This window comes from Nocardia sp. NPDC051750, assembly GCF_044453135.1.
Lineage (GTDB): Bacteria > Actinomycetota > Actinomycetes > Mycobacteriales > Mycobacteriaceae > Nocardia.
Genome location: NZ_JBITCK010000007.1, coordinates 1 through 57063, shown reverse-complemented (window position 1 = coordinate 57063; position 57063 = coordinate 1). Strand labels below are relative to the sequence as shown.

55 protein-coding genes and 1 pseudogene (1 of these 56 only partly in view) are annotated in these 57063 nt (G+C 66.9%); 26 read left to right on the top strand and 30 right to left on the bottom strand.

Translation table 11 applies throughout. From position 1 onward, the window contains the following. A protein-coding gene (locus ACIA75_RS28115; protein ID WP_397109242.1) for a Uma2 family endonuclease crosses the window boundary here: on the top strand, positions 1-424 show its 3' portion. It extends 176 nt beyond the left edge of the window; the window shows 424 of its 600 coding nt (coding positions 177-600); its start codon lies beyond the left edge, outside the window; it ends in the stop codon at positions 422-424. A 23-nt stretch (positions 425-447) separates the two neighbouring features. On the opposite strand, the gene ACIA75_RS28110 is transcribed toward ACIA75_RS28115, so the two are convergent. After that, entirely contained in the window at positions 448-891 is a 444-nt protein-coding gene (locus ACIA75_RS28110; protein WP_397109240.1) for a hypothetical protein, read from the bottom strand. Positions 892-1232: 341 nt separating this feature from the next. Beyond that, positions 1233-1802 (bottom strand): DUF3558 domain-containing protein, encoded by a 570-nt coding sequence (locus ACIA75_RS28105; RefSeq protein WP_397109238.1) that lies wholly within the window; start codon positions 1800-1802, stop codon positions 1233-1235. A gap of 267 nt (positions 1803-2069) precedes the next feature. Here ACIA75_RS28105 and ACIA75_RS28100 point away from each other — a divergent pair, with 267 nt between their 5' ends. From ACIA75_RS28100 to ACIA75_RS28085, 4 genes are all read left to right on the top strand, one after another. Continuing rightward, positions 2070-2504 (top strand): hypothetical protein, encoded by a 435-nt coding sequence (locus ACIA75_RS28100; RefSeq protein WP_397109236.1) that lies wholly within the window; start codon positions 2070-2072, stop codon positions 2502-2504. 322 nt (positions 2505-2826) lie between these two features. Beyond that, the gene (locus ACIA75_RS28095; protein WP_397109234.1) at positions 2827-3138 is read left to right on the top strand and encodes a type VII secretion target; all 312 of its coding nucleotides are present in this window, start codon (positions 2827-2829) and stop codon (positions 3136-3138) included. Beyond that, positions 3135-4046 (top strand): WXG100 family type VII secretion target, encoded by a 912-nt coding sequence (locus tag ACIA75_RS28090; RefSeq protein ID WP_397109232.1) that lies wholly within the window; start codon positions 3135-3137, stop codon positions 4044-4046. The genes ACIA75_RS28095 and ACIA75_RS28090 overlap by 4 nt, the downstream gene beginning before the upstream one ends. Continuing rightward, positions 4043-4633 carry a hypothetical protein gene (locus ACIA75_RS28085; protein WP_397109230.1) on the top strand — a complete coding sequence of 197 codons (591 nt, stop codon included), beginning with the start codon at positions 4043-4045 and terminating at the stop codon, positions 4631-4633. Before ACIA75_RS28090 ends, ACIA75_RS28085 begins: the two co-directional genes overlap by 4 nt. 180 nt (positions 4634-4813) lie before the next feature. On the opposite strand, the gene ACIA75_RS28080 is transcribed toward ACIA75_RS28085, so the two are convergent. The 7 genes from ACIA75_RS28080 to ACIA75_RS28050 form a co-directional block, all read right to left on the bottom strand. Further along, complete coding sequence (locus ACIA75_RS28080) at positions 4814-5395, bottom strand: hypothetical protein (RefSeq protein ID WP_397109228.1); 582 nt, start codon at positions 5393-5395, stop codon at positions 4814-4816. A gap of 256 nt (positions 5396-5651) precedes the next feature. Continuing rightward, positions 5652-6419, bottom strand: coding sequence for an ESX secretion-associated protein EspG (locus ACIA75_RS28075; protein ID WP_397109226.1), 768 nt, complete (start codon positions 6417-6419; stop codon positions 5652-5654). A 133-nt stretch (positions 6420-6552) separates the two neighbouring features. Next, on the bottom strand, positions 6553-7899 hold the full coding sequence (locus ACIA75_RS28070; RefSeq protein ID WP_397109224.1) for a hypothetical protein: 1347 nt from the start codon (positions 7897-7899) through the stop codon (positions 6553-6555). Continuing rightward, the gene (locus tag ACIA75_RS28065) at positions 7899-8282 is read right to left on the bottom strand and encodes a hypothetical protein (protein ID WP_397109222.1); all 384 of its coding nucleotides are present in this window, start codon (positions 8280-8282) and stop codon (positions 7899-7901) included. Before ACIA75_RS28065 ends, ACIA75_RS28070 begins: the two co-directional genes overlap by 1 nt. A 30-nt stretch (positions 8283-8312) precedes the next feature. Further along, positions 8313-8855, bottom strand: coding sequence for a DUF3558 domain-containing protein (locus tag ACIA75_RS28060; RefSeq protein WP_397109220.1), 543 nt, complete (start codon positions 8853-8855; stop codon positions 8313-8315). Between the two features lie 261 nt (positions 8856-9116). Then, positions 9117-9314: a DUF397 domain-containing protein gene (locus tag ACIA75_RS28055; RefSeq protein ID WP_397109218.1), complete on the bottom strand. Its 198-nt coding sequence runs from the start codon at positions 9312-9314 to the stop codon at positions 9117-9119. Beyond that, positions 9311-10198: a helix-turn-helix domain-containing protein gene (locus ACIA75_RS28050; RefSeq protein ID WP_397109216.1), complete on the bottom strand. Its 888-nt coding sequence runs from the start codon at positions 10196-10198 to the stop codon at positions 9311-9313. Before ACIA75_RS28050 ends, ACIA75_RS28055 begins: the two co-directional genes overlap by 4 nt. A 306-nt stretch (positions 10199-10504) precedes the next feature. Between ACIA75_RS28050 and ACIA75_RS28045 the strand changes: the two genes are divergently transcribed. Beyond that, on the top strand, positions 10505-10831 hold the full coding sequence (locus ACIA75_RS28045) for a hypothetical protein (protein WP_397109214.1): 327 nt from the start codon (positions 10505-10507) through the stop codon (positions 10829-10831). After that, a complete protein-coding gene (locus ACIA75_RS28040; RefSeq protein WP_397109212.1) occupies positions 10828-11229 on the top strand; it encodes a hypothetical protein in 402 nt (133 codons plus the stop codon). The genes ACIA75_RS28045 and ACIA75_RS28040 overlap by 4 nt, the downstream gene beginning before the upstream one ends. Before the next feature lie 26 nt (positions 11230-11255). Here the strand turns inward: ACIA75_RS28040 and ACIA75_RS28035 are convergent, their stop codons facing one another. From ACIA75_RS28035 to ACIA75_RS28025, 3 genes are all read right to left on the bottom strand, one after another. Continuing rightward, positions 11256-11591 carry a hypothetical protein gene (locus ACIA75_RS28035; RefSeq protein ID WP_397109210.1) on the bottom strand — a complete coding sequence of 112 codons (336 nt, stop codon included), beginning with the start codon at positions 11589-11591 and terminating at the stop codon, positions 11256-11258. A gap of 137 nt (positions 11592-11728) precedes the next feature. After that, complete coding sequence (locus ACIA75_RS28030) at positions 11729-12706, bottom strand: Rpn family recombination-promoting nuclease/putative transposase (protein ID WP_397109208.1); 978 nt, start codon at positions 12704-12706, stop codon at positions 11729-11731. A gap of 155 nt (positions 12707-12861) precedes the next feature. Further along, positions 12862-14034: an aminotransferase class V-fold PLP-dependent enzyme gene (locus ACIA75_RS28025; RefSeq protein WP_397109206.1), complete on the bottom strand. Its 1173-nt coding sequence runs from the start codon at positions 14032-14034 to the stop codon at positions 12862-12864. Positions 14035-14238: 204 nt separating this feature from the next. Between ACIA75_RS28025 and egtA the strand changes: the two genes are divergently transcribed. The 4 genes from egtA (at position 14239) to egtD (ending at position 18890) form a co-directional block, all read left to right on the top strand. Further along, complete coding sequence (gene egtA / locus ACIA75_RS28020) at positions 14239-15555, top strand: ergothioneine biosynthesis glutamate--cysteine ligase EgtA (RefSeq protein ID WP_397109204.1); 1317 nt, start codon at positions 14239-14241, stop codon at positions 15553-15555. 199 nt (positions 15556-15754) lie between these two features. Continuing rightward, complete coding sequence (egtB, locus tag ACIA75_RS28015; protein WP_397110291.1) at positions 15755-17086, top strand: ergothioneine biosynthesis protein EgtB; 1332 nt, start codon at positions 15755-15757, stop codon at positions 17084-17086. Further along, on the top strand, positions 17086-17919 hold the full coding sequence (gene egtC, locus ACIA75_RS28010) for an ergothioneine biosynthesis protein EgtC (RefSeq protein WP_397109202.1): 834 nt from the start codon (positions 17086-17088) through the stop codon (positions 17917-17919). Before egtB ends, egtC begins: the two co-directional genes overlap by 1 nt. Beyond that, entirely contained in the window at positions 17919-18890 is a 972-nt protein-coding gene (gene egtD, locus ACIA75_RS28005) for an L-histidine N(alpha)-methyltransferase (protein WP_397109200.1), read from the top strand. The genes egtC and egtD overlap by 1 nt, the downstream gene beginning before the upstream one ends. Before the next feature lie 6 nt (positions 18891-18896). On the opposite strand, the gene pth is transcribed toward egtD, so the two are convergent. After that, positions 18897-19472, bottom strand: coding sequence for an aminoacyl-tRNA hydrolase (pth, locus tag ACIA75_RS28000; RefSeq protein WP_397109198.1), 576 nt, complete (start codon positions 19470-19472; stop codon positions 18897-18899). 18 nt (positions 19473-19490) lie between these two features. Next, complete coding sequence (locus ACIA75_RS27995) at positions 19491-20090, bottom strand: 50S ribosomal protein L25/general stress protein Ctc (protein WP_397109196.1); 600 nt, start codon at positions 20088-20090, stop codon at positions 19491-19493. Between the two features lie 298 nt (positions 20091-20388). On the opposite strand from ACIA75_RS27995, the gene ACIA75_RS27990 reads away from it, so the two are divergent. Continuing rightward, entirely contained in the window at positions 20389-22032 is a 1644-nt protein-coding gene (locus ACIA75_RS27990; protein ID WP_397109194.1) for a peptide chain release factor 3, read from the top strand. 169 nt (positions 22033-22201) lie between these two features. Here ACIA75_RS27990 and ACIA75_RS27985 read toward each other — a convergent pair. Continuing rightward, positions 22202-22702 (bottom strand): annotated as a pseudogene (locus tag ACIA75_RS27985) (nuclear transport factor 2 family protein); the annotation flags it as partial. Positions 22703-23043: 341 nt separating this feature from the next. Then, a complete protein-coding gene (locus ACIA75_RS27980) occupies positions 23044-24021 on the bottom strand; it encodes an Abi-alpha family protein (protein ID WP_397109192.1) in 978 nt (325 codons plus the stop codon). A gap of 226 nt (positions 24022-24247) precedes the next feature. On the opposite strand from ACIA75_RS27980, the gene ACIA75_RS27975 reads away from it, so the two are divergent. After that, complete coding sequence (locus tag ACIA75_RS27975; protein ID WP_397109190.1) at positions 24248-25570, top strand: hypothetical protein; 1323 nt, start codon at positions 24248-24250, stop codon at positions 25568-25570. Further along, on the top strand, positions 25561-26403 hold the full coding sequence (locus ACIA75_RS27970; protein WP_397109188.1) for an Abi-alpha family protein: 843 nt from the start codon (positions 25561-25563) through the stop codon (positions 26401-26403). The genes ACIA75_RS27975 and ACIA75_RS27970 overlap by 10 nt, the downstream gene beginning before the upstream one ends. A 21-nt stretch (positions 26404-26424) precedes the next feature. Here the strand turns inward: ACIA75_RS27970 and ACIA75_RS27965 are convergent, their stop codons facing one another. Both ACIA75_RS27965 and ACIA75_RS27960 read right to left on the bottom strand, forming a co-directional pair. After that, positions 26425-28227, bottom strand: coding sequence for an ABC-F family ATP-binding cassette domain-containing protein (locus tag ACIA75_RS27965; protein ID WP_397109186.1), 1803 nt, complete (start codon positions 28225-28227; stop codon positions 26425-26427). A gap of 254 nt (positions 28228-28481) precedes the next feature. Continuing rightward, positions 28482-29453, bottom strand: a complete 972-nt coding sequence (locus ACIA75_RS27960; protein ID WP_397109184.1) for a 4-(cytidine 5'-diphospho)-2-C-methyl-D-erythritol kinase — start codon at positions 29451-29453, stop codon at positions 28482-28484. A gap of 188 nt (positions 29454-29641) precedes the next feature. On the opposite strand from ACIA75_RS27960, the gene ACIA75_RS27955 reads away from it, so the two are divergent. Then, positions 29642-29851, top strand: a complete 210-nt coding sequence (locus ACIA75_RS27955; protein ID WP_397109182.1) for a heavy-metal-associated domain-containing protein — start codon at positions 29642-29644, stop codon at positions 29849-29851. Here the strand turns inward: ACIA75_RS27955 and rsmA are convergent. The 3 genes from rsmA to ACIA75_RS27940 all read right to left on the bottom strand — a co-directional run bounded on the left by rsmA (position 29833) and on the right by ACIA75_RS27940 (position 32193). Beyond that, positions 29833-30720 (bottom strand): 16S rRNA (adenine(1518)-N(6)/adenine(1519)-N(6))-dimethyltransferase RsmA, encoded by an 888-nt coding sequence (gene rsmA / locus ACIA75_RS27950; protein ID WP_397110289.1) that lies wholly within the window; start codon positions 30718-30720, stop codon positions 29833-29835. The genes ACIA75_RS27955 and rsmA overlap by 19 nt on opposite strands. A 307-nt stretch (positions 30721-31027) precedes the next feature. Continuing rightward, a complete protein-coding gene (locus ACIA75_RS27945; protein ID WP_397109179.1) occupies positions 31028-31210 on the bottom strand; it encodes a hypothetical protein in 183 nt (60 codons plus the stop codon). Positions 31211-31359: 149 nt separating this feature from the next. Beyond that, on the bottom strand, positions 31360-32193 hold the full coding sequence (locus ACIA75_RS27940; RefSeq protein ID WP_397109177.1) for a TatD family hydrolase: 834 nt from the start codon (positions 32191-32193) through the stop codon (positions 31360-31362). 371 nt (positions 32194-32564) lie between these two features. Here ACIA75_RS27940 and metG point away from each other — a divergent pair, with 371 nt between their 5' ends. Then, a complete protein-coding gene (gene metG / locus ACIA75_RS27935; protein WP_397109175.1) occupies positions 32565-34130 on the top strand; it encodes a methionine--tRNA ligase in 1566 nt (521 codons plus the stop codon). A 249-nt stretch (positions 34131-34379) separates the two neighbouring features. On the opposite strand, the gene rsmI is transcribed toward metG, so the two are convergent. Continuing rightward, entirely contained in the window at positions 34380-35225 is an 846-nt protein-coding gene (rsmI, locus tag ACIA75_RS27930; protein WP_397109173.1) for a 16S rRNA (cytidine(1402)-2'-O)-methyltransferase, read from the bottom strand. A 271-nt stretch (positions 35226-35496) separates the two neighbouring features. On the opposite strand from rsmI, the gene ACIA75_RS27925 reads away from it, so the two are divergent. Then, on the top strand, positions 35497-37116 hold the full coding sequence (locus ACIA75_RS27925; RefSeq protein WP_397109171.1) for a dolichyl-phosphate-mannose--protein mannosyltransferase: 1620 nt from the start codon (positions 35497-35499) through the stop codon (positions 37114-37116). 64 nt (positions 37117-37180) lie between these two features. Here the strand turns inward: ACIA75_RS27925 and ACIA75_RS27920 are convergent, their stop codons facing one another. Beyond that, complete coding sequence (locus ACIA75_RS27920; RefSeq protein ID WP_397109169.1) at positions 37181-37540, bottom strand: GntR family transcriptional regulator; 360 nt, start codon at positions 37538-37540, stop codon at positions 37181-37183. A gap of 56 nt (positions 37541-37596) precedes the next feature. After that, the gene (gene arcA, locus ACIA75_RS27915) at positions 37597-38853 is read right to left on the bottom strand and encodes an arginine deiminase (protein ID WP_397109167.1); all 1257 of its coding nucleotides are present in this window, start codon (positions 38851-38853) and stop codon (positions 37597-37599) included. A gap of 130 nt (positions 38854-38983) precedes the next feature. Between arcA and soxR the strand changes: the two genes are divergently transcribed. After that, positions 38984-39559: a redox-sensitive transcriptional activator SoxR gene (gene soxR, locus ACIA75_RS27910; protein WP_397109164.1), complete on the top strand. Its 576-nt coding sequence runs from the start codon at positions 38984-38986 to the stop codon at positions 39557-39559. Here the strand turns inward: soxR and ACIA75_RS27905 are convergent. Together ACIA75_RS27905 and ACIA75_RS27900 are read right to left on the bottom strand one after the other, a co-directional pair. Then, a complete protein-coding gene (locus tag ACIA75_RS27905; protein WP_397109162.1) occupies positions 39480-40394 on the bottom strand; it encodes an SDR family oxidoreductase in 915 nt (304 codons plus the stop codon). The two genes, soxR and ACIA75_RS27905, sit on opposite strands and share 80 nt — an antisense overlap. Positions 40395-40500: 106 nt before the next feature. Next, positions 40501-42618: a hypothetical protein gene (locus tag ACIA75_RS27900; RefSeq protein WP_397109160.1), complete on the bottom strand. Its 2118-nt coding sequence runs from the start codon at positions 42616-42618 to the stop codon at positions 40501-40503. A gap of 581 nt (positions 42619-43199) precedes the next feature. On the opposite strand from ACIA75_RS27900, the gene ACIA75_RS27895 reads away from it, so the two are divergent. From ACIA75_RS27895 to ACIA75_RS27870, 6 genes are all read left to right on the top strand, one after another. After that, positions 43200-43643, top strand: coding sequence for a GyrI-like domain-containing protein (locus ACIA75_RS27895; RefSeq protein WP_397109158.1), 444 nt, complete (start codon positions 43200-43202; stop codon positions 43641-43643). After that, positions 43640-44095 (top strand): effector binding domain-containing protein, encoded by a 456-nt coding sequence (locus ACIA75_RS27890; protein WP_397109156.1) that lies wholly within the window; start codon positions 43640-43642, stop codon positions 44093-44095. Before ACIA75_RS27895 ends, ACIA75_RS27890 begins: the two co-directional genes overlap by 4 nt. A 273-nt stretch (positions 44096-44368) precedes the next feature. After that, a complete protein-coding gene (locus ACIA75_RS27885; protein WP_397109154.1) occupies positions 44369-45145 on the top strand; it encodes a hypothetical protein in 777 nt (258 codons plus the stop codon). Then, on the top strand, positions 45135-47297 hold the full coding sequence (locus ACIA75_RS27880) for an Rv1355c family protein (RefSeq protein WP_397109152.1): 2163 nt from the start codon (positions 45135-45137) through the stop codon (positions 47295-47297). The genes ACIA75_RS27885 and ACIA75_RS27880 overlap by 11 nt, the downstream gene beginning before the upstream one ends. 67 nt (positions 47298-47364) lie before the next feature. Beyond that, complete coding sequence (locus tag ACIA75_RS27875) at positions 47365-49176, top strand: EAL domain-containing protein (protein ID WP_397110287.1); 1812 nt, start codon at positions 47365-47367, stop codon at positions 49174-49176. A gap of 104 nt (positions 49177-49280) precedes the next feature. Next, positions 49281-50408, top strand: coding sequence for a glycosyltransferase (locus ACIA75_RS27870; RefSeq protein WP_397109150.1), 1128 nt, complete (start codon positions 49281-49283; stop codon positions 50406-50408). Between the two features lie 68 nt (positions 50409-50476). Here the strand turns inward: ACIA75_RS27870 and ACIA75_RS27865 are convergent, their stop codons facing one another. From ACIA75_RS27865 to ACIA75_RS27855, 3 genes are all read right to left on the bottom strand, one after another. Beyond that, positions 50477-50917 carry a DUF4254 domain-containing protein gene (locus ACIA75_RS27865; RefSeq protein ID WP_397109149.1) on the bottom strand — a complete coding sequence of 147 codons (441 nt, stop codon included), beginning with the start codon at positions 50915-50917 and terminating at the stop codon, positions 50477-50479. A 297-nt stretch (positions 50918-51214) separates the two neighbouring features. Continuing rightward, positions 51215-51637 (bottom strand): YbaB/EbfC family nucleoid-associated protein, encoded by a 423-nt coding sequence (locus ACIA75_RS27860; protein ID WP_397110285.1) that lies wholly within the window; start codon positions 51635-51637, stop codon positions 51215-51217. After that, positions 51637-51900, bottom strand: coding sequence for a hypothetical protein (locus ACIA75_RS27855; protein ID WP_397109147.1), 264 nt, complete (start codon positions 51898-51900; stop codon positions 51637-51639). Before ACIA75_RS27855 ends, ACIA75_RS27860 begins: the two co-directional genes overlap by 1 nt. A gap of 398 nt (positions 51901-52298) precedes the next feature. Between ACIA75_RS27855 and ACIA75_RS27850 the strand changes: the two genes are divergently transcribed. Next, positions 52299-53954: a hypothetical protein gene (locus ACIA75_RS27850; RefSeq protein ID WP_397109145.1), complete on the top strand. Its 1656-nt coding sequence runs from the start codon at positions 52299-52301 to the stop codon at positions 53952-53954. 85 nt (positions 53955-54039) lie between these two features. Here ACIA75_RS27850 and ACIA75_RS27845 read toward each other — a convergent pair whose 3' ends face one another. Beyond that, positions 54040-55014, bottom strand: coding sequence for a hypothetical protein (locus tag ACIA75_RS27845; RefSeq protein ID WP_397109143.1), 975 nt, complete (start codon positions 55012-55014; stop codon positions 54040-54042). 792 nt (positions 55015-55806) lie between these two features. On the opposite strand from ACIA75_RS27845, the gene ACIA75_RS27840 reads away from it, so the two are divergent. Further along, positions 55807-57063 (top strand): T3SS effector HopA1 family protein (locus ACIA75_RS27840; protein WP_397109141.1); only part of this gene is annotated, 1257 nt, incomplete at its 3' end.

Here is a 57063-nt window from a genome sequence, read left to right as displayed (position 1 = left end):
TCGCGACCCCGCCGGCCCCTGCCTACGTGTCGGGTCCGATGTCGCCGTCCGCTTCGCCGATACCGACGACCGCCGAGATGACCACCAGCTCAATGTCCGCTACCCGGATATCTTCGTCCGCGACTGTGAACCGTACGACGTGAACACCGTCCGAGACCATATCGCCCTGGTCGTCGAAGTCGCCTCGAAGAGCACCGTCGACGCGGATACCTCCGACAAACACAAACTGTATGCGCGGGCCGGTATTCCGGGATACCTGATCGTCCATTTCGACAAGAGCTGGGAAATCATCGATCGCATCGAGGAATACCGCCTCGACTGGTCCGGACTGCGGTACATGCCCCACAAGGTCCACCGCACCGCCCTGGTCCTCGACAGCCCGGTCACCCTGGCCATCACCTTCGACGCTCTCCATCGACCCTGACCCGGTACCCGGAGATCTCGAGGTCAGGTCGTGGACAACCGCCGGGTCAGTGTGATGAGAAACTGACCGAGTTTGCGAGTGTTCTCCTCGTTCACGGCCAAGGTGCCGTCAGTGGTCCGGATCTCTTCGTCGTGGACGATCATGAGTCTCGCATTCCACGTACCGACTCGTGTGGCAAGTCTCTGGTCGGTGACGTAGGACACTGCGTGCCCGGGATCGATCCATCGTTCCTCGTCGTATTGCAGGATCCATACCGGGTGGTCGAACTCTGTCGACTTCTCGAAACCCTCTCCCCCCTCGGTCGGATCGGGATCGTCAGGGGCGTCCCGGGACTCCCAGCGGGCAATCTGATCAACCCCTTGAGCTATCGAGCAATTCCCACCCAGTTCGACGATTGACTCCGGCCGGAACGGCGAGATCCACTTCAAGTCCACGACGTGGAGCTCGTCTCTGAAGAAGGCGACCACCTCGTCGCATAGCTGTGACAGTGTGATCCCAGGTAGCGCACTGTCTGACGTGGGTGTTGATGGTGTGGAAGGGGGAGGGGAACACGCCGAAATCAGCGCGAAAGCGCCGGTCGCGACGACTGCCGTGAGTTTAGATCTCATTGCTGTGCGACTCCCCCGGCAAGTCCGATCCCCCAGGGTCGTCGCCAGCGGCCGTGGACGTCCCGTCGCCGATCGATTCCTTGATTCCGCCTGATACACCGATGCCTGGACACCGGCCGGCCATTTGTTGTCCGGCAACCCCGTTCGGCAACCCGCATTTTGCTTGATCCTGTTCTTGACGCCGTCACCATTTCCCCGGCTCAGATAGTGGCTCGATCCGGCAGCCGGGGCCGAAGGCGTGCCGCGTACTCCTCCGACACCTCGCAGATGGATGTGCTGTGCTCGCCGGGCTGCACCCACGTAGCCCGGAACTCGAACATCCCGGCGTCGGCGTCCACCGATGTGTAGCAGCTGTCCGGTTCGGAGCGGTCCTGAGCGGTATGTGCAGCGCGGCCCGCAATTGTTGTGTCGGACTTGTTCACCGTGGTCGATCGTTTACGTGCATGATCCAGGGTGTAATAGGTGGCGTAGATGCTGATGATCACCTGGTGGTCTGCGGAGTGCCATTTGCATACCTGCCACATCGAGGGCTCTTCCGCCTTCTCTTCGGGATCGAGCGATTTGGAGGCCGGGTCCAGGCCCGCTTCGAAAGCAAGACCGTTCCCTACGTCACGACACGGATGGTAGAGGTTGGAGGAGGAATATCTGACCGACGTCGTCGCCGAACCAGGGTTACTCACGGCCTCGTCTTCGAGCCCGCTGCAGCCAACCCCTGTGAGTACTGACGCCGCGATGGCTACCACCGCGCGTATCGAATAGGCAGTGCGCATGGAATTCCCCCTGTCACATCGAACCGAGTTGGCTTCCCGGTGTCAGGCCAGAGCCTACGCGAACGTTACCCCCGGATGAAGCTCGGACAGCACTGCGGAGGGCTCGAACAGCTTGCCTACCACATGTTTTGACAAACACTTCATCGACAGTGAGGCTGAAATAGCTTACATTGCTCGGCGCAGCTCATAGCTATAGGGGGAGTCTCGGTTGCAGATCAGCGCATTCACTACCACTACCGATACAGCGATATTTCGTTAGGTACAGCTATGCCGGCACAGGAATACAACGGTTTCTTCAACCACTACGATGATCCGGACGAGTTCTGGGACGAGGGACCCATGGTTCCGTTAACACCGGCCGCCCGACCTCCCGTCGCACCACCGGAACCGCCTGCGGCTACGCCGACACACAGAAACCGGGCGGATACTCCGGAGCCACCGAAGTCCGGGTCTCCGTTCGTATCGATGGAGGTTGATCGCGGTTTTCTCCCGACACGTATCACCATCGGCGCCGGTTGGGTCCACCAGGTGGCGCCGCACGAGGTCGGCGACGAGTTGATGCGGGCCTACCACAAGGCGGCAGCGGACCGTCTGGAACACGTCTATTTATCGGGGCGATGGCCGACGCCGCAGGAAGTTTTCGAATCGGCGGTCCCGGACAGGCGCACCATCATGATGATGCTTCTCGAAACGGCGAGTTGAGACGAGTACAGCAGCATCCAGCGGTCGATCGTAAGAGACGCCGTGCTGGACGTGTTCGGGAGTGCTGCAGTAAACGGTGAGCGCCCAGTCGCGGTGACTGCCGACAGGCACTACGTGCAGTCGATTCGCATCGGGTCGTGGTGGGCGGCGTCAGCGGATCCGCACATGATAGTCGACGAAGTCCTCTGGTGTGCGGAACAAATTAGAGCCGCTCGGACCAAATTCGTACCCAGGCGCGACTATTCACGTTACAGCGACGAGGACCTCGAATATCACCTGAAGCGTCATCGCGAACAATTGATCGAAGAAGGAACGCACCGCCGTGTCTGACGAACTGTACATCGCGCTCAACACCATGCTGCACGCAGCCAAAAAATGCGACGAAGCAGCCGGCAACCTGGACAAGGCGGCCGGCAGGACTTCCGGCGTCGAGATCAGCAAAGAAAATGCGGGAACGTTCGCGCTGACCATCGAAAAGTACGCCACAGTTCCCGAGTACGTGCGGAATCGAGTCAATGAGGGCGCCACCGTAATGCGCGATATCGCAGTGGTACTGCGGCAGGTCCGCGATACCTACGAAGCCGAGGATGCGGCCCTCGGACAAGCCCTCGGCAACCAAGGGGCGGACCTGTGACCACACCCGCCGCCGAGACCGGTAGCGTGGTGGAGCTGAGGCGCGCTATCGACACGATTCGTTCGAATGAGAGCGCGATGGCGAACCTGCCGCAAGAGGTCCACAATTGGTGCGGCAATCTCGTCGCGATCGTACGAACCGGCGGGATAATGTCGGCGATCAGCACTCTCGGGATCATGACAGCGGTCGACGAGAAGGTCGTCATTCCCAAGATCTGGGGATATCGGGACGATATCAACAACGCCCTGGGAGAGACATGGAACAAACTCGATGAAATGGATCCAGGCCTCGAGGTGCCGGTGACGTTTCTGAAGTTTGCGGATGAGTGGCGGAACATCAAGGGGGATATCGACAACGCGGGAACCTCGTTCTCCGAGACAGATCTACGAGGAAACTGGACCGGTGATGCGGCCGATCGGTTCTGGGCTATGCGCGACCGCCAGAAAACGGCATTCACTTCGATGTCCGAAATGTGCGAAACGGTGGCCACCAATCTCGAAGATGTCGCCAACGCCGAGTTGAAGCTGTATGCCGACCTGGCCACCCACACCCAAGACCTCGTCGAGAAGGTGACTGCGCTGGTCGGCAGTTTCGTCGGATCCTTCTTCAATCTACCCTGGGGTCCGGTGTCGTCTCTGGGCGATGCCGCTGGCGCAGTGCTGGCAGCAAAGGGATTCATCCTGAATATCTCCACCGCCGTCGCGGACAGCGCTTTCGCGAATACCAAGGCCGCAAACACAATTGCCCAAGCCGCGTCGGTCCAGGCAGGAATCCCGAGTAACAGGTGGCCTCCGGGGGCGGTTGCCTATCCCGGTAGCAGTCCCAATGACAAGGAACGTATCACCGAGGCAATCGGCGATGCCTCCTCGCAGGACGGCGACAAGTCCGACTGGTCGGTGGGCGCATGAAACTCACTGTGAAAGCGTCCCGGGTAGCGACTGCGGTCACCATCTTCTCCGCACTCGCGGCAGGCTGCGCACCACCCACCACGCAGCCGGAGCCCGCGCCGAACCCGTCGGCCGGACTCACTACCCGAGCCCTTTGTGAGTCATTGGAGAGTCTGTTCACCGAGAATTTCCAGGCCATCGACGTGAAGACGTGGTCCATAACGGACGGCCCACTTTTCGAGGAACCCATTGCAATCAGCGGGTTGTGCGAAGCGTCCAGTAGCGCCGACAATGCCTTTTACGGCAAGGTCAGTATCCGGAACGCGCCCGACGACCCGAACCCGATCGGCCCCATGGCGGCAAACTATATCGAAACCCTCGTTGATGGTGAAACAGTCATGGTCTTCGACAAACGCAAAGATCCGAAATGGGAGGTGTCGTCAGTAGAGATCGCGGCGACCATCGACGGGTGGTTCGGAGAGTTACGGGTCGATCCGGAGACAACGCGCACCGCGGGTGGCTCACTGAATTTTACCGAGGCGGAGCAGGAGACCGCCGCACAATATCTTGTCGCCACCCTCAGGAGTGCGGCCAAATCCACGAACTAACGAGAGACGACCTTCTTTACATACGAATATATTACTCTCACGTACGAATATGCAGTTCACGACGCGGCCATCGAAAGATCGTGTGCACGAAGGACCGAGTTTCCACTCCTCCTGCGTGTACCGTCCCTGCTACCTGGGACCCGGTGCCGAATGTCCGCCCTCTGCTCGATCCACGCACCGTCAACCGCCCGGGAAATCGGGATGCACCCGAAGCATCAGGTTCTCCTGGTCGGCGATGGTGTCGAAACGAACGTAGTCACAGGATTCCTGGTAGGCGGCATAGGCCGCCAGTAGGCCGAACGGCAGCCAGCCCGGGAAGAACGCGACAACGAACCCGACCGGGATGTGCGAAACGCCGAGTTGGTTCGCGATGAAGAAGGCAACGATCATCGCAATTCCGGCGAACCCGAACAGATAGGCGACCCACCGCAGGACAGCGGATCGGGTGACGCACCGACCGCAAACCGGCCAGGTGCCGTGCAGCGTGGCGACTATTGCGGGAGGGGCTTTACCCCAGACAAGGCTGCCCGGGATTTTGCGGAGCAGCGTCCGGAAGAACAAACCGGTTGTCGCCTGCTCGATCCCGCGGGATGTTCGCCAGAACTGCACCACCGCTGATTTCCGCGAGACAGCAGGCCGCGCATGCTGTGGGCACACTTCCGGTAGCGGACCGGCCAGTTCCAGCGAGAAGGTTTCATCCCCCGTGGAATTCGTCAACATGTACATGTCCAGTGCAGTCTCCACGGAATTCCGCATCTGCACCGGAACAGCGTACAGACTCTGAGTCCCCGGATAGTTCGCCATCAGACCGGCCGACCGTGCTCGTTGCACTCGAGCATCAGCGGTACCGTACTGATCGGCGGCCTGCCTGCCGGACGCCTCGATTCGCCTTCCGTCGATACGACCCCCATTCCACGAATCCCCTTGACCGACCAAGGCTCTCGGCCAGGCACCGCGTTGTCAAGCCAACCGTCCCGATCCTGCGTTATCGCCACCTGCGCTCAGGAATTCCCGTACCTCACTGAGAGGTGCGGGTCCTGACTCGGTGGGCGGCTTCCATGCGGCTGCGGAGTTGGCGCAGGATTTCGCCCGGAGGGCCAGCGGTGAGGGTGAAATCGTCGGTGTTGTGATTGTGCAGTAGGTAGCGGCCGTCGTTCGGGTAGTCGAGCCAAAGGAAGGCGTAGCCGTCGGCGGTGGGGCGGGTGTCGACGGTGTAGCCCGGGTAGACCGTGATCTCGCCGGTGCCCGCGCGGCGGCGGCGGAAGAAGCGCTGCATATCTTCCAGCGGGGACAATTGCGTCGGGTGTCGGGAATAGACGGGCGCGTTCAGGTCGGCGCGGCGGCCGCGGATGGGGTGGTGGCTGCCGGCGGGGAGGGGCGGGAGACCGGACACCAGCCGGGGGGCCAGTTGGTCGGCGCGGAATTGGGCGAGGACGATATCGCCGCCGGATTCCTTTGTGGGTCCGGGTAACTGCGCGGCCAGGACGCCGACTCGCCCGACAACCCCAGCGTGCATCCGCACCGTCCGGTTCTGTTGGGGGCCGTGGACCCCGTAGATCTCGATCCGGATCTCCGGTTCCAGCAGGATCGTGAGCGCCTTGTACAGCGGTTCGTCGAACACTTTCTGTAACCGCTGGGCGCACTGCTGCCGGTAGCGCTGGAAATCGTCGTCGTGCGCCATCGGGGGCGGCAGGAATTCCAGCGGATACGGTAACCGGTCGCGGCCCATCGCCTCGAGGGCCAGCGTGAAATCGTAACCGTCCAACTGTCGGCGAAATCCGTTCATGCAACGACCATGGGGTAGGCGCCCATTCTGTGCCCATCGCGCATGAGCGAGACCGGCGGCCGGTCGACATGCTGACAGCGGAGACCGGAGCGCAGGCGAAGGTATCGCAATGCCGCTTCCGGACCTGACCCGCTCATCCGCCGATGACCCCGCCCGGCGGGAGCACCCGGGGCTGTTCGCCGAGCAGTTCGGTGGTGCGGTCTTGGACGAGGTAGTCGGGGATTTTGTGATCGTCGTCGTCCTCGCCGCGGGGACGTTGCCCACCGGCGCCCATCATGCCGGGCATCCCGGACATTCCCCGGGTGGCGGCGGGCGTACCGGAGCGGGTGGCGGGCCCGGCGGTTTGGTTCGGGTTACCGGGAGATCCGCTGACCGTCCGGCCCGGTATGCCCGGCGCTTGCGGGGCGCCCGGGGTGGTGACCATCGGGGCGCCGGGCGTGGTGCTGGGCGATCCGGGTGTGGTGGTGTTCGGACGGCCCACGGGTTCTTCGAGCGGGACGGTGTTCGCCGGGGTCGTCGTGGTCGACGGTGTGGTCGAGGCCGGGGTTTCGGTTCCGGCGGGGTCGGTTGCCTGCGGAGTCTCCTGGCCGGGAGTACCCGTGTCCTGGGGGTTCTGGCCGCTCGGATTCGTACCGGCCGGGTTGGTGCCCGCGGGGTTGGCGCCGGCCGGGTTCTGCGTGCCCGAGGGGCCTACCGGCTGTTGTGTTCCGGGGTCTTCACCGACCGGATTCTTCGCCACAGGCAGCACCGGGACCTTGCCTTCGACTTCCGCGACTCCGGGCTGGTAGAACCCGCTCATCAGGTCCTGGGCTTGCGCCTCGGCTTCGTTGGCACGATGCTTGGCGGCCTTGACCAGGCCGTTGCCGGGAATGTGGCCCACGAATTCGTCGAACCCGGAAACCTCGACGGGCGGAACGATCGACATCTTGGCCTGGGCCAGGTAGCCCTGCATGAGATCGATACCGTTGGCGACCATTTCGAAGGTCTTCACGAGCTTCTGGGCTTCCGCGGTGAACGCCCGGGTACCGTCGATCGCGGCAGTCGCGGACTGGCCGCCCCATTTCTCGGTGACAGCGGTATCGACGTTCTTACCGAAGGTCTCCAGTGAGGTGAACAGATCCTCGGTGAGCCGCCGCCAGCCGTCGGCTCCGGCATTGATACCCGCGGAATCGACAGCCGGATGCTCGGCGGTGCCGTTCAGCGCATCCCAGATCTTCTGGTGACTCCAGGTTTTGAAGGGTTCCTTGGTGGCGGTAGCGGGTGCGTATTCGCCCTCGAAACCCTCACTGGTCCGGGCGAATTCACCGAGAATGTGGCTGCGGTCGCCGCTCCACTCCTGGTCCGCGGTCGTGGCGGCGCCGGAGGCGCGGGTGCGATTGCCCTCGGATTCGTCGTAGTTGCCGGTGACATCGTCGACCACACCTTTGACGGAAGCGACGGCCGCGACGGCAACGGCAGCGACAAGCAATGGTGCGGGCATCAGCGCAATCCTTCTCCGGCGGCAGTGGTCTGGGAGGAGTTCTGCTGATCGGTTTCGGTGAGTTCGCCGATCATGGCGGCGTAGGTGTCGCGCATGGTTTCGGCGATCGCGATCAGCCCCTCGATCCGGGCGACCGCCGAATCGCCGTTCTCACCGCCGGTGGCCTTCAGCTCGAACTTCTTCTGCATATCCAGCGCGGAAGGTAGGCCGCCGTAGCCCGACAAACGCCCGAGACTCCTCGCGTCATCACGGTAGTCTCGCAAGGCCGTCAGGAGAGTTTCGCATTCGCGGCGCAGGTCCGATCCGAGGTCGTATTCGATACTCACCGTGCCGTCGATCGCCTGTTGCTTCAGGTTCTGCCACTGTGCCAGCTGGTCGCTCATGTGCCGGGTCTTCCTGGTCTGCCGGTTGCGTTATTTCGGGAGATGCGGTTCGAAGGCCGCGGCGTACTCGGCGGAGATCTCGCAAATTTCCCTGGTCCAGCCATCTTCTTCGAACCAAGTCGCCTTGATCTCGAACATGCCCTGCTCGGCTTCGAAGGAGGTGTAGCAGGACTTACCGGGTATTTCGTCCTTGTCCTTAGACTGGATCGCAGCCCGTGGACCGACCGTCGTATCGACGATGTCGATCAAGTTGTCGTTGGCACGCGCATCGTCCAAGGTGTGTGATGTCGACATGACGGTGACTCGGACCAGGTTATCGGGTTGCCGCCAGGCACACACACGCCAGCTGGTGGCGCCTTCCGGCGCATCGGTCACCACCCGTTCGGTGGACGCATCCAAGCCGATTTCGGTTAAGAGCTGGTCAGATAGCTCTGTGCAGGGATTGAACACCTCGACGACCGCGGTGGTCGTCGAGGTGGTGGTATCGGTGGCGGTCCCCCCGGTACTCGATGTACACCCGGTAACCGCGGCCGCCGCGACAAGCGTGGCTCGGATGAGGACTGCGGTTCGCATGGATCTCCCCTGTGTCGGTGCGGCGGATTACCCCGTCATCACTATAGGACGCACCCCAGAGCTCCGCGGTTCCATCGGATTCCGGCGACCGCGGCCGGCTCTCGCCGCACCCCCAACGATGGGCTCGGCCGACTGTCCGCTTCAGTACCGCCTATACCGATCCTTGGAGGCGTCGACCGCTGTGATGATCAGCTGAGATCGCGTCCATGACGCCTTCGCTGTGTAACCGGGGCCCTCCGACAGCGAAGGGCCCCGATACGATTACGGTCGGTCGATCCGTACCGAGGTCAGGAACTCATCCCACGCAGCGGAGTCGAAAACCAGGACAGGTCCGGACCGGCATTTACTGTCCCGCACTCCGACGGCACCCCCGGTGAGATGAGCGATCTCTACGCAGTCCCGATCAGGTCCACTGTATGAACTCTTGAACCACTGGGCCTCGGCTGGATCGGTCGTCACCCCTGATACTCCTTCACAAGACCCGAGACCAGCTTCCTGGACTCGTCTTCGTCCAAAGATACACGGCGAATCCCGTGTATCGCCTGCGCATACTGGGCGATCTCCGGGTCTCTTTCCAGGTAAAGGCTTCCTGTGTACCCCTCCACGTAAACGACCGGCGGCTCCGAGATCCTGGTATTCGACGGAACCGGGAACTGTAGATAGGCGAACGACCGCACGATCAGTCCGAGCTGACTTCTCGACATGAACGGCACCACGCGGATCGAAATGTTCGGAAGTTCGCTCAGTTCAAGCAGGTGGAGGAGCTGATCCGCCATTACACCGTAGCCACCGATGCCATGCCGCAGGACAGCCTCCGACAGCAGAACCTCCATGTGAAAGGTGTTGTCGCTGAGCCTGTCTTGCCGCTGCGTCGCGAGGTCTATCCGCCGCTCGATGTCGGCGGAAGATCGGTTCGGATGAGCGGACCACGTCAGGGCACGACGGTAATCGGGTGTCTGCAGGAGTCCAGGCAGAAGTGTCACCTGCCACGATGTAATCCGGCTGGCTGCGGCTTCCAGGGCGAGGAAGTGGTTGAAATCCGCGGGTATCTCATCGGCAAATGCCCGCCACCACGTGCCTCCTGTCTGCTTCGCGACCCTCAGTTCCCGCAGCAGGTCCAAGAGGAAGCGGCGCTCCTCGTCCGACGCTTGGTACAAGTCGCACAATCCGTTGACCTGTAGCGTCGTCGGACGGGACGCGTGCCCGTCCTCCATCCGGCCGATCGTCTGGGGGCTCACCTCGATCGCGCGTGCCGCGGCGGCCTGACTGGTTCCGCGCCGTTCGCGCAGCCGGCGCAATTCCCGCCCCAATGCTCGTTTCGGGAGTGTGGATCCACCCGTCATTTCCTGACCTTCCCTAATTATCGAACCACTTTTTGGAATGCTCCGGCCCGGAACGCAATACCAGGAGCGGCCCGGCACGGATGCCGGACTCAGCGGGCAGGATTTCCCCCGGAGGCGGTTCCACACTCTGCACAGTTCCGGTCTACTGATTTCGCGCCCGGCGCAGGAAATCCCCCGAAAACCATTGGGGCACATCGGTGTCACGACCTGGAGTGTTGTGACACCGATGGTCCGATCACGGCCGCCACAGCTGATCGGACCCTGCGCCGGGCTGCATCCCATCGCCTCGTTCGAAAGGCGGAACCCTTGCCCACCGCAATCGTATACCTGCACAAAAGCCTTTGTGGCACAAGGCGAGAACTACTCGAGAACGAATGCCGCTATTTCGCCGCCGCGAATGGTTTCGGTATCGCGCGGGTAGTTGTGGAATCCGGAATCGATGTACTGCCATGGACATTACGAAAATCGGAAATCCTGGGTGGCGACGCAATAGTGACACCCACGGTCGAGCACATCGGCTTCCGGGCACCGGTGATACTCGAACGCTGCGGGCTGATAGTGGTGCGCCCGTTCGCCTGTTACCGCCGCGGCGAGGTGGATCGATGGCTACCGGCGACGGAGGTCCAGCGGTGACCGACTACGAATCCGGCGGGGGCACATCGGTTTCCCACCCGGTACCAGGCGGGCAGCGGACCGCGATCGGCTGTCTGCGCACCGACCTGTGCGGACACACCGGTTTCGCCAGCGCACGCCTGCGGTTGACCGCCATCGCCCACGGCTACCGGCTCCGCTGGCTGGTCGAACTCCCGGCCGACCCCAGCCCGGACCATCTCACGACACTCCGCACCACACTGGACCGGACCGGAGCCGACGCGGTGATCATCGCGGCACCGACCCACCTGCCCGGCACACAACTGCGCGCTTTACGCACCATGACACCGGTGATCGTGGACACCACCGTGCTCCCCGAAACCCGAGGGCATTTCGCCCGGCTGCGCTCCCTCCTCGGTCCAGGGTGGCGACAACGCTGAGCGGCACCGGTGAACCGAGGCGGATATCAGGCCAGCATCTCCTCGATCGATGTCGCGGTGAACACCCGCGGCGTCCACGCGCGGAGCTGGTCGATATCGGCCGACCGGATACGAGCGAGCACCGCCTCGGACAGCGGCCCGAACAAAACCGTCATCTGCATGATCAGGATCTCCGCCCGACCGCGGGCCTCACCACGGGCAAAACCACGAGCTTCGATGGCTTCTGCTGTGGTCACGGAAGCCTTCTTGACTCGCGCGATCTCGTCGACGGCCGCAGCCAGGCCCCTCTTCGCGTGGCCGTCGCGGTATGCCAGCATCTCCTGGATACACGCGTCGTACAGGTCACCCTGCTGCTCGGTCATGACCGGCGACACTACCGCGGGTCATGACCGAAGCCCAGTTGGACAACACCGGCGTACCGGCGGCCCGGGCCACGACACAGGTCCCACCGTGGCGCAGCTCCCCGTTCACACGGGCTCGAACTTGCCGCAGCAGGTGGTCAGATGAGCGTTTCCTCGATGGAGGTCGCGGTCAGCACCCGTGTTGCCCACACATGGATCCGGTTGGCGTCGGCCGATCGGACACGGCGCAGTACCGCCGCGGGCAGCGGCCCGAACTTGACCGTCATCTGGTCGATCAGCAGCTCGGTACGGCCTCGGGCCTCGATGGCTTCTGCTGTGGTCACGAAAGCCTCCTTGGCTCGGGGGTCGATCTGTCCGACGACTGCGGCCAAGTCGGCCTCGGTGGTTTCACCCACGTTCAGCAGGTAGTTGAAAACCATTCGGTAAACACTTACCGGGTCCGGGCCTTCGCCCAGGGCGCGCAGGTCGTCGAGCCAATCAAGCATAGCGCGGTCCAGGCCGGTGTTGCCGGTGGCGATTTTCTGCAGCACCAGCAGCAACCGGGCGGCCGAGGTCAGCTCGCGGCGGCGCAGCGCGTCGAGGTCTATCCGTGTGACATCGTCGAGCAGGAACCGCAGGCTCGGCAGGTAGGGGCCCAGTGCGGTGCGGGTGTCGGGGTCGATATCGATGAGCTCGCCCAGCTCGGTCGGGGCGGTCCAGCGCCGGCCGCGCGGGCTGTTGTGGACCACCAGCGGGATGATCGCGGGGAGTCGGCCGCCGTGGTCGGGGGCGTGGCGGTTGTCGGCGAGGTACTGCCGCCAGATACCGACCATGTAGTCCAGCACCCGGAACGCCATGAACCGATCCGTGGAGGACTGGTGCTCGAGCAGAATGTAGAGGAAGGCGGGCCGGTCGTCGAGGCGGGTGCGGTAGAGCAGGTCGCTGTAGCGATCGCGCAGGTCGGGGTGGATGAAATTGGTGGGCATCAGCTCCAGCTCCAGCCAGTGGATGCGAGCGCTGAACTGTTCGCCGATCTCTTCGGTGATCTTCGCGCGGATCTCGCTGGCGGCGTTATCGCTGTGTGCCATGATCCCCCGGAAGAACGCGTCGTGCGGGCCACCCCGCTGCTCGCTCATGGCCGGCGACGCTACCCCGGGACATCGGTAACAACCGAATCGGACAAATCACTTCTTGCACAACAACACTCGTGCCCGCACCACCGGTGGATCACCACAGCCGGCTGCCTGTGAGCACCACCGATCTACCAGAAAGCTGACGCGCCCGAAATCCGCTACAGCCCCCCAACGGCGGCGAGGAAGCGGTCCAGTTCCGCGTGGTCGACGAAGCAGTGGGGCGAGGCGCGGACCACCGCGTCCAGACCGCGGGCCGACATATCGAGCAGGGTCGAACTCGCATGACTGACGGTGACCGTGATGTCTTTCTCCCGCAGCCGGTCCCGGACCTCCACGGGTGTCACGCCCGCGACGGTGAAGGACACGATGCCGCTGTGCTCGATACCGAGGTCTCGCACCCGAACCCCCGGCAATTCGCCGAGCGCGCCCCGCAGATAATCGGCGCGCTCGGCGATCGCGGCATAGACCTGATCGGGTCCGAGATCGAGAAGATAGCGCACGGCCGCACCGAGCCCGAGCCGGGCCGCCACATCGTGCTCCCAGAATTCGAAACGGGAGGCGTCCGGGGCCATCCGGTACTCGTCCGGGCCGGTCCAGGACGCGCTGTGCAAATCGAGTCGACCGGGTTCCAGCGATGCCGCCAGTTCCGGGCGCAAATACAGGAACCCGGTGCCGCGGGGGCCGCGCAACCATTTGCGGCCGGTGGCCGACAAGGCGTCCACACCCAGTTCGGCGACATCGAGCGGGAGCTGCCCGGCCGACTGGCAGGCGTCCAGGACGACCAGCGCACCGGCCGCCCGGGCGATCCGCGCGGCTTCGGCCACCGGGTTCACCAATCCCCCGTTGGTGGGCACATGCAGTAGCGATACCAACCGAACCCGGTCGTCCATCATCGCGGCGAGGGCCTCGAGGTCGAGGCGTCCCGCCTCGTCGTCCGGGATCTGCTCCACCCGGGCGCCGCTGGAACGGGCCCGCTGGAGCGCGGCGATGGCGTTACTGGCGTAGTCGGCGCCCGAGATCAGGATCCGGTCACCGGGCCGCAACGGGACCGCGTAGAAGAAATCCGACCAGGAACGGGTGGCGCTGTCGCTGAGCGCGATGGTGTCGGGAGTGGTGTTCAGCAGTGCCGCGATCGCCTCCTTGACCCCGGCCAGATCGTCGAGCCGTTCATTCGCCGCCCGGTATCCGCCGATCTCGGCCTCCCGGCGCAGATGCCCGATCACGGTTTCGGTCACCACCCGGGGCGGGAGCGAGGACCCCGCGCTGTCCAGAAAAACGGCTCCGGTTCCGACCCCGGGCGTATCGGCGCGTACTCGCTGCTCATCCACCATGTACCCGACCCTAGCGCCGGATCCGTGACATCTTCGCGCCCAAAACGTGTCCGTGCCCCTCGCTACTCTGGATTCCACGCGCGGCCGCACCATCGGTCGCCGCTGTAACGCTTACACCGGGATCGGCAACTGAAGACGAGCACGGACAGCACCGGCTACCGAATACGCGAAGACGAACCAGCGAGAAACCGCACGGAGGTTGGTATGGCGGTCACCCTCGAACATCCGGAATGGACCAGCGACTCACCCCCACACCCAGCCCTGACCAGCCGCGCGGCGGCCGAAGCCTTTCTCGGCGGGGTCTGCTTCAAACTCGGTCCGCCGGAACTCATCGGCGCCGAACTGGAATGGTTCACCGTGTACCGCCCCGGCACCGGAGAATCACCGACCGATCCGCCGGGGCATGCTTCGTTCGCCGGCCGCCGGCCCACCTCCACCCTGCTCGCGCTGGCTCTCGGCCCGCACGCACCCCGCTCGATCGCCCCCGATTCCCCCGCCGAGCCGCTGTCCGGCGGCAGCCGGGTCACCGTCGAACCAGGCGGGCAGATCGAACTCTCCAGCATCGCCGTCACCGACCCGGCCGACCTGTGCGCCCGGCTGAGCGCCGATTACCGGCGCCTGCGTGAACTGCTCGGCACCCGGTCCATCCGGATGGTCGCCGCGGCCGCCGATCCGGCCCGCGCCCCCCGATGTCAGCTGCGGCTACCGCGCTACCGGGCGATGGAAGGCTACTTCGGCCGGATCGGCCCCTTCGGCCGGCTCATGATGGCCAATACCGCGGCGGCCCAGATAAGCGTCGATATCGGTGCCGACCGGGACGAACTCACCGCCCGCTGGACGGCACTGCACGCACTCGGGCCCGCGTTGATAGCCGCGTTCGCATGCTCGCCCGTGCTGCGCGGCGCGCCGGCCGGGGACTGGGCCTCGCAACGCATGCGGACCTGGCTGCATCTGGATCCGGCGCGCGCCTGTCCACCCGTCGCCGACTGGTCCGATCCGGTCACCGGCTATTCCCGCTGGGCGCTGGACGCGCCGCTGCTGTGTGTGCGGCGGCCCGAGCCCACCCGGCCCGGTCCGGCGGTGTCGTGGCAGGCGCCGCCCGGTGCCACGTTCAACGATTGGCTATCGGGCGGCCTGGACACCGAAATCGGCCGCCGGCCCGATATCGGGGACCTCCGCTACCACCTGACCACGCTGTTCCCACCGGTCCGCCCGGCCGGATACTTCGAGATCCGCTATCTCGACGCCCAGCCGGGCGAGGGCTGGCAGGTACCGATCGCGGTGGTCCACGCCCTGCTGTCCACACCGGCCGCCGTCGCCGACGCCACCGCCGCCGCGGCGAGCACTGCCGACCGGTGGCTGGATGCCGCCCGCCACGGCCTCGCCGACCGGCACCTACGAGCCGCCGCGGTGGCAACCCTGGAAGCCGCCGTGGCACACAGCCCGGCACCGTCACCGGAGCTGCATGCCGCCCTGCGCCGCTGTACAGCGGGAGAACCGCCACAGGACGGGACATCGTGATCCAGCGCAACGGCCCGGTCCGCGAGGAAGGACGGCCCGGGTCGTCGTCGATTCCGTGCGGCGATGGCGCACGCCGCACCCGCAGGGTTGTTGCGCGTGGGCGCGCGACTACCGCACGGGGCCGTCACCGGACCGGCGGTGCCGACCACCCCCGGCCACTGACCGTATCCATGCCGTCGAGCGGAGCACTCTCGTGACCCTGCAGCATTACACCGACCGATCCGGCACCGAGCAGCTCCGCGAACATATCGCGACGACGCTGCGCCGGGCCCGGGAACGCACCACCGCGCTCACCGACTCTGTGGACGAGGCCGAACTCGTCGCCCAGCATTCCCGGCTGATGAGCCCGCTGGTGTGGGATCTGGCCCATATCGGCAATCAGGAGGAGCTGTGGCTGGTCCGTGACGTCGGCGGCCGGGACCCGGTGCGCGCCGATATCGACGAGCTCTACGACGCGTTCAAACACCCCCGGTCCGACCGGCCACAATTGCCACTGCTCGATCCGGCCGAAGCCCGCGGTTACGTCGCCACCGTCCGGGACAAGGTCTGGGAGGTGCTCGACCGCAGCCCGCTGCGGGGCGGCGAACTGGTCGACGGCGGGTTCGCTTTCGGCATGCTCGCCCAGCACGAACAGCAACACGACGAAACCATGCTCGCCACCCACCAGCTGCGCACCGGGAACCCGGTGCTGTCCGCGCCCGCTCCCCCGGCCGCCACCACCGCGGTCCGCGGTGAGGTGGTGATCCCGGCGGGCGAATTCACGATGGGCACCTCCACCGACGCGTGGGCGCTGGACAACGAACGCCCGGCGCACCGGGTGCACGTGCCGGCGTTCGCCATCGACGCCGCGCCGGTCAGCAACGCGCAGTATCTCGAATTCCTGGCCGACGGCGGGTACGACCGGCCCGAGTTGTGGTCCGAACGCGGCTGGTCACATCGGCAGGAGGCCGGGCTCACCGCCCCGCAGTTCTGGGAACAGGATTCCGGCGGCCAGTGGTGGCGGCGGGTGTTCGGCGTCCGCCGGCCGCTGCGCCCGCAGCAGCCGGTGGTGCATGTGTGCTGGTTCGAAGCGCAGGCCTACGCCACCTGGGCGGGTAAACGGCTGCCCACCGAGGCCGAATGGGAGAAAGCCGCACGCTACGACCCCGCCACGGATCGCACGCGCGCCTACCCCTGGGGCGACTCCGACCCCGGGCCCGCCACCGCGAACCTCGGACAGCGGCATCTGGAACCGGCCGATATCGGCGCCTACCCGGCGGGAGCATCACCCGCCGGAGTGCATCAGCTCATCGGCGACGTCTGGGAGTGGACGTCGTCGGGTTTCCAGCCCTATCCCGGATTCCGCGCCTTTCCCTACGCCGAGTATTCGGATGTCTTCTTCGGCGGCGACTATCGGGTGCTGCGGGGCGGGTCGTTCGGTACCGACCCGGTCGCCTGCCGCGGCACCTTCCGCAACTGGGATCATCCGATCCGCCGGCAGATCTTCGCCGGTTTCCGGCTGGCCCGCACCCTCGACCCGCGGGAGGCTTGATGTGCCGTCATCTGGGTTACGTGGGCCCGCCGGTATCGGTGGGCGAACTGTTGCTGCGCGGTCCGCATTCGCTGCGCACCCAGTCGTGGGCGCCGCGGGAGATGCGCGGCGGTGGAACCATCAACGCCGACGGGTTCGGGGTCGCGTGGTGGGGGCCGGAACCGGCGTCGGTGACCCGTTACCGCAACCCCGACCCCATCTGGACCGATCCCGCAGTGGAGGAGGTGCTGCCGCAGCTCACCTCCCGCGCGGTGCTCGGAAGTGTCCGTTCGGCCACCGTCGGCATGCCGGTCCAGCGGTCGGCCTGCGCGCCGTTCCTGTGGGAGCGCTGGGCGTTCAGCCACAACGGGGTGGTCCCGAAGTGGCGATCGGCGCTCACCGCTGTCCTGTCCGATCTCGATGTCGCCGCGACCCGCGCCGGAATGACCCGCCGCTACGAAACCAGCCACCTGCTGGAAGCGGAAGCACTGACCGATTCGGCCGCCCTGTGGGTCCTGCTGCAGCGCCTGCTCGACCCGGACACCCCGTCGGGGCTCGCCGAAAACCCGGGCACCGCACTGCGTCTGCTGGTCACCACGGTGCTGCACCACGCGCCCGGCGCCCGGGTGAACCTGTTGATCGGTGACGGCACCGCCCTGTGGGCCACCACCTGCTATCACTCCCTGTCCGCGCTCGTCACCGACGAGTTCGCGATCCTGTGCTCCGAACCCTATGACGACGACCCCCGGTGGCAGTCACTGCCCGACCGCAGTCTCGTCCATGCCGAACCCGGCCGGTTGAGTGTCGAACCCCTGGAACTCGCCGAAGCCACCGCGACAGAAAGCGTGCTGTGATGAACGAACCGACCGTGGAAGTCCATCTCACCGACGCCGACCTCACCGCGGCCCTCCGTGCCGACGCCCGCCGCGGTCTCACCGACAGCCCGAAATGGCTGCCCCCCAAATGGTTCTACGACGCCCGCGGCAGCGAGCTGTTCGAGCAGATCACCGCCCTGCCCGAGTACTACCCCACCCGCACCGAACGGGCGCTACTGGAAAAAGTCGCGGGGGCGATCGCCCGCACCGCACAGGCCGAGGTACTGGTCGAACTGGGATCGGGCTCGGCGGCGAAGACCCGGATCCTGCTCACCGCCCTCACCACCGAGGGCCCGTTGAAAACCTACGTACCGCAGGATGTTTCCACTTCGGCGCTCCACGCGTCGGCCGCCGAGGTCGCGATCGATTTCCCCGGCCTGGCCGTACACGGCGTGGTCAGCGATTTCACCGACACCCTGGCGACCCTGCCGCGCGGCGGCCGCCGGATGATCGCCTTCCTCGGCGGCACGCTCGGCAATATGACCCCGGCCGAGCGTGCCGAATTCCTCGGCGGTATCCACGACGTTCTCGAACCCGGCGAACAATTGCTGTTGGGTGCGGGCCTGGTGGTGGACCCGGCAATCCTGGTCCCCGCCTACGACGACGCCGCCGGTGTCACCGCCGAATTCAACCGGAATGTCCTGCGCGTCCTCAATTCCCGCCTCGGGGCGGACTTCGAACCCGAAGCGTTCCGCCATATCGCGCACTGGGACGCCGAGAACGAATGGATCGAAATGCGTCTGGAAGCCACCGCGGATATGGACGTCACCGTCGCCGACCTCGGCCTGACAGTGCACTTCACCCGCGGCGAACAGCTACGCACCGAGATCTCGGCGAAGTTCCGCCCGGCCGGCCTGGATACCGAACTCCGCGCCGCGGGCTTCATCCCGGAACACACCTGGACCGACCCGGACAACCGCTTCGCCCTGGTCCTCGCCGCCCGCATCTGACCCGGATCAGTGCAGCTGATTCTGCGCTGCTTCCAACCCCACCCCCAGCAGCAGTTCCACCGCGTCGGCGGCCTGCTCGACCACGACCGGGATTTCCTTGCGCTCGGCCGAGCCGAACGGTTTGAGGACGTAATCGGCCGGGTCCTGGCGGCCGGGCGGGCGGCCGATACCGATCCGGGTGCGCAGGTAGTCCTTGGTGGTGAGGGCGCCGGAAACCGACCGCAGACCATTGTGACCGCCCTCGCCGCCACCGCGTTTCAACCGGATCTCGCCGAATGGGAGATCCAGTTCATCGTGGACGACGATGACCTCGGTGGGTGGAACAGAGAAGAACCTTGCCAGCGCTGCGACCGGCCGCCCGGACAGGTTCATATACGACCGCGGCTTCGCGATCAGTACCTGCCGGCCGTCGAGCCGGGCCTGCAGTAGATCGGCTCCCGACTTCTTGTGCACGGTGAAACGGCCGCCGACCCGCTCGGCGAGCGAATCGGCGACCAGAAAACCCACATTGTGCCGGGTGCGTTCGTAATCGGGACCCGGATTGCCCAGGCCGACGACGAGCGCCGGCGCGATATCGGCCATCGCGGAGGTGACCCGGTCCTATTCGGCGCTCTCGCCCTCGGCGGCTTCGCCCTCGGCCTCCGGCTCGGCGGCAGCGCGGGCCTCGACAATGTTGACCAGCAGAACCTCGGGATCGCCGGACAGGCTGACGCCCTTGGGCAGGACCACGGAACCGGCGGTGATCTGGGTACCCGCCTCGGCACCGGCGATGGAGACCTCGATGGACTCGGGGATGTTCAGCGCATCGGCCGACACGGCGACGGTGGTGGCTTCCTGGGTGACCAGGGTGCCGGGGCCGGCCTCACCCACCAGGGTGATCGGCACATCGGCGTTGACCGCTTCACCGCGCGCCACGATCAGCAGATCGGCGTGCTCGATGTAGCGGTGGATGGGGTGCACCACGACCGACTTGGTCAGCGCGAGCTGCTTCTTGCCCTCGATGTTCAGGTTCAGCACCGCGTTGGTGCCGTGCTGGCGCAGGATCGCGGCGAAAGACAGGGCGTCCAGGGACAGATGCTGCGGATCGGACTGATGCCCGTACAGGACCGCCGGAACGTTGCCCGCGCGGCGGGTACGGCGCGCGGCACCCTTGCCGAACTCGGTGCGGATCTTCGCTTCGAGAAGGTTGACGTCGGACATGGCTGGATAACTCCTACGGCTCTACCGGGCTGGTGGGCGGTGCCAGGGAAATCGCGCCCCTGGTCGGTTGGTCTGCTCGTCAGGCGAAGAACGAACACCAGGCGGCCGGAAGCCGCGCCGCGTCGATCACGGTGCCGCAAAAGCTTGCGAACCCTCGCCGAGACAACCTGAATACTGTAACTCAGCCCCCGCAAAACCCCGGAATCGGGTGGTCAGCGACACGTAGTTTGCTGGTCAGAACTGTCACGTACGCTGGACAGGTTGCCACTTGCCCGCTTCCGCCGAAAGGTTCGATCCGTTGACCGCCTCTCCTGAGGGCTCCGTCGCGCCCGCCGCGCGCGGGTTGGCCGCCGAGGTGTCGCGGCGGCGCACCTTCGCCGTGATCTCCCACCCCGACGCGGGTAAATCGACGCTCACCGAAGCGCTGGCGCTGCATGCCCGCAAGATCTCCGAGGCGGGCGCCATCCACGGTAAAGCGGGCCGTAAGTCCACCGTCTCGGACTGGATGGAGATGGAGAAGGCGCGCGGTATCTCGGTGAGCTCCACCGCGCTGCAGTTCAACTACCGGGCCGCCGGATCCGAGATCGACCATGTGATCAATCTCGTCGACACCCCCGGCCACTCCGATTTCTCCGAGGACACCTACCGCGTGCTCACCGCGGTGGACGCCGCGGTGATGCTGATCGACGCCGCCAAGGGCCTGGAACCACAGACCTTGAAGCTGTTCCAGGTGTGCCGCCACCGCGGGATCCCGGTGATCACCGTCATCAACAAATGGGACCGGCCCGGCCGCGCCCCGCTGGAACTGCTCGACGAGATCGACGAACGGATCGGGCTCACCCCGACCCCGCTGTTCCTGCCCGTCGGTATCGCGGGCGATTTCCGCGGCCTGCTGCGCCGCGGGGCCGACGGCGCGGCCGATGAATACATCCACTTCACCCGGACCGCCGGTGGTGCCACCATCGCGCCGGAGGAATCACTGTCCCCCGAATCCGCCGAGGCCCGGGAGGGCGCGGCGTGGACGACCGCGGCGGAGGAAAGTGAACTGCTGTCGGCCACCGGCGGAGATCACGACCAGGAGCTGTTCCTGGCCGGTCAGACCTCCCCGGTGATCTACGCCTCGGCCATGTTGAACTTCGGCGTCCGGCAACTGCTGGAAACCCTGGTGTCGCTGGCGCCCGCGCCGGGGTCGCGCACCGATATCGGCGGCGGCGAGCGGGCACCGCAGGACCCGTTCAGCGCGGTGGTGTTCAAGGTGCAGGCGGGGATGGACACCGCACACCGCGACCGGCTCGCGTTCATGCGGATCGTGTCCGGGGAATTCGAACGCGGCATGGTGGTCACGCATGCGCAGACGGGCCGGCCGTTCGCCACCAAATACGCGCTGACCGTCTTCGGACGAGAACGGGCCACCGTCGATACCGCTTATCCGGGGGATGTGGTGGGCCTGGTCAACGCGACCGCCCTCGCCCCGGGCCACACGCTCTTCGTCGACAAGAAGGTCGAGTTCCCGCCGATTCCGTCTTTCGCACCCGAACATTTCGCCGCCCTGCGCGCGCAGAGCGCGGGCAAGTACAAACAGTTCCGTAAAGCGATCGACCAGCTCGATTCCGAGGGCGTGGTCCAGGTGCTGCGCAACGACGCCCGCGGTGAAGCCTCGCCGGTCCTCGCCGCCGTCGGCCCGATGCAGTTCGAGGTGGTGACGGCCCGGATGCAGGGCGAGTTCGGCGTCGAGACCCAGCTCGACAACCTCGCCTACACCATCGCCCGCCGCACCGATGCCGCCTCGGCGCCCGAGCTGGACCGCCAGCGCGGCGTGGAGGTGTTCACCCGCAGCGACGGGGCGATCCTCGCGGTATTCAGCGATAAGTGGCGGCTGCAGTACATCCAGAAGGAAATGCCGGAACTCACCCTGGAACCGCTGGTCGCCGCGGCCGACTGACCCGGCCGGCGGAAATTCAGCCCGCGGCCCGTTCTTCCGGGCCCGGGTATTCGCGGTCCTCGCCGGGTTCGGCCGCGGCCGGGCTCTCGGCGGCCCGGCTCTCCGCGGCCGGGTAGTTCGCGGCGGCCGCACGCGGATCCCGTTCTACCTCCTCGACCCCGGTCGATTGCTGGATCAGTCCCCACCGGTTCGCGGTCAATCGCAGACTGGGCAGATCGCTCAGGCAGAGCACCACCTCGTAGGTGCGTTCGTAGCCGGTGTGCGCGATCCGCCAGCGGCCGTCATCGCACCGTACGTATTCATCGGTATAGAAGGCGGCGCCACGCAGCAGCATATTGTTCTCCGGGATCAGCACCGTGTCGGAGAGGTACCAGACACCGCTGGCGCGATCACCGTCCACATCGATCTCCGGGTGATCGCAGCGGTGTTCGGTGATTACATGCGGGCCCAGGGTATTGCGCATGAAGGTCAGGAATGCTTCCCGGGATTCGAACTGCAGATATTCGCTATACGTCGCCGTGGCTTCCGGAATCATCGTTTCGGCGAAATCGTCCCAGAGTTTGGTGTCGAGCGCGCGAATGTACCGGAATTTGAGGCGATGGATCTCCAGCACGTCCTCGGATGCTCCCGCCGGCGCGGGGACCGGACTGTTGGGTCGTACCGGTCCCATGGTCAGCGGTACATCCGTTTCGGGCTGGAGCCGCGGTGGAAGCGATACGTCCAGCCCGGCGCCCAGCGCCGCTGCGAGCGCGGCGCCCGAGAAGGCCATGGTGTCACTGCTCTGGCCCGGCCGCCGCGGAAACCCACCCGGGTGCGGCCCGGGATCGTTGCGCTCCTCGCCCTGGTCCATAACTCCACCATCCCACCTGAAATGGACAAATAGGGAGGATATTCAGATCTGTATCGGATTGCTATCCTGCGTCGGCGTTATTACGGGGCCCAATTCGGGCTGGTCAGCTCCGGAATCCGGGCTGTCCGGGCGCACCGGAGATGGTGGCGGACGGTGCGATATCAGGGCCGATCGCCGTTGCCGATGGTGAAGCAGGTCCGGCAGAAATCCTCGCCGAACTCCGTCAGCCGCAGGCTTTTGCGGACGATTTTCGGGGCTCGGCCCGCCTTTTTCAGTGCGTCCTCCACGATCGGCTGGACCTCCAGCACCATATATCGGCTCAGGACCACGGGATCGTCGGAATTGTGGGTCAGTCCCAGCCGGCTGAGGTTGATCAGATAGGAGCGCGCCCGGTCGATATAGCGCACCCCGGCCTGCTCGGGGACCGAGGTCAAGCCCCCGGCGATCAGCTCCGAACCGATGCCCAGCGGGCGGTTGGTGCGCACATCGACCGTCGGCTGCGGGCCGTTGAGGGCCATATAGCGCAGGATGCGGGCCTCGTCGGGGGCGATTTCGTCGAGGATCCGGTCGTAGGCGGGATGCACCTCTTCGGTGAAGTAGACATCGGCGGAACGGGCGAGCAGCGCATCCCCGCGTTTGCGCAATTCGGCGACCGTCGCCGACCGCATATAGGAGCCCACCGCCACCGTCTGGTGGGCGGGTGTCTGCCCGGTGGGCACATAGCTGACGATCTCGCGCACCGAGCCCTCGGTGACCCCGAGCGCGCTGCGCGCGATGGAGCGCAGCGCGTTACCGGTCCGCTCGGCGATCTCGGCCGACGACTCCCCGTCCAGGGCGGCCTGGGTGATCTCCCGGGTGACCTCGTAGGAGGTGTTGACCGCCCACTGCCCGCCGCGCACCACACCGCCCGCGGCGAGACCCGCCGCCCGGAACACCCCGCGGATGAGCCGCGCCTCGTTGCTGATCTGCCGCTGCTCGACGTCGGAGCTGCGCTCCACACTGGACGGCGGCCGGCGCACCACACCGGTCGCGGGGTCGGCAGCCGGCTCCGCCGTACGGCCGGTACTCGACGGGGCGCTCCACTGCACGGCTCGGGAACCGGCCCGGGTGAACTCCTGTCCGGTCCTGTCGTCTGCCACGTTTACTCCGATATCGCCAGATGAACGAATCCGCCCATCGATTATTGCCCATCGACGGCGCCGGCCCCGCGCCGGACCATGGATCCGGCGCACGTCTGAGACACTAATGTGTCGCGCCCGGTCGCGCTGCCGGTGGGATATCCGCCGCCGCGCGGTGGGTGACCGGCAGTGGTGCTAATTTTGAGATCCCGGTGAGGCGGCAATCACCGGAGCAGGAGGGTGTGTCGTGTTGGAGAGTGTGTTCGGGATACACCCGACGATCCTCCTGGAATTACTGACCATTCCGCTGTTCACCGGAGTCATCGGGTACATCACCAACTGGACCGGTGTGCTGATGCTGTTCCGGCCGATCGCTTTTCACGGAATCCGGGTGCCGGGGTTGCAGTATCTGTACCCGTATCTGCCCAAACGGATCCAGATCCTGCCGCTGCTCAGCCACGACGGCCGCTTCGGCTGGCAGGGCATCGTGCCGTCGCGGGCCGACAAAATGGCCAGTATCGCGGTGGACAAAGGACTTTCGAAGCTCGGCAGTGTCGCCGATTTCTATCGGGAACTGGAGCCGGACGCGCTCGCCGAGCATCTCGCGCTGACCGCCGAATCCCAGATCCGCGATATCGTCGAGAACATCCTGCGCCGCGAGCACCCGCAGCTCTGGTACAACCTGCCGACTCAGCTCCGCGAAGCGGTCCACGATCGGGTGCGCCGGCAACTACCGGATATTCTGCGCGAACTCACCGGCGAACTGGGTGCCAACATCGACCAGTTGCTCGATGTCAAGCAAATGGTCATCCGCTATTTCCAGGCCCGCCCGCAGTTGCTGAATCAGCTGTTCCAGGTGCTGGGTGCCAAAGAATTGCGGTTCATGCAGAATTTCGGTCTCTATTTCGGCGCCCCGATGGGTGTGGTGCTGGTCGGGATCCTGCATGTGACCGGATGGCCGACGCTGGCGGTACTGCCGATCGGCGGGGTGATCATCGGCTGGGTCGTCAACTGGGTGGGCCTGAATATGATTTTTGCGCCCGCCGAACCGAAATGGTGGTGCCCGTGGCGGCAGGGCCTGCTGATCAAACGGCAGAACGAGATCACCGACGGTTACGCCGAACTCGTCTCCACCCAGGTGATGACGGTGGCCAATATCGGCGACGAACTGCTCAACGGGCCCAAATCCGATCGCACGCTGCAGATGCTGGAGGACACCCTGCGCCCGGCCGCCGATCGCGCCCTGGGTCCGGCCCGCGGTGCGGTGAAACTGGTACTCGGCAGCCGCGATTATCAGTCACTGACCCAGACCCTGACCTCGGAGGCGATGGCCATCGCGCCGCTGGCGTTCGCCGACGCGGATTTCAACGAACGGCAGGGCAAGCAGATCGGCGCCTATATCGCCAAGCAGATGTCGGAGCTGTCGCCGAACGATTTCGTCGATATGCTGCGGGCGGCCATCAAGCAGGACGAATGGCTGCTGTTCGTGCACGGCGGTGTCCTGGGCTTGTTCGCGGGATACGCGCATATCCTGGTCTTCGGAACGGGGGTGGCGACCACATGGCTGTGAACAAGGAACCACCGGAGATCAGCGAACCCGACAGCGCCGGCGGGTCCGGCAGGCCGATCGGGCCCGTCGCGGCGGTGCGTGCCGTGGGCGGTATCGCGCGGGTCGCAGCGTCGGTGGTGTCCGGTACGGCGCGCTGGGGTGTGCACACGGCACTCGATGTCACCGAGACGGTGGTGCGCGGAAGTATGGCCGGAGAACCACAGGCCCAGGTCCGCACCGAGGCGATCGGGCAGGTCCGTGAGGCGCTGCGCCTGGCACTCGGGGTCACGGCCGCGGAACCGTCCGCTACCGCCTCGCCGACCGAGCGGTCGCTGCGGGAACAGGGCGCGGCGCTCCTGCGGCTGGCCGCCAGCACCCGGGCCCCGGACGAAGGGCATCCCGCGTTCGCCCGGGTCCTGGCCGAACTCACCTCCGACGAGGCCCGCATTCTGCGGCTGCTGCGGCTCGACGGGCCCCAGCCCACCGTGACCCCACGCGGGGGTCGTTCGTCGCGGCGCACCCGCAGAGGGACGGAACCACAACCCGGGCCGGACGATCTCGGCGTGAGCATGATCGGTGAGCACGCCGGACTGCGGCATCCCGATCGGACACAGCGCTATCTGACGAATCTGCGCCGCATCGGCCTGATCGAGATTCTGGGCGAACCCGTGGGCACGCCGGAGCGCTATCAACTCCTGGAAGCTCAGCCGGCGGTCGCGGAAATGCTGAAGCCGACCGGCGGACGGGGCAAACTCCGGCATCGCGGGATCGCCCTCACCACATTCGGTGCCGAATTCGTACAGGCCAGCCTGCCCATCGCCGGTGAGGACGGGCCCGCAGGCGAAGCCCCCTGATCCTTCCCCGCCCACCACACCTCAGGCCTGGTCGGCGAGTTCCATCCAGCGTTCCTCGGCGGTTTCCTTCTGCGCCTGCACATCTTTCAGCTCGGCGCCCAGGGTGATCAGTTTGTCGGGTTCGGTGGCGGCCTCGGCCAGTGCGGTGTGCAGCGCCGCTTCCCGCTCGCCGAGTTTGTCGATGGCGCGTTCCAGGCGAGCGAGTTCCTTGCGGGCCGCCCGATAGGCCGCCGAATCGGTTTGCGCCGGTTCGGCTCTGCTGTCGGATCCACGGGCGGAATCCCCCGTGGCCATCTCGGCCCGGCGGCGCAGGTACTGGGTGATTCCCCCGGGCAGATTGGTGAGTTTGCCGTCCCCGAACAGTGCCCAGGTGGTGTCGCAGATCCGCTCGATCAGATAGCGGTCGTGGCTGATCACCACCAGGGTCCCGGCCCAGTTGTCCAGCAGATCCTCCAACTGCTGCAGGGTGTCGATATCGAGGTCATTGGTGGGCTCGTCCAGCAGCAGCACATTCGGCTCGGACATGAGGATCCGGGTCAGCTGCAGCCGTCGCCGTTCCCCGCCCGACAGGTCCCGGACCGGGGTGCGCTGCCGGGCCGGGGTGAACCCGAGTCGTTCGGCGAGCTGCCCGGCGGACAGCTCCAGCGCTTTACTGCCCTCCCCCAGCGTGATGCGCATGGCGATCTCCTGCACCGCCTCGAGCACCCGCATCTCGACGGGGAGATCGTCGAGTTCCTGCCGCAGCCAGCCGATCCGGACGGTCTGGCCCTGCACCCGCTTCCCCGCGACCGGGGCGACGTCCCCGGCCAGGGCACGCAGCAGCGTGGTCTTACCCGAGCCGTTCACCCCCACCAGACCGATCCGCTCACCGGGCGCCAGGCGCCAGGTCAGATCGTGCACCAGCTCCCGGCCGTCGGGTGTGGTGAGCGTGGTGTCCTCGAGTTCCACCACCACCCGGCCCAGACGTTTCTTCGCGAACGAGCTGAGCGAGACACTGTCCCGCGGCGGTGGCACATCGGCGATCAGCGCTTCGGCGGCCTCGACCCGATAGCGCGGTTTGGAGGTGCGGGCCTGCGGACCCCGCCGCAGCCAGGCCAGTTCCTTACGCGCCAGATTCCGCCGCCTGGCCTCGGTGGCATCGGCCTGCCGGGCGCGTTCGGCGCGGGCGAACACCCAGTCGCCGTATCCGCCCTCGTAGGTCTCCACCCGGCCGCCCACCACTTCCCAGGTGCTGGTGGCGACGGTGTCGAGGAACCAGCGGTCGTGGGTGACCACGACCAGCGCGCTACGCCGGGCCAGCAGATGTTCGGCCAGCCACTGCACCCCCTCGACATCGAGATGGTTGGTGGGTTCGTCCAGCACCAGCAGATCCAGTTCGCGCACCAGGGCGGCGGCCAGTGCGACCCGGCGGCGTTCGCCACCGGAGAGGTTCGTGACCGAGGTGTCCAGGCCCAGGTCGGCGATCCCGATTCCGTCGAGTACCGAGCGGATCCGGGAATCGGCGGCCCATTCGTGTTCCGCGAGATCCCCCGACGGGGCGTCCTCGGCCAGCCCGGCGAGCACCACTTCCCCGACGGTCGCACCCTGCGGGAGCACCCCGCGCTGCGTGACCACGGCCATCCGCAGCCCGCCGAGCCGGCTCACCCGGCCGCTGTCGGGCTCCTCGATACCGGTCAGCACCTCGAGCAGCGTGGTCTTCCCACCGCCGTTGAGTCCCACCACCCCGATCCGGTCCCCGGCGTGCACACCGAGCGAGACTCCGTCGAGCAGCGGTTTGATCCCGAAACTCTTGCTGACCTGTTCGAGGTTGATCAGGTTGGACATGGATCCTTCCGTCTCCTGCTGCGTGCCGCGCCGATCCGCGGCCCAGGTCAGCCTAATAGGCGCTGCCGGACGCAGCCCATCCGCAGCCCGCGCACGACCGAAGCGAACGCGGAGGCACGCCTGGCAGCTCCCGGCCGACCGCCATCGAGCTCGGTCCCGGACGCCGGACTCGGCGCCGTTGGACGAACCGGCCGGGCACGCCGATGCCCCCACCGGACCTGATCATGCGTCGCCCGAACCGGCCCCGAACGGAATCATGCCCGGCGTGGACCGGGGGCCGGGGGTTCGGGGGCGGGGTGATGCGGTTCGCCCTGGCTCGTGACCCGCGCCCCCGGCACCGGGCCGGTCGCCGTCCGCACACTGCGGGCGACTCCGGCGCCGGACAGTTCTGCCGCGACCGCGACGGCGGATTCGGCGGTTTCGCAGAGGAAGGCACAGGTCGGGCCGGAACCGGAGACCAGCCCGGCCAGCGCGCCCGCCTCCACGCCCGCGCGCAGGGTGCGGCGCAGATCGGGGCGCAGTGACACCGCCGCGGCCTGCAGGTCGTTGCCGAGTAGCGGCGCGAGCTGCCGCGCGTCCCCGGAGGCCAGGGCTTGCATCAGTGCCTGCGGCTCGCCGAGCCGGGGCGGGGAGCCCTGGACGCGGAGCCGGTCGAGTTCGGTGAAGACCTCCGGGGTGGACAGCCCACCCTTGGCCAGCGCCAGGACCCAATGAAAGGCGTTGCGCGACAGCACCGGTAACAGCCGTTCCCCACGACCGGTGCCGAGCGCGGTGCCGCCATGCAGGGCGAAGGGCACATCGCTGCCCAGCTCGGCCGCCACCGCGGCGAGTTCGTCCCGGTGCATGCCGAGTTCCCAGAGTTCGTTCAGGCCGACCAGCGCGGCGGCCGCGTCGGCGCTGCCACCGGCCATTCCCCCGGCCACCGGAATGCCCTTGTCGATGGTGATCTCCACCAGCGGTGCGCGGCCGGCCAGCTGGGCGAGGCGTACCGCGGCCTTCCACACCAGGTTGGTCCGGTCGGTGGGTACCTCCGCGGCGCCTTCCCCGGTGACCCGCAGCGTGAGCGAGTTGGCGGGCGCGATCTCCAGATCGTCGGCCAGGGACAGCGCTTGGAAAACAGTGGTGAGCTCGTGGTAGCCGTCTGCGCGCAGGTCACCCACTCCCAGATGGAGGTTGACTTTCGAGGGTGCCCGCACGGTGACGGGACTGGGCACAACGGACAGCACGGTGCCCTAGCCTAATGCGCGCGGCGGGCCGAAGCCCATCGGAAGACCGCGCACGGCCCGCCCGGAGGCGGCGGCACTCCTGACACCCGCACACCTTTGCCCTGGGCATGCAACCCTTGCCGCAAAGTACCCCCTGGGGGTATATTTGCGATCGGTCCCGATGGGACATCGAGTGCGAAGGAGACGCCATGCCCACCACCAGCACGTACACCGTCACCGGCATGACCTGCGACCACTGCGTCCAGGCGGTCAAAACCGAAATCGGCAAAATCGACGGCGTCACCAGCGTCGATATCGATCTGGCCAGCGGCCGGGTCGTCGTCGCGGCCGGAACCGATATCGCCGCGACCGATATCGCCGCCGCAGTGGACGAGGCGGGCTACGAACTCGCCGGCTGAGTCCCCGGCTGCGCGGCGAGAGCGACGAACGCCGCGGTATCCAGGGTTTCCCCGCGGGCAGTAGGCGCGATCCCGGCGGCCAGCAGCCGTCGCTCCGCCTCCGCGGGGCTACCCGCCCAGCCCGCCAGCGCCGCCCGCAGCGTCTTGCGGCGCTGCGCGAACGCCAGGTCGATCACCTCGAAAACCTGTTTCCGGTGCGATTCGTCCACCGGCCACGGAGATTCGGCGAACCGATCGACCCGCACCAGACCCGATTCCACCTGCGGCACCGGCCAGAACACCTGCCTGCCCACCGAACCGGCCTTGGCCACGGTTCCGTAGAAGCCCGCCTTCACGCTCGGCACCCCGTACACCCGGCTACCCGGCCGGGCCGCGAGCCGATCCGCGACCTCGGCCTGCACCATCACCAGTGCCGTGCCGATACTCGGGAACTCGGCCAGCAGGTGCAGCAGCACCGGTACGGCCACGTTGTAGGGAAGATTCGCCACCAGGGCGGTCGGCGCCGCCGGTAGCATGCCCTGACGGATCCGCAGCGCGTCACCGGGCACCACGGTCAGCCGGTCGGCCAGTGCACCGGCCCGCTCCCGCACCGTCTCGGGCAATTGGCGCGCCAGGACCGGGTCGATCTCCACCGCGAGTACCGAATCCACCACGTCCAGCAGCGCCAAGGTCAGCGACCCGAGACCGGGCCCCACCTCGAGCACCGTATCCGCACGGCCTACTCCGGCCGCGCTCACGATCCGCCGGACAGTGTTGGCATCGTGCACGAAGTTCTGCCCGAGCTGTTTGGTCGGCCGGACGCCGAACCGCTCGGCCAGCTCCCGCACCTGCGCGGGCCCCAGCAGAGCCGCCTCACCACGCGCCATCATCTCGGCATCCGACACCGGGCGAACTTACCAACCCGCCGGGCAGCCACCGGCGAGCGCGGGCTCCGATCGACCCCCTTGGGCGCAACCGGCGGAGTTCGCCGACAGGCTCGCACGCGGCGAAGCCAAGGTCGGAGGTGCCGAATCGCACGACCTCCGCCCGCGTGCGCACACACCGGTTCAATGCAGGCTTCGTGACACCGCAGACACGAAGCCCGCCACACGGAGAACGCACAAGGCGGGGCGAAGGCGACCGTACGCCCGGTGAGCGCCGTAGCCCACATACTCCGGACCGGAGACCGCGGTATGCCTAGCGGGCAGGCATGTCCAGGCTGTGGGAGATAGCGGCCGGAGCGGAATGCGCGCGATCAGCGTGCGCATCGTGCGTGGCGATGGCCGCGCCGGCGCCGGCGATCAGCGCCAGCAGTACGGCAGCGATCGCCACATAGAGCAGGAGCGAGCGTGAGGAGTTGATCCTCGCAAAGGGTGACACGGTCACGGGACGATAACGAAGCCCGGGGGCGAGGACAACCGCAGCAAACCGGCGCGCCGGCCCGATACCGAAGGATCTGAGGTCAGACCGCGCTAGACGAAACGACACCGACTAAACTGTGAGATAAATCACTATCTGCTGGCGGGGTCTCAGGCAGCGAATCCGTATACCCGGCGCGCGTTCGCCGTACTGATCTCCGCCAGTTCGACCGGGTCCTGCCCGCGTATCTCCGCGATCGCCCGCACGGTGTACGGCAGGCAGTACGGCTCGTTCGGGGCGCCCCGGTACGGATGCGGCGTCAGGTAGGGCGCATCGGTTTCGACCAGCAACTGGTCATCAGGCACCACCCGGACCGCCTCGCGCAATTCGTGGGCGTTCTTGAAACTCGCGGTCCCCGAGAAACTCAGCACGTAGCCTTCCGCGACGCAGGACAGCGCCATATTCGCGTCCGACGAGAAGCAGTGGAAGATCACCGTCTCCGGAGCGCCCTCGTCCAGCAGCACGGTCAGCAGATCGTGGTCGGCTTCCCGGTTGTGGATCATCAGCGGCTTACCGATCCGCTCGGCCAGGTCGATATGCCAGCGGAATCCGTCGATCTGGGTTTCGATATCGGCGCACCCCTCGAGCTTGCCCGGCCAGTAGTAATCGAGCCCGGTCTCCCCGACTGCCACCACCCGGGGGTCGGCGGCCAATTTCTCGATCTCCACCCGCGCGGCATCGTCGAGCGCGTTCGCCCGGGTCGGATGCAAGGCCACGGCCGCGTACACCCGGTCGTCCCACTGCGCCGCCTGCACGGCCCAGCGGGCGGCAGCCAGATCGTCGGCAACGGTCACCACCCGGCCCACCCCGACCCCGGCCGCCCGGTCCACCATCTCCGCGACCGAGGCCGCGTCGGTGGCACCGCAGGCGTCGAGGTGAGTGTGGGCGTCCACCAGCGGAGCCAGGGGCTCGGGCAACGGCGGCGCGGGACGCCGGGCGCTCATCGGGCCGCCACCTGTCGCCGGAATATCAGAACCGGCGTGAGCGCGGACCGGGACTTTCGCACGGAGTCACGAAGAGGCACGGTCTTCACAGTAGAGACCGGCGCCCCGGTACGAGACTCCACCTCACCACCCCGACAACGGCGACAGAGACCGGCTCGGTCCGGCCGACGCCTGGACTATCCGGCACGTCAGCCCACGAACAGCCTCGTGCGGCCGCCGTTTCGGCCCCGGCAGCGGCGCGGATCAGCAGTCTGATCGACCGACCCGGGGAAACCGATTCCGGCCCGCCGCAGAAGGCCAGTACCCTTTCATGCCATGAACACGCAGTCGAGTCGGGTTCACTCCGGTCCTCATGATGGAATCGACACACCATGAGCGCAGTCGATCGCCCCGCCTTCTATATCACCACGGCCATCGCGTACCCGAACGGTGCGCCGCATATCGGGCATGCCTACGAGTACATCTCCACCGATGCGCTCGCCCGATTCAAGCGGCTCGACGGGTACGACGTGTTCTTCCTGACCGGATCCGACGAGCACGGCCAGAAGATGCAGCAGACCGCCGCCGCCGAGAACATCTCGGTGGAAGAGCTGGCCGCGCGCAACTCCGACGTGTTCGAGCGGATGGACAAATCCCTCGATGTCTCGTTCGACCGTTTCATCCGCACCACCGACGCCGATCACCAGCAGGCCTGCATCGCAATCTGGCAGCGCATGCTGGACACCGGCGATATCTACCTGGACAACTACTCCGGCTGGTACTCGGTGCGCGACGAAGCGTTCTACACCGAGGAGGAGACCACGCTGCTCGACGACGGCAGCCGTATCTCCACCGAAACGAAGACCCCGGTCACCTGGACCGAGGAATCCAATTTCTTCTTCCGGCTATCCGCCTACCAGGACAAACTGCTCGCGCTCTACGACGAGCATCCGGAGTTCATCGCCCCGGCGACCCGGCGCAACGAGATCGTCAGCTACGTCAAGGCCGGTCTCAAGGACCTGTCCATCTCCCGGACCACCTTCGACTGGGGCATCCCGGTTCCCGAGCACCCCGACCACGTGATGTACGTCTGGGTGGACGCGCTCACCAACTACCTGACCGGGGTCGGCTTCCCGGATGCCGATCCCGCCGCGTTCGGGAAGTTCTGGCCGGCCGATGTACACATCATCGGTAAGGACATCACCCGCTTCCACACCGTGTACTGGCCCGCCTTCCTGATGTCGGCCGGTATCGAACTGCCGCGGCGGGTCTTCGTCCACGGCTTCCTGTACAACAAGGGCGAGAAGATGTCGAAGTCGGTCGGCAATGTCGTCGACCCACTGGAACTCGTCGACACCTACGGGCTCGACGCGGTCCGTTTCTTCCTGCTGCGCGAGATCTCCTACGGCCAGGACGGCAGCTACAGCCACGAGGCGATCGTCTCGCGGATCAACGCCGATCTGGCCAACGAGTTCGGCAACCTGGTCCAGCGCAGCCTCACCATGGTCGCCAAGAACTGCGGTGCCGCGGTACCCACGCCCGGCGAGTTCACCGCCGACGACCGCGCCCTGCTGGACCGCGCGAACGGTCTGCTGGAACGCTGCCGCGCCGAATTCGACGTGCAGCAGATGCATCTGGCGCTGGAGCAGATCTGGCTCACCCTCGGCGAGACCAACCGGTATTTCACCGCCCAGGCCCCCTGGACACTACGCAAATCCGGCACCGAGGAAGATCTCGCCCGGATGGCGACGGTCCTCTACGTCACCCTCGAGGTGATCCGGATCGTGGCGATCCTCGTTCAGCCGGCCATGCCGGGCTCGGCGGCCAAGATCCTGGACCTGCTCGCCCAGCCGGGCCGCGAGTTTTCCGATATCGCCACACCGCTGACCCCGGGCGTCCCATTGCCCGCCCCGGAACCGGTGTTCCCGCGCTACGTGGAGCCCAAAACCGACGAATAGCCGTCCGTCGTACCGGCTGCCGGCGCCGGCGCGGGGCCGGCCCGCCACACGGCAGGGACCGCGCCGGCCGCACACCACGGCCCGCCGGCCCCGACCGTCTGCGCGGCCCGGCCTGACCGCGGGGCGTAGTCGCGCCACGAGGCCGCGATTCGGGCAGCCCGCGGGCCGGCCTGAACCAGATGGAGCCGACTACCCGACGCAGTGCGGGGAACTCGGCCGGCAGCGGGGAAGCCCGGGTTCGCACTCCGATCAGTCCGTGGCGGCGCGGCGGGCGGCCAGAACGGCATCGTAGAGTTCGCGCCGGGATACCCCCGCGACCTCCGCAATCTCCGCGCTGGCGTCCTTGAGTCGCAATCCCGCGGCCGCGCGCGCCTCCACCTGCGCAACCAGATCCTCCGGATCCGCGACAGTCGCGCTCGCGCCTTCCAGTACCACGGTGATCTCGCCGCGGACACCGCCGGCCGCCCATTCCGCGAGCTCGGCGAGGGTGCCCCGCACGACCTCCTCGTAGGTTTTGGTCAATTCCCGGCACACCGCGGCCCGGCGGTCGCCGCCCAGGATCTCGACAGCATCGGCCAGGCATTCGGCCAGTCGGTGCGGCGCCTCGAAGAACACGCAGGCCCGCCGCTCGGAGACCAGAGTGCCGAGCCATTCCTTACGCTGCCCGGATTTGCGCGGCGCGAAACCGTCGAAGCAGAACCGGTCCACGGGCAGCGCCGAGAGCGCGAGCGCCGTCGTCACCGCCGACGGGCCGGGCAGGCAGGTCACCGGCAGCTCCCGTTCGGCACAGGCTGCCACCAGCCGGTACCCCGGATCGCTCACCGACGGCATCCCCGCATCGGTGACAAGCAGTACGGTCCGCCCGGCGGCGATATCGTCCAGCAGCGCGGGTACTCGCGCCGTCTCCACATGATCGTAGAAACTCACCACCCGCCCCCGGATCTCCACACCGAGCGCGGCCGCCAGCGACCGGGTCCGCCGGGTGTCCTCCGCCGCGACGATATCGGCGGAACCGAGCGCCTCCCGCAGCCGCTCCGAGGCGTCCCCGATCTGCCCCAAAGGTGTCGCCGCCAGCACCAGCCCGCCCTGAGTCACCGCACTCCTCCCCGGCCCGGAAGGTCCGGACCTGCGTAATGCAGCCTAATGGGCTGTGTTTTTTGCGCGCTGGCGCGCGCGGGTTCGGGGCCCCCTCGTGTCTCGAACCACCGACGCTGACCACCCGGATGCCGGGAACCGGAGCGGCGTAGAAGGTGGAGTGTGCGGGTTTGCCTCTCCGCATGGCTCGCCCCGAAACCAGGGTCGACACCCCCCTTACCCCGCGACACCAGAGGCGGCGCCAAAAAAACAGCGCCATAGACTCGACGCCGTGACACAGGTGACCGCATCGCGCCCGAGTGCTTCCTGGCGGCCGCCGCGTACTTGGTCGAGCCCCGCGCCGCTGCGGCCCGCGCCCGATTTCGGACCCACCGATACCGTGCGCGGCTGGGTGGTCAGCCTGTTCCTCACGGTGATCGCGGCCATTACGCGGTTCACCATGCTCAACTACCCCACCGACGCCGGCACACCCGTTTTCGACGAGAAGCACTACGCGCCGCAGGGCTGGCAGATGCTGACCGGCGGTATCGAGGACAACCCCGGTTACGGGCTGGTGGTGCATCCGCCGGTCGGTAAACAGATGATCGCGATCGGCGAAGCGCTGTTCGGCTACAACGGCTGGGGCTGGCGGTTCTCCGCGGCGCTGCTCGGCACCCTCCTGGTGTTGCTGGTCGTCCGGATCGTCCGGCGGATGACCCGCTCCACCCTGCTCGGCGCGTTCGCCGGGGTCCTGCTGATCGCCGACGGGGCGACCTTCGTGTCGTCGCGAATCGGGATGCTGGACATATTCATCACCTTTTTCGTCACCGCCGCTTTCGGCTGCCTGATCGTCGATCGTGATCAGGTCCGGGCGCGGCTCGCCCGCGCCGACGCCGAGGGCCGGGCCGATGTGACGCCGTGGGGGCCGCGGCTCGGGGTGCGCTGGTGGCGGTTCGGGGCCGGGATTCTGCTGGGGCTGGCATGCGGAACCAAATGGTCGGGTCTGTACTTCATCGCCGCTTTCGGCCTGATGAGTGTGCTGTTCGATCTGTCCGCCCGCCGCACCTACGGTGTGCGCAAACCGCTGTTCGGGACCGCTGTCCGCGATATCGGCCCGGCCCTGTACGCCCTGGTATTGATACCGCTCGGGGTGTATCTGGCCAGCTATGCGGCCTGGTTCCGGGGCGAAACCGCCGTCTACCGCTATATGACCGGCAACCCCTCGGCTCCCGAGGACGGGATCGGCGCGGGCGGGTTCTGGTCCCATGTGGTCCCCGACGCGATGCGGTCGCTGTGGTACTTCCATTCCCGCACGCTCTCGTTCCACGCCGAGCTCACCAATTCGGCCGGTAACCATCACCCGTGGGAATCCAAACCGTGGACCTGGCCGATGGGTCTGCGCCCGATGCTCTACTACTACGCCGACGACGGGGTCACCGGCTGCGGGCAGACCGAATGCGTCAAAGCGGTCATGCTGATCGGCACCCCGGCGCTGTGGTGGGTCGCGCTCCCGGTGCTGGCGTGGGGGCTGTGGCGCTGGGCGGTGCGCCGCGACTGGCGTTACGCGGCCGTCCTCACCGGCTACGGCGCGGGCCTGCTGCCCTGGTTCCTGACGCTGGACCGGCAGATGTACTACTTCTACGCCGTCACGCTGGCCCCGTTCCTGGTGATGGCGGTGGCGCTGGTACTCGGCGATGTACTCGGCACGACACGACGACCGATCGCCCGAAGTCCGGGCGGTACGTTCCTCCCGGCGGAACCCAGCGAACGGCACAGTCTCGGACTGCTCGCGGTCTGCCTGTACCTCGCACTGGTGATCGCGAATTTCATCTGGCTCTGGCCGATCCTCACCGCCCTGCCCATCACCACCGGCAACTGGCAGGACCACCTCTGGCTCCCCAGCTGGCGCTGAATATATTGCGCCGCCTCCGGCGTCGCGGGCGGGGGCCGGCCGGAGAAATGAAGAATCTGAGCGCTCAGCTGCCCAGCGCTACTTTCACGTAGTGGAGGGCGGCGGTGGCGTCGAGTCCGAGGCGGCGGATGGTGGCGACGTATTCCGCGGCGGCACGGCCGGCGGCGTCGGCTGTCGGGTCGCCGGAAGAGGCGATGAACGTGCCCAGGCGACCGCGGGTTTCCAGGACCCCGTCCTGTTCCAGCTCGCGGTAGGCCCGGGCCACCGTGTTCGGTGCCAGGCTCAGTTGCGCCGCCAGCGCGCGCACCGTCGGGATCTTGGTACCCGCGGTGAGCTCACCTGCCCGGACCCGGGCGATGACGGCGAGTCGTAGCTGTTCGTAGGGTGGGACGCCCGAATCGTGCGACACCGTGATCTCGAACATGGCTCGTTCTTACCGCATCCGGTGCGTCTGCCATCGGAAAACGCGACATCGCACGACTACGCGCGGGGTCGATCGCGGGCCAGCGGGCACGACAGGCAGCGGGGTCCGCCGCGTCCCGAGCCCAGCTCCGAGCCGGGGATGCGCAGGACTTCGATCCCGGAGTCCTCGAGCCGGGCGTTGGTCATCTCGTTGCGTTCGTAGGCGACCACGACGCCGGGGCGCAGGGCGAGCGTGTTGTTCCCGTCGTCCCACTGTTCGCGTTCGGCGGTGACCCCGTCCAGTCCCGTGTCGATCACGCGCAGTTTGCCGATTCCCATGGCCGCCGCGGCGGCGGGCAGGAACGGTTCGGGCCCGGTCACCACACAACCGCCCGAGTCCCCGGTGGGGCGGATCGTGTAGGCGGTGAGGGTTTCGCGCACTCCGGGGTACATCACGACGGCGTCCGTGTCGACCATGGTGCAGACGGTGTCCAGATGCATGGTGGCGCGGTTCTGTGCGATCGGGACCACCAGCACGGTATCGGCGAGCCCGTCGTCGAACAGGCTGCGGGCCAGTGCTTCCGCACCGGCGGGCGAGGTGCGCTCACCGACTCCCACCGCCACCACTCCGGGCGCCAGGAGCAGCACATCGCCGCCCTCGATCGGGGCCGTATGCGATTCGTAGGCCCGCCGCACACCGAGGAACCGCGGATGGAAGGCGTAGATCAGATCGGTCAGCGAGGTTTCCCGCCCGCGGGCGGGCAACGCGAGTGCGGTGATGGCCACCTTGGGTCCCACCCAGAACGAGGAGTCTCGGGTGAACAGCAGATTCGGCAGCGGGTCGATGACGAAATCGCCGCCGTGGTGCATCCGGCGGACCAGTGAGGTGTCGTCCGCGGCGAAGGGGAGCTCGTCGAAGGTCATTCCCGCCATCAGGATCCGCGCCAGGTCGGGTGCGGGTACCGCGCGCAGGTGGGTGGCCAGTTCGCCGGCGAGCGCATGGCCGAGGCGGCGCGCGTGGACGGCCGCGGAAATACCCTGGATGCGGGCGGCGCCGCTGACCGCGAGCGTTTCGGCGAGCAGGTCGGCGAGCAGCAGTACCTCGATCCCGCGCTCGCGCAGTACCGCCGCGAAGGTGTCGTGTTCCTGCTGGGCACGTTCCACCCAGGGGATCGCGTCGAAGAGGAGTTGATCGTTGTTGCGCGGGGTGAGCCGGCGCAGTTCGTCGCCGGGACGATGCAGGAGTACCGCACGGAGGTTGCCGACTTCGCTGGTGACCCCGTAGCCGGGGGCCGAGGGGTTCGCCCGGGTATCGGATGCGCCGTCTGGTCCCATATCCCGACAGTAATGCGCCGCCCGGCCGCGGGCACACCGGCGGATCACCTGGTTCGCGGCATATTTGCCGCGATTCCGCCCACGAGACCCAGCAACCTGAAGTATGGTTTAGGGTAACGGAGGAGGGCAGATGCCGACAGCGGATTGGACCATCAAGGAACTGACCCCGGGTCAGCTCTCCGAGCGTAGCGGAGTCGCGGTGTCCGCGTTGCACTTCTATGAACGCGAAGGCCTGATATCCAGCCGCCGGACCAGCGGAAATCAGCGCCGCTACACCCGGGAGACGCTGCGCCGGGTGGCGTTCATCCGGATCTCCCAGCGCGTCGGCATCCCGCTGAGCGATATCCGCGACGCGCTGGATCGTTTGCCCGAAGGTCGCACACCGACCCGCCGCGACTGGGAAACCCTGTCCACGGCGTGGCAGGCAGACCTGGACGATCGGATAACCCAGCTGGTCCGGTTGCGGGACAACCTCACCGGGTGTATCGGTTGCGGCTGCCTGTCACTGGGTAGCTGCAAACTCGTCAACGAGCACGACCGGCTGGGTGCCGAGGGCCCGGGCGCCCGTGTCCTGGACGTCCAGCTGAACTGCCCGGAATCGGAACCCTGCGAACCGGGCGATCCGGTCAGTGCGCTTCCGGAGAGCCCTGACTCACCGTGTTATCCGATGGCAGATCCTGATTCACCGACCGCTTCAGCGTGCTGAACTGGTTGTTGGCCTGGCGCATCAACAGCTCGTAGGGGAAGGCGAACTTCCGCTTCCACCAGTAACCGAACCGGATGTCGAAGGAGCTGTACACCAGGAACCGGTTCCGTTCGATCCCCTTCAGGATCGCCGCGGCGACCTTCTCCGGCGGCACCGCATGGCGGGTGAACAGTGAGGTGACCCGCTGAACCTTCGGATGTTCCTTGTCCACCCCGACCAGATCGAAGGACCGCACCAGCGGGGTGGCCACCGCCCCCGGCGTCACCACGTGCACGGAGATCCCGTGTTCGGCGAGCTCGAACCGCAGCACCTCCGATAAACCACGCAGCCCGTACTTGCTCGCACTGTAGGCGGCATGCCACGGCAGGGCGAGCAGTCCCGCCGCCGAGGAGACATTCACCAGCGCACCGGGCTGTCCCGACCGCACCATGGGCGGAACGAATCTTTCGATCACATTGATCGGCCCGAGCAGATTGATATCGATCATCCGGCGCCAATGCCGGATCTCCAGGCTGTCGACGGTCCCCCAGACCGAAGTGCCGGCCACATTCATCACCACATCGAGACTGCCGAGGTCCTCGTGCACCGCGGCAGCGAACTCGGCGACTGCGTCGTAGTCGGAGATATCGAGCGCGCGGGAGAGCAGCACGGTCCCCCCGGCACCTTCGACCTCGGCCACCGTGGCGGCCAGTCCCGCGGCGTCGATATCGGTGAGAACCAGCCGCGCCCCGCGCGCGGCCGCGGCCAGCGCGGTCGCCTTGCCGATACCGCTGGCGGCACCGGTGACCAGCGTCTTCGCGTTCTCGACCGTTTTCCTGCGGTGAACCCGCCCCATACCGACACTCCGATTCTCCGACTGCGCTGTCGGCAGCAGCGTACCGACCCCGGGGCCGGGCGGCACGGTACCGGCGGCGACCGGCCCGCCGTGACTCCCGATCCGATTACGGATCCCAGGGATCCAAGCCCAGTGCGGGCGTCGCATGGTCCAGGTTCGTCAGACGCTTGATGGAGGCCAGGAGGTCCTGCGACCGCACGTCGCTGGGGTTCTCGTAGAAGGCGCGCGCCGCGGCGAGATGGTCCCGTGCCAGCTCGTCGGCGATCACGGTGCGCGTGTTCCGGCCGACGCGGTTCCACTCGTCGGGGGTGATGGCAGCCCGCAGCGCCCGGTCGGAATCCCAGTTCTGCCGGACCCGCGCGACAAAAGCTCTGTCGATCGGCGCCGTGGGATCGGGGGTGCGGGTGTGCCGGGCCAGGCTGTCGGCATCACTGACCGCCTGAGCGGCGAAGGCCGGTGCCGCGTCGTCGCCGAGGAAATGGATCGCCGCATTGCCGGATGCGGCGGCCTGCTGCAACGGCCGGAAACCGTACGGGCTGCGGGACCTGGTGTCGTCCCGAACCTGCTTGGCCCAGATATGGTTGTCGACCCGAATACCGTCGGCGCCCGCGTCGATCAGCGCCGCGACCGTCGCGTCCGCCGGGACCTTGTTGTTGTCCAGATACTTCAACGCCCGGTTCAAACCGAGTTCGGTCTCGATCCCACCCCAGGCGTCGGCCTCCCGTCGCGCCAGCACCCGCCAGTTCTGCCGCGCCATCGTCTGCCATCGATGTCCTTCCACCCGGCTGCCTGCCGTGGCGGCATTGGCCCGCATAGAGTGCATCTGCTTGCGGGCGAGCGGATCCAGCGGACCGATGACACCGCCGGCCAGCCATGCCGTCAACGGCGATCTGTTGACGGTGGACAGAACCGCCAGCGAAGCGAGCATTCCGCCGGTCGACCCGCCACCGGATCCACCGCCGCCACCCATCCCGATCGCCGCACCACCACTCGACCCCGAACGCCCCTGCAGTGCGAGCGCGATCCGGTTGGTCGTCCAGTTCGAACCCCGGGTCAGGCTCCTGGACAACCGGTTCATCTGCGCGATGGCAACCAGGACGACCGCCGCCGAGATCACTAGTACCGCGACAACCTGGTCCCGCGCCTGCTGGAACAACCCGCCGAGGAACACGAGGTAGACACCGACGAACACGGTGTAGGCACACATCCGCGCGGCAGCGACGCAGGTGCCGGCCAGGTTGCGAACCAGGAACGTCTGGGTGGGACCGTAGATGAAACCCCCTGCGGCGAAACCGAATACCGCCATAAAACCCTGGTAGATCGTATCGAGCGCCGCTTTGATCAGCCGCACGGCCAGAATCACCGCGAACAGCAGCAGGACCAGCGCGGACACCAGGAGTATCAGGCCGGTGCCGATCTGCCCGACCGCCGGATGCGCCGCGGCCGCCGCCGCATCGGCGTCCCCGCAGGCATCGAGTGCTCGCTGCGTGCGCTCGCTGTCCCCCGCCGCCACTCCGGCCGACCAGGCAGCTTCGCAGGTCGCGTTGTTGTCGACGATATGCCCGAAATTCCACACCTGCACCGGCCGGCGCGCGAAGTTGTCGGCCATATCGGCCTGCAGGGTGCTCAGCATCAGATCCGGGTCTCGATTCGCCGACCCGTTCAGGCCCGCCGCGACGGCCAGTCCCACGTCCCGGCCCCGAGCCAGCATCCCGTCCGAATCCAGCACTCCGGCCAGCGGTGCGGCCAGGAACAACGGGGCGCCGACGGCCACACACAACATGGTCACCACCTGGATGCCGGCCCGGGCGGGGAATCCACGGACGAGGAACCAGGCCACGAAGAACGCGCCCACCGTCGCGGCGGTCACCATGACGATCGGGGTGGCGATCTGCGCCGCGAGGGCGTCGGCGGTGCCGCGCAGTGCGCCGGCGAACAGGTCGAGCCAGGCAAAGCTCAGTGCGTATCCGATGAACCAGATCGCGGTGGTCACGATGATCATGTATCCGACGAATTCCAGACCCACGATTGCCCATACGGCGGTGGCTCCGGGGTCCAGCAGCCCACCCTGGTCACTGACGAATACATAGTCGGCCAGTGCCACGCCGGCCGAATCCCGGATATTCATCCAGGCCAGTCCGTCCGTTCTGGTCGAATTCGTGACTGTCGTCCCGTCCTGGGCGGCTGCCACCGCTCCGAGGCAGCCCGGAAAAACCGTGAACACGAGGAGGACGGTGACGAGGTGCGCGACGCGACGGCGCCAGACAGCCCGCGCCTGCGGTGGCTTGCTACCACGGCCTCTGAACAGGCACATCGACGGCGGGTCCGGTTACCGCGTTGCGCGTATTGCGTCGTGGAGGGGCGCAGGCGACAACGCCTGCCGATCTGCTCTGCCGATCATGCTCGCATTGGTAACGACGCGGAATGAAGTTCAGCTGAACTGATAGTGGCGGATCGTGCCCGCAACGGTGAATTACGAAACAATATCCCGTAACCTACCCAGGGCTGAGAATACCGCTAGAATACGCGAATCACGCTGGCAGCAAAGTAATTCCGGACCCGAGTCCGGAATTACCCGCCAATTGCCCACGGGTGGCACCACCACGAATTCCGGTGAAGCATGGCGGGTTTACGCCGCGCCCGGCCCGGACCGGGACACCCGCCCGCGCCGGGCACGGAGCGGCGGGGAGCGGCGAGCCGGACGCGGGCAAACCACCGGCACGGCCACCGGTTGATAGCATGGCGAATCCGGCCGACCATCCGGTCGGCTCGCCCACCAGGAGACATCTCGGAAGAATCGTTGGTATGCAGTTCGAAATAGTCGAGCGGAACGAGACATGGGTGGCCGGACTTCCGGTGCGCAGCCCCAAACGCGCCCTCGGTGAACTACGCGACCGCGACCTCGAGGGCGCCTGGTCTTCGGTACTGCATCACGAACTCGGCGGACCGCTGGCCACGGCGTACACGGACTACTCACCGGACCTGGGCACCTACAACACGCAGATCGTCGGCTACCGGTGCGACTCGTTCGACACGGTGACCCGCGGCCATATGGTCGCCCGCCTCCCCCGCGGTACCTATGCGAAATTCTCCTCGGTGGGCAACTTCCCGCAGATCATGACCAGCCTGTGGGCCCAGATCGCCTACGCCGAGGAAAACCACCAGATCAACCGGACTTTCACCGGTGATTTCGAGTTCTATCCACACGCGTACAAGATCGATCTGTATCTGGCGGTCGCCACCCGATGAGCTACACGATCGTGGTGCGCGGGGAGTCGATGTATGCCGGCCTGGTGGTACCGAAGGTCCGCCCCAGTTTCAAGGTGAGCAACAGCGAACTGATCGAGTTCCTCAAGGACCGGCTGCGCGAGCGGGTGGCGGAGTTCGCCGGATCGGCCGACGCGGAGCGCCCCATGTACACCGTGTACGTCCGCACACCGACCGGAACCTACAACGCGCTGGTGTGTTTCGACTACCAGGATCCGAGCGCCGCGCCGGTGGGTGACGTGCTGGTCCGCGTTCCCCGCGGCGTCTACGCCCGGTTCGTCCCCAACGGTGACTACCATGATCCGGTCGAAGATGTCTGGGCCCAGGTCGACGATGCCACCGCATCGGCCGAGATAACCCGCGCCTATCGCGAAGAGATCGAGATCTGGCACGGGTCGGAATCGGTGGAGCTCTTCATTTCGATCGCCGCCTGAGCCGCAACGCCGAACGCTATTTCGTTGCCGGGCGTTAACCAACTGAGAACCAACCGGTCTGGTGGTAAGTGATGATTCTCAAATCACCATCCTCGACCTGCGACAACAGCCGCGGTTCCGGCTGGTTTTCGGAAGATTAACCAGAATTCTGGTGAATTGTGTTTCGATGGCGGATACTGCACTGGGCACGCCGACGAGCCGGGGCGTCGGACGAGCTGCTGAACAATAATCCCGTGCGCCCACCAGGCGTGCGGGCGAAAGAGTAGGAACTGCATGACTGTCGAAACGATCGCAGTCGGCCAGGGGGAATACCCGCGTCATCTCCGTACCGCGGGTTTTCGCGACAACGTCTCCGGCTATGAAATCTGCGCCACCACCCCGGACCGATCTCCCGAGCTCTGGCATCGTTACCTGACCGGCGCACAGGAGGCATACCGGCACTTCGGCAACGAGCGGGTGCTGGAATACGAGAACGTGGTGGACGGCGCATCGACCGCGCTGTTCTTCGCCGCCACCGATCGGGCCGGAAACGTGGTAGCCGGGCTGCGTATCCAAGGCCCGTACACCTGGGCCTCGGAGGTGTCCTCGCTCCGGCCGTGGAACGGGCGGGCCGGCGCGGCGGACCTGAATCTCATGATGGCGCGACGTATTCCACGTGGTGTGGTGGAAGCGCGGGCGGCCTGGGTCGCCCGGGGCATACCGTGCCGCAACGAGCTCGCCGCCGCGATATCCCGCTGCATCGCCCATGCGCCGCGCCTGCTCGACGCCCGCTACTGTTTCGCGACCGTCGCCTCCTTCACCGCCGACCGGCACCGCGCCAGCGGCGGCCTGATCGCCTCATCGATTCCGCCGGTGCCTTACCCGGACGACCGGTATCGCACCGTACCGATCTGGTGGGATACTCGAACATACCGAGTATTTGCTGATGAGTTGCAGTATCTGATGATGCGTGGTGAACTTCGCGCTATGGGATTAGCTGAACACCGGCCACGGCGAGCGCGGCAGCCGTTCGGCCACGCCGGGGAGGAATGCTCGGCTCATGCTCGGTGAGGCAGACCTCGGGGTCGAATACCGGCCGCTGATCCTGGATCCGGCAGACCCGGACGACGAAATGGCACTCGCGGGTCTGCGGGCTGTCCCGGAAATAGAGTTCAACGATCTACGCGGTCCGCTGGCCGCCGAATTCTGCCGGCTCAACGATCCGCCGGAAAGCGCCGAAGGCCCGGAAGCCGATCGCTGGGTGTATTACCCGTGGCGGCGCAGTGTGCTCATTCTGCCGGGCCCGCGGACCTTCCGCGCCATCCGGCTGGACCGCAACCGCAACAAGCTCACGCGCGCCGAGCAGGAACGGCTGAGCACTCTCACCATCGGGGTCGTCGGGCAGAGCGTGGGGCATGCCATCGCCTACACCCTGGCTCTGGAGGGCGTGTGCGGAAGCCTGCGCCTCGCGGATTTCGACGAGCTGGAACTATCCAATCTCAATCGGGTACCCGCCGGTCTGTTCGATATCGCGGTGAACAAAGCCATCGTGACCGCCCGCCGGATCGCCGAACTCGACCCCTATCTATCCGTCGAGGTGAGCGGCAGCGGGGTGGACGCCGATACCGTGGACGAATTCGTCGACGGATTGGCGATCGTCGTCGAGGAATGCGATTCGCTCGATATCAAACTCCTCATCCGCGAATCGGCCCGGCGCCGAAGAGTGCCGTTGATCATGGAGACCAGCGACCGCGGACTGCTCGATGTCGAGCGATTCGACCTCGAACCGGACCGCCGGCCGTTCCACGGCTTGCTCGGCGATACCTCCGCGGACCAGCTGCGCGGCCTGTCCACCCGCGACAAGGCACCCTATGTCGTCGGGCTGCTGGGGGCCCGGGATCTGTCCCCCCGGATGGCGGGCAGCCTGGTCGAGGTGGGTGAGACCCTCAACAGCTGGCCACAGCTCGGTGGTGATGTGGCACTCGGCGCGGCCGGGGTCGCGACAGCGGTGCGGCGCATCGGGCTGGGTCGGCCGCTGCGCTCGGGACGCACCCGTCTCGACGTGGAAAAAGCGCTCGACGGCCTCGCCGAACCGGACCTCGACACGGACGACGACTACCTCGATCCCGCCGCGGACGCGGGCGAAGACACCGGCCCCGCATCCGCGGCGCCGGCCGGCCGGATCCTCGCCTGCGCCCAGCGGGCCCCCTCGGGTGGCAATATCCAGCCCTGGTCGCTGCACCCGGCCCCGGGCGAGCTGCGGATCGTGCTGGATCCCCGATACACGACCGCCATGGATATCGGCTATCGGGCCAGTGCCGTCGCCGTGGGCGCGGCAACATACAACGCCCGGGTGGCGGCGGCCGCCCACGCCGTCCTCGGCAACCACGAATTCGTCGAGAACTCCGGCGACCCGCTCACCGCGGTGGTGCGCTACGGCACGGGAGACGACCCGGCGCTGGCCGCCGACTACCCCTACGCCCTCGCGCGCGAGACGAACCGCCGGCTCGGCTACGGCGGTCACATCCCCGCGGCTGTCCTCAACGGGCTCGCCGCGGCGGCCGCGGCCGAAGGTGCCGGCATGCGAGCGGCCACCGATGCGCCCGCACTCCGCGAGCTCGCCGAAGTACTGGCCGAAACGGACCGGGTCCGCTACCTCACCCCGCAGCTGCACCGGGAGATGTTCGCGGAGATGCGCTGGCCCGGGGACGACCTCACCGACGGTATCGACACCCGCTCCCTCGAGCTGGCATCGGACGAACGGGTGGCCCTGCAGATCGGGCGGCGCGCCGATGTGATGGCCGAATTGCACAGCTGGTCGGCCGGCGCCGCACTCGGCGATTATGCCCGCGACCGGGTCCGTTCGAGTTCCGCTGTCGTGGCGATCACCTTCCGCCCGGAACCCGGCGCCGACGGCGGCGGGTTGACCGATTACGCCCGGGCCGGGGCGGCGGTGGCCCGGCTCTGGATCGAGGCCCAGCGGGCGGGTCTGGCCGTGCAGCCGATGGTCCCCGTCTTCCTGTTTTCCCGGAACCGTACCGATCTGGCTGCCCTTTCTCCGGCGTACGCGGATAGACTGGCCACACTTCAGGATCGTTTCCTGGAAATACTGGACGTGCCGAAAGATGAAAGCGTGGCGCTGGTACTACGCCTGAGCTATACGGCAGCCGCCAGCGTGCGGAGCAGACGTCGCCCGGTACCGGGCAGCGAGCCCCGCGGTTAGTGCGATCGGAGATCAGGTGCCTCGGCGGACACTCGACTCGCTGGTGACCGAGGTTGCCGCGGAACTGATGGGCGTCGATGCGGCGACATTGGTACCGGCGACCGAGCAGGTCCTGGCCGTGCTGGTCGACTACTTCGATGTCGACTTCAGCTACCTGCGGCACACCGATCCCAAATCCCGGTCGACGGTGCTGGTGGCCGAGTGGCCGCCGCGGCAGAACGTGCCGGACCCCGATCCGCTCAAGGTGGTGTATTTCGATCAGGCCGATTCGGTGTTCCGGTCGCTCGAGCACGCTACCGAGCCGTTCCTGGTTCCTGCCAGCGCCGCGGACTATCAGCAGACCATCCACTCCGCGTCCGGACTCGGCGATATCAGCTCGGCGGCGGTACCGCTGGTATCGCGCGGCAAATCCACCGGACTGCTCGGTTTCGTCAAGGTCGGCGACCGGGACTGGAACAACCGCGAGCTCAATGTGCTCAAGGCGATCGCGACCCTCTTCGCTCAGTTGCAGGCCCGGGTGGAGGCCGAGGAACAGCTGCGGTTCATCGCCCTGCACGACGACTTGACCGGTCTGTCGAACCGTCGTGCGCTGCTCGAACATATGGAACAGCGGCTGTCCCCCGGCAGTCCCGGCCCGGTCGCGACGTTCTTCCTGGACCTGGACCGGCTCAAAGCCCTCAACGACTTCCTCGGCCATACCGCCGGTGACAAGTTCATCCGCACCCTGTCCGAGCGGCTCCAGGACAATCTCGACCCCCACGACATGATCGCCCGCCTCGGTGGCGACGAGTTCGTGATCGTGCCCGCCAAACCGATGGACACGGTCGCCGCCGAACACGAGGCGATGCGGATCCAGGAACTCATCAGCCGCCGGGTGACCGTCGGCGGTGAATCGGTGAGCCGCGGCGCCAGCGTCGGCGTGGCGGTCGGGATACCGGGCGAAACCACGGTCGCCGACGTGCTGCGGCGCGCCGACCACGCCCTGCTCTCGGCCAAATCCGGCGGCGGCAACGGGGTCGCCCTGTTCACCGACGCCATGCGCGCCCAGTTCGAGCTGCAGGACGATGTGGAGCTCAACCTGCGCAGCGCCGTCTCCGACGGGTCACTGATCCTGCACTATCAGCCCGAGGTCGATCTGCGCACCGGCCGCATCGTCGCGATGGAAGCCCTGGTCCGCTGGCTGCATCCCACCCGTGGGCTGCTCCCGCCCGGTGCGTTCGTCACCGTGGCCGAAGCCACCAATCTGGCCGGTGAGCTGGGCCGCTGGGTTATCCGCACAGCCTGCGCCCAGTTCGCGCAGTGGCGGCGCCAAGGCCTGGCGGCCAATATGGTCATGCGGATCAACGTGTCGCCGGTGCAGCTGGTGAGCCTGGATTTCGTCGAGCGGATCGAGGACATCCTGCGCCATTTCGGGATCGACGGCAGCTCGATCTGCCTGGAGATCACCGAACATGTGGTGGTGCAGGACCTGGCGCGGACCCAGGTGACACTGCGCGGTCTCAAACGGATGGGCGTCCAGATCGCGATCGACGATTTCGGCACCGGCTACTCCTCGCTCTCCCACCTCAAAGCACTCCCGGTGGACGCGGTGAAAATCGACCGCGGTTTCGTCCAGCGGCTCGGTGCCAGCACCGACGACCTCGCGATCGTGAAATCGATCATCGGCCTGGCCGGCTCGTTCGGACTCGGCGTGGTCGGCGAGGGGGTCGAGACCCCCGTCGCCGCGCGCACCCTGGTCGGGCTGGGCTGCTACCGGGCCCAGGGCTTCCTCATCGCCCGGCCGCTGCCCGCCGACGAGGTCAGCGAACATCTCAGCGTCGGCCGCATCCCGCTCAACCTCGATCTGCCGCGGGTCGGCGGCGCGCTCCCCAGCTCCTGACGCCCGTCCGCTCAGCACACCGGCGCGCAAATAACACCAGGCCTTAACCACGAATTCAACGCCACGGTTCCGTCGGTCACCCGGGCCCGGCCACGATCGGCGACGTGCGCATCGTGCAGCTGGCGAACTTCTACGGACCGCGCTCAGGGGGCTTGCGTACCGCGCTGCATCACCTGGGCGAGGGATACGTGGCGGCCGGACACGAAGTCGTGCTGATCGTCCCCGGCGCACGCCGCTGCGAGGAGACCCTGCCGAACGGGGTTGTGCGGATCACGCTGCCCGCGGTGCCGATCCCGTGGACCGGCGGCTACCGCGCCGCCGACCCCCGGCGCGTCGCCGACACCCTGACCGGGTTACGACCCGACGCGCTCGAGGTATCCGATCGGCTGACTCTGCGCGGTTTCGGTCGCTGGGCCCGGCGCCGCGACGTCGCGGGCGTGATGATCTCCCATGAGCGGCTCGACCGCCTGCTGGGCCAGATCATGCCGGATCGGTACGCCCGGCGCTGCGCCGATATCGCCAACCGGCGTACGGCCGACCAATACGACATGGTTGTCTGCACCACCGAGTTCGCCCGGGCCGAATTCCGGCGCATCGACGCTCCCAATGTCGAGATGGTCCCGCTGGGAGTCGACCTGGACCTGTTCAATCCGCATCGTCACGATCACGGCCTGCGCGCGGATCTCGGGCTGCCGGGCCATCCCCTGCTGGTGCACTGCGGCCGGCTGTCGGTCGAGAAGCGCGTCGACCGCAGTATCGAGGCGGTGACGGAACTGCGCCGCGGCGGAGTGGAGGCGCGGCTGGTGGTCGCCGGTGACGGTCCGCGCCGGGAGGCGCTGGAGCGGCGGGCCCGGTCGATGCCGCTTCTCGCGGACGGCCTGCCCGCGGTCCATTTCACCGGGTTCATCAGTGAGCGCGCCGAAGTGGCCAGGTTACTCGCCACCGCCGATATCTCGCTCGCCCCCGGCCCACACGAAACCTTCGGGCTTGCCGCGCTGGAGGCGCTCGCCGCGGGCACCCCGGTGGTGGCCAGCCGGTCCTCGGCACTCGCCGATATCGTGACCGCCGACTGCGGCGCGGTGGCCGCCGACGACCCGGCCGCGTTCGCCGATGCCGTCACCGATGTGCTCGCCCGGCCGCCCGCCCAGCGCCGGGGCGCGGCCCGGCAGCGGGCCGAACAGTTCACCTGGCCGGCCGCCGTATCGGGGATGCTGTCGGTCTTGGATCGCTGACCGGCACTCTTCCGTAGCCGTACCCGCCGGTGCTCGATCGGTGGCGGTCGAGCACCCGCGGGGTCATCTCACACCCGAGCCGGAAGCCGTCGGCGGCCGCCGACGATATCGACGATCAATTCGGTGTAGCCGTCGATCAATTCGGCCAGGCGGTGCCAGCGTTTACGAGCGTGATGATCACGCGCACCGTCGGTTTCGATCACCTGGTTGGCGTTCACCCACCCCCAGGCCAGGCGATCGATCACGGCACCCAGTGTTTCGATGTGGATCAACGCGTCGTGATGTAGTGGCCCTCGCTCCCGGATCCAATCGTCGATATCCTCGACCAGTTCCCGGCGGCGGTGGTCTACTTCGACGACCAGGCGCGCATCGCGCATCGTGGACCGACGCGCGTGCAGCACAGCGAGCGCGTGTGCCGAGCTCAGCAGATCGTGATCTGCGAATTTGGTCCCCTGGAAACTGCACAACAGCTGTGTCGCTGTCGGCAGGCCGCCCCGCGGGGATGCCACCTGCCTCCCCGTTCGAACGTCACCCGGCACCATCACACTCTGTTCAAACATGATCGGCTCTCGATTCGGTCGTACCGCATATCGGATAGGTTTTGTTCAGGCGCTGACGATAGTTGATCTACATCACTGTTCGCCGGAGAAACGCACTATTGCGTTCGCGCTTTGGCGCAGATCACACCCGAACTCGTATCCCATGGCCGCACAACACAAAGCGGCGCCCCGCCGAGACCGGTCGAGGGCCGTCGCTACACCCCGGCAACTCCGCGCCGGGCGCCGGCTATCGATCAGCAGGCCTGCTCAGGGCCTCACTTCTTCCGGATCCTCGGGTGCGAAAGGCTCCCGCAGGCTCGGAGCACCGGGAATCAGATCCGGTAGATCCGGCATCGCGCCGACAATCTCGGTGACCGGCGCGAGCGCCTCGGCCGTGTACTTGGCCGCGTACCGGGCAGCCTCGCGGGCCACCTCCGTTATCGTCCGCGCCAGCGCGTCCGGTTTCTCCCGCATCGCGGGCTTCTCCAGTTCGACCTGGACCACAACGCCCGCGGAATCGACGGTCACCTCGACGTGACCGTCGACGGAACGGGCCTGGATACGAACCGTATCCAGGTGTCCGCGTATCTCGGCCAGTCTCGCGACCTGATCCTCGTAGGCATCCATTGCGCGATGGACCTCCAGGCGGAGCTGCGCAACCCCGCCTTCGTCCCGCTCCGCGGGCTGCATCACCGGACGTCCTTTCCGAGCGCCGCGAACGCTTCCGGCCGGTGCCTGACCATCATGGCCGCGACATCCGCCCTGCGCTCGTAGGCCCATGAGGTATCGGCGACATGCCCGAGAAGCCACTCGGTGTCCGCCTCGTCCAAGCGTGCCACCGCGAAAAGCACGATGTCCTCCATGAACAGCACGCGATCCCGGACCGGATCGATATCGCCACGCAGGAGTCGCAGCACGATATCCCGGGATGCGGTCAACTCGGAATCACCCATTCACTTCCACTCCGCTCGGTTCCACAGCGTCCGGGGAGCGACCATCCCCGCTCCTCCGTACCGCTGGATCACCGCCGCCCCACCGGGCAGAACCGTGTTCCAGTAGTTCCGAGCAGGTTCGGGCGCCGATCCCGGCACCGGCAGAAACGATCGCGATCGACCACAAGCCTCGAGCGGAAGTTTATCGCGGACGACGGATCGCGGGCGGAGAGCGCGGACGACCAGCCGGAACGAATCGACGCTCGGCACGACGCGGAGACACTGTTCGCGCAGTCCGGAGTCCCGGATCCGGGCGGTGCAATCGGCGTTATCTCGGCGACTTACACCCCAACATTCCCAACACTGGGAAACCTGGTACTGGCGCGGAACAATCATGGGGGGTAGGTGAGGAGATCGATGTGGGGCATTCGCTGCGGATCGATGAAGATCGGCTTCAATCGCTCGTGCACGAGTACGAGTCCCTGGGGGAGCTGGCACGCCGCGCGCAGGAGGAACTGAACTCCGTTGTCGCGCACGAGGGTAAGTTCTGGGGCAACGACGAACCGGGCCGCCACTTCGAAGAGACGTATCTGGCCGACTCCCAGCGGGTACTGGGTGCCCTGGCGAAAACGGTCGAAAGCCTGATCGAAGAAGGAAAGCTCGTCACCGGGATCGCCCGCGACCTCGACAACGCGGACCGGGAAGGCTTCGGGACGATCCGGGACGCGGCGGCATGGATATCCGAATCCCCCTCGGCCCCTGTTTCGTCCTCGGTCGACGGATCTCCCGCAGCGAACGGCACATCACCCGCCGCCGCGGACCAGATCCCGCCGACGTCCACCACGGCCGGCTTCGCGGTCCCGGCACAGTCCGCGTCCCCGGTACCGGGGAACACAGTGCAAGACGATCCGAACTCTGCGCCGCACAGTAGCCCGCATACCGGAGATGCCGCGGCGCAGTCGAGTTCACCGGACGCACCACACACGTCCACACCCGAGCCGAACGGCAGCGGTGCCCCCGCCGCCGGGGGTGGACCGACGGAGGGAGCGATACCGGCCGCAAACGCGGCACAAGGCGCCGCCGGCACCGCGCCGCCGGCGGCCCGAACTCCGGGCTCCGGGGCGGTTTCCGCGACGACCCGTGCGCCCTCCGAAAGGAACGGCGGAGTGAGCACCGCCGAACGGCAACGACCGAATACGCCATGGTCGCGTGGTGCGCCGCCCGCCGGGCCGCCCAATAAGATCTCGGCGCCGGCCGCGGACTCCGGTGGAACGCGACCGCCGCACAATGCGGCACCGCCCGCGGCAAAACGAAAAAGTAAGCGCGACGAGCGAGAACCCGTGTCGGTGGACGCCACGCAGCGCGAAGGCGATCAGCCCGAGAGCAGCCGCACGGCGTCCTCAGCGAGTCACTTCCTCGCACAGGCACTGACAGCCCGCCATGAGCTACAGGTGGTCGGCTTCGACACTCCCGGAATCGCTCCGGACACTCTCCGCGAAATCGCGGTGGCGCTCGACGACGTCCTCACCGAACACCCCTACCTGACGCCCGACGAATTCGTGATCGCCGATTGCGGAGAAAAGGTCACACGGCTCGAATGGGATCGGATACCGGGCGAACACGGCCTGCGGACCCGCATCAGCCGTCTGACGTTGCACGACGTGGTCGCACGCAGACCCGAGGTCTACGCCGAGACGGTGCGCGCCGACACAGCAGCCGGCCGGCTGGCTGGCGGATCCGAGAAGCGGCCCGTGTACTGCGCGATCGTCCGCGAACTCGGCCGTGCACTCGATATCCTCGGGGACCGCCGCGCCCGGCCGGTCGCGCAGCGCACACTCATCGCCGAGTATTTCTCGGTGCGCGGCGAAGCCCGATTCGAGGAGACACTCGGCAGCGTTGTGCGCGGATACACACAGTGGCGCGCCGGTTCGACCGGCTGCGGTCTCCGGGACGGCAGGTTCGATCCGGCCTCCGCACTGGCGGACGCTTTCGTCGAAGTACAGCTGCACCGGAAGGAAGCCGGGGCCCCCGCTCGAGCTTTACGGCAATTGCTCGTGGATACGGTGAGGCCGTAGTGGATACCCGCTGCCGCACCGAGACGGCGGCCGTCCCGGGCACCGGTGAGGAGGCGTCGATCGGTGGCCCGCGGTGACCATCCAGTTACCGCCCGAGTTTCCGGACTGGATGGTGACGGCCTGCGCCGGCCACTTTCCGGAAGGCGACGAAGACGCCATGCGGCGAGTCGCAGCCGCATGGTCGGATACCGCTGACACCTGCGACGCCATCGCCGTCCGGCACACCGACGCCGCGGATCAGGAGCAGCAGGCGATCACGGGGCAGGCTACCGACGCGAAGGGAGAGAGAAACAAGCAACTGGCCGAAGATCTCCGCAATTCGGCGCAATGCTGCCGGATCATGGCGGACCAGCTGAACACCACTGCCCGGGATGTCGAGTACACGAAGCTGCTGGTCATCTTCACCGGGATCGCCTTGCTGGCGCAATTGGCCATCGATATCGCACTGGTGGGCGTCGGCGGTGTGAAAGCCGCGGCGGACCGGGCGGCAGCCGAAGCCGCCTGGCGGGCCGCGAGCAGAGCTGTCGCGGGCCGGGTCAAAACCGCGGGCGTGACGGCGATGGCACGACGTTCCGGCATTCCCCTGGCGAAGGTCACCGCGATCGGTGTGGGATTGGGAGCCGGAACCGGAGCCCTGGTCGATTTCGGCGCTCAGTGGTGGCAGAAGGACATTCTCGGCACCCGCGACGAAATCGACTGGGGAAATGTCGGGCGGTCCGCCTTCATCGGTGCTGTCGGCGGCGGTGCCGGCGTGCTCACCGCACTGCGCGCCGCACCCAGCATCAACCGCGCCATGCAGCGCCTGGTAGGTAGGTCGTCGTCCACTGCCGTGCGCTACGGCGCGCGGATCACCGGCGCTCTGCTGATCGGCGGCATCGGCGGCATCGGCGGCGGTGCGGCCGGTATCGGCGCTCAGATCATCGCCACCGGCCGGATGCCGACGGCAAGTGAATTCAAGGCCGCCATGATCACCGGATTCGCCGGCGGATTCGTGGGCGCGGCATCGGTGTTCGCGCAGCCGCTCAAACCACCCGGGAGCTCCGTGGCGGCGCCACCACATCCGGCCCCCTCCGGCGAACCCCCTACCCCTCCCCCTACCACGCCACCACCACCGACCCACGCGCCACCGACACCGCCCACCCAGGCATATCCGGTCCCGCCCGCCAACCCCCCGACGCCTGCCACACCGCCACCACCAACCCACACACCACCGGTGGCCCAGCCGCATACGCCCGCCGGCGAACCCCCCACAACCCCACCCACGGCCCAACCACACCCAGCCCCCACCGGCGAACCACCCACACCGCAGAGAACCGATCCCGGCTCCACCCAGACCCCCGAAAACCCCGCATCGCTCACCGGTCCCGATGACCCGGCCCCGGAAGCCCCGATCACGCCGCCCCCCACAACCCCACCACCATCACCCCCCACGCAGCCGGGCGCCGCACCCTCCGGCCCCACATCGGCACGGGCGGCATCATGGGCCGGGGTGACAAGTGCGCCCCCGGACCCGGGACCCCCGCCCCCGGCAGCTCCCCGGACCACCGGCCCCGAGGGCGTCACCCCGCCCCCAGGCACCCCGGATATTCCGCCGCCCCCCACACCCCCTCCTCCGGTACCACCGGCGACCGGGCCCGCCGGGCCCCCGACGGCACCCGGAAACACAGTGATCCCGCCGATCCACACAACCCCTCAGCCGGGCACAGACAGCCCGGTGGCCCCACCGGCGGCGCCCCACCCGGCCACCGGCGACCCCGCCGTACAGGGGGCACCACCTGTAGCCCCCAAACCCGAAGCCTCACCGACGCCACCCGTACCCGAGACGTCACCACCCGTACCCGAGACATCGCAGGTGCCCGAAACTCCACCCGTACCCGAGACATCCGCAGAGACTCCGGCAAATGGGCCGGACGATTTCACCGCAGCCGTGTTGGAGGATCACCCGGACCTGTTCGACGAGCCCCGGTCCATTCGCGAGCTGCGGGACACACTGGACCCACCCAGATCATTCGACGAGCTGTTCGAGTTGCGCGAACAGTCCTATCGCCGCAACGGATTGGAGCCACCGCCGCTTTCCCGGGAAAGCCTCAATGATTTCCTGAGTGACGTCTGGAACGATGAAAGTAACCCGTCCACACGGGACGAAATATACAAGCTGTATTCCGCTCCGATAGAAGAGAATTCGATTTCCGACCCAACCGCATATATGAGTGGGGTCGATCAGATATTCCCCGGACGGCAGGGCCCAGGGGCGAGACTCGCACTCAACCAAGGCGAAGGATCGTACCTCTACGCTCCAGGCGACGGTCGAAATCCGAATGACATATATTTCCTTCATTTCAATAGACTGGACGGCGGCATCACCTCGGACGAGGTCGGATATCGCGTATATATCAACGCGGAGGGAAATTCGGCACCGGGATTGATGCGCGCCCTGGTCCACGAGGTACTCGACCGACCGACAGATTATCCCGGTTTGTACAGCGCAAAGATTGCCGGTCCCGGCATAATACGATCCGACAATATTGTCGTTTACGTCAAAAATCTCGAGCACGCGGATCTGGTTACCGACTGGCTCCGGGTATACGCCGAGAACAACCCTGGCGCGCTCTTACCGTCGGCGCCGCCGATGACGCACCAAGTAATGGATGGCGTAGGGCTCGGTGCCGAGCCGCCGATCGACGGTACTAGTTTTGGATATCGTCGCGCACAAGCCATTTCCGAGGCGTTGCATATCACCCGGGAAAATGGCGGCGACTTCAACGAATTCGTCCGCAATGTAGACGATCGTCTCCGCAAGCTACAACTCGATCCGGATGATCCGTACCTCAACCTGTCCGACGACGGGCCGAGCAGCCCCGGCCGCCCCCAGACCGACGACGACACCGGAATCGATAACAACACCGAAGAACCCGAGAGCACCGAACCCCCCACCGAAGAACCCGACACCACCCAACCCCCCACCGAAGAACCCGACACCACCCAACCCCCCACCGAAGAACCCGACACCACCCAACCCCCCACCGAAGAACCCGACACCACCCAACCCCCCACCGAAGAACCCGACACCACCCAACCCCCCACCGAAGAACCCGACACCACCCAACCC

Excerpts from the sequence above, each read along its gene's own strand:
- ACIA75_RS28060 (WP_397109220.1), bottom strand. The coding sequence starts at position 8,855 with ATGCGAACCGCAGTCCTCATCCGAGCCACGCTTGTCGCGGCGGCCGCG.
- ACIA75_RS28035 (WP_397109210.1), bottom strand. The coding sequence starts at position 11,591 with ATGACCGAGCAGCAGGGTGACCTGTACGACGCGTGTATCCAGGAGATG.
- ACIA75_RS27955 (WP_397109182.1), top strand. The coding sequence starts at position 29,642 with ATGCCCACCACCAGCACGTACACCGTCACCGGCATGACCTGCGACCAC.
- ACIA75_RS27845 (WP_397109143.1), bottom strand. The coding sequence starts at position 55,014 with ATGTGGTGGCGCCGCCACGGAGCTCCCGGGTGGTTTGAGCGGCTGCGC.
- ACIA75_RS27875 (WP_397110287.1), top strand. The coding sequence starts at position 47,365 with ATGGGCGTCGATGCGGCGACATTGGTACCGGCGACCGAGCAGGTCCTG.
- ACIA75_RS28065 (WP_397109222.1), bottom strand. The coding sequence starts at position 8,282 with ATGAGCGACCAGCTGGCACAGTGGCAGAACCTGAAGCAACAGGCGATC.
- ACIA75_RS27885 (WP_397109154.1), top strand. The coding sequence starts at position 44,369 with ATGACTGTCGAAACGATCGCAGTCGGCCAGGGGGAATACCCGCGTCAT.
- ACIA75_RS27905 (WP_397109162.1), bottom strand. The coding sequence starts at position 40,394 with ATGGGGCGGGTTCACCGCAGGAAAACGGTCGAGAACGCGAAGACGCTG.
- soxR (WP_397109164.1), top strand. The coding sequence starts at position 38,984 with ATGCCGACAGCGGATTGGACCATCAAGGAACTGACCCCGGGTCAGCTC.
- egtA (WP_397109204.1), top strand. The coding sequence starts at position 14,239 with ATGGCGGTCACCCTCGAACATCCGGAATGGACCAGCGACTCACCCCCA.
- ACIA75_RS27940 (WP_397109177.1), bottom strand. The coding sequence starts at position 32,193 with ATGAGCGCCCGGCGTCCCGCGCCGCCGTTGCCCGAGCCCCTGGCTCCG.
- ACIA75_RS27995 (WP_397109196.1), bottom strand. The coding sequence starts at position 20,090 with ATGTCCGACGTCAACCTTCTCGAAGCGAAGATCCGCACCGAGTTCGGC.
- metG (WP_397109175.1), top strand. The coding sequence starts at position 32,565 with ATGAGCGCAGTCGATCGCCCCGCCTTCTATATCACCACGGCCATCGCG.
- ACIA75_RS28085 (WP_397109230.1), top strand. The coding sequence starts at position 4,043 with ATGAAACTCACTGTGAAAGCGTCCCGGGTAGCGACTGCGGTCACCATC.
- ACIA75_RS27890 (WP_397109156.1), top strand. The coding sequence starts at position 43,640 with ATGAGCTACACGATCGTGGTGCGCGGGGAGTCGATGTATGCCGGCCTG.
- egtD (WP_397109200.1), top strand. The coding sequence starts at position 17,919 with ATGAACGAACCGACCGTGGAAGTCCATCTCACCGACGCCGACCTCACC.
- ACIA75_RS27970 (WP_397109188.1), top strand. The coding sequence starts at position 25,561 with ATGGCTGTGAACAAGGAACCACCGGAGATCAGCGAACCCGACAGCGCC.
- ACIA75_RS27855 (WP_397109147.1), bottom strand. The coding sequence starts at position 51,900 with ATGGGTGATTCCGAGTTGACCGCATCCCGGGATATCGTGCTGCGACTC.
- ACIA75_RS28025 (WP_397109206.1), bottom strand. The coding sequence starts at position 14,034 with ATGGTGGATGAGCAGCGAGTACGCGCCGATACGCCCGGGGTCGGAACC.
- rsmA (WP_397110289.1), bottom strand. The coding sequence starts at position 30,720 with ATGATGGCGCGTGGTGAGGCGGCTCTGCTGGGGCCCGCGCAGGTGCGG.
- ACIA75_RS28100 (WP_397109236.1), top strand. The coding sequence starts at position 2,070 with ATGCCGGCACAGGAATACAACGGTTTCTTCAACCACTACGATGATCCG.
- ACIA75_RS28030 (WP_397109208.1), bottom strand. The coding sequence starts at position 12,706 with ATGAGCGAGCAGCGGGGTGGCCCGCACGACGCGTTCTTCCGGGGGATC.
- pth (WP_397109198.1), bottom strand. The coding sequence starts at position 19,472 with ATGGCCGATATCGCGCCGGCGCTCGTCGTCGGCCTGGGCAATCCGGGT.
- ACIA75_RS27860 (WP_397110285.1), bottom strand. The coding sequence starts at position 51,637 with ATGCAGCCCGCGGAGCGGGACGAAGGCGGGGTTGCGCAGCTCCGCCTG.
- ACIA75_RS27965 (WP_397109186.1), bottom strand. The coding sequence starts at position 28,227 with ATGTCCAACCTGATCAACCTCGAACAGGTCAGCAAGAGTTTCGGGATC.
- arcA (WP_397109167.1), bottom strand. The coding sequence starts at position 38,853 with ATGGGACCAGACGGCGCATCCGATACCCGGGCGAACCCCTCGGCCCCC.
- ACIA75_RS28070 (WP_397109224.1), bottom strand. The coding sequence starts at position 7,899 with ATGCCCGCACCATTGCTTGTCGCTGCCGTTGCCGTCGCGGCCGTCGCT.
- ACIA75_RS28105 (WP_397109238.1), bottom strand. The coding sequence starts at position 1,802 with ATGCGCACTGCCTATTCGATACGCGCGGTGGTAGCCATCGCGGCGTCA.
- ACIA75_RS28050 (WP_397109216.1), bottom strand. The coding sequence starts at position 10,198 with ATGACGGGTGGATCCACACTCCCGAAACGAGCATTGGGGCGGGAATTG.
- egtC (WP_397109202.1), top strand. The coding sequence starts at position 17,086 with ATGTGCCGTCATCTGGGTTACGTGGGCCCGCCGGTATCGGTGGGCGAA.
- ACIA75_RS27920 (WP_397109169.1), bottom strand. The coding sequence starts at position 37,540 with ATGTTCGAGATCACGGTGTCGCACGATTCGGGCGTCCCACCCTACGAA.
- ACIA75_RS27880 (WP_397109152.1), top strand. The coding sequence starts at position 45,135 with ATGCTCGGTGAGGCAGACCTCGGGGTCGAATACCGGCCGCTGATCCTG.
- ACIA75_RS27895 (WP_397109158.1), top strand. The coding sequence starts at position 43,200 with ATGCAGTTCGAAATAGTCGAGCGGAACGAGACATGGGTGGCCGGACTT.
- ACIA75_RS28075 (WP_397109226.1), bottom strand. The coding sequence starts at position 6,419 with ATGAACGGATTTCGCCGACAGTTGGACGGTTACGATTTCACGCTGGCC.